General features: G+C 32.3%; 50 protein-coding genes (1 of these 50 only partly in view). 10 read left to right on the forward strand and 40 right to left on the reverse strand.

The window, feature by feature from the left end; all coding sequences use genetic code 11:
- Window positions 1-480 carry the 3' portion of a glycosyltransferase gene (locus ABEY15_RS17505; RefSeq protein ID WP_429891419.1) on the forward strand. The gene continues 891 nt to the left of window position 1, outside the view, so only the last 480 of its 1,371 coding nucleotides appear in the window; its start codon lies beyond the left edge, outside the window; it ends in the stop codon at window positions 478-480.
- Entirely contained in the window at window positions 473-1,327 is an 855-nt protein-coding gene (locus ABEY15_RS17510; protein WP_429891420.1) for a polysaccharide deacetylase family protein, read from the forward strand. The genes ABEY15_RS17505 and ABEY15_RS17510 overlap by 8 nt, the downstream gene beginning before the upstream one ends.
- Window positions 1,328-1,451: 124 nt before the next feature.
- Here the strand turns inward: ABEY15_RS17510 and ABEY15_RS17515 are convergent, their stop codons facing one another.
- The 8 genes from ABEY15_RS17515 to ABEY15_RS17550 form a co-directional block, all read right to left on the reverse strand.
- On the reverse strand, window positions 1,452-2,315 hold the full coding sequence (locus ABEY15_RS17515) for a COG4705 family protein (RefSeq protein ID WP_429891421.1): 864 nt from the start codon (window positions 2,313-2,315) through the stop codon (window positions 1,452-1,454).
- Window positions 2,316-2,557: 242 nt separating this feature from the next.
- Window positions 2,558-3,058, reverse strand: coding sequence for an N-acetyltransferase family protein (locus tag ABEY15_RS17520; protein WP_429891422.1), 501 nt, complete (start codon window positions 3,056-3,058; stop codon window positions 2,558-2,560).
- A 256-nt stretch (window positions 3,059-3,314) separates the two neighbouring features.
- On the reverse strand, window positions 3,315-3,797 hold the full coding sequence (locus ABEY15_RS17525) for a heme-degrading domain-containing protein (protein WP_429891423.1): 483 nt from the start codon (window positions 3,795-3,797) through the stop codon (window positions 3,315-3,317).
- 11 nt (window positions 3,798-3,808) lie between these two features.
- Window positions 3,809-4,849: an oxidoreductase gene (locus ABEY15_RS17530; protein WP_429891424.1), complete on the reverse strand. Its 1,041-nt coding sequence runs from the start codon at window positions 4,847-4,849 to the stop codon at window positions 3,809-3,811.
- On the reverse strand, window positions 4,836-5,624 hold the full coding sequence (locus tag ABEY15_RS17535; protein ID WP_429891425.1) for a DeoR/GlpR family DNA-binding transcription regulator: 789 nt from the start codon (window positions 5,622-5,624) through the stop codon (window positions 4,836-4,838). The genes ABEY15_RS17530 and ABEY15_RS17535 overlap by 14 nt, the downstream gene beginning before the upstream one ends.
- Before the next feature lie 742 nt (window positions 5,625-6,366).
- Window positions 6,367-6,777: a hypothetical protein gene (locus tag ABEY15_RS17540; RefSeq protein WP_429891426.1), complete on the reverse strand. Its 411-nt coding sequence runs from the start codon at window positions 6,775-6,777 to the stop codon at window positions 6,367-6,369.
- 719 nt (window positions 6,778-7,496) lie between these two features.
- Window positions 7,497-8,615: an RtcB family protein gene (locus ABEY15_RS17545; RefSeq protein WP_429891427.1), complete on the reverse strand. Its 1,119-nt coding sequence runs from the start codon at window positions 8,613-8,615 to the stop codon at window positions 7,497-7,499.
- 295 nt (window positions 8,616-8,910) lie between these two features.
- The gene (locus ABEY15_RS17550) at window positions 8,911-9,465 is read right to left on the reverse strand and encodes a histidine phosphatase family protein (RefSeq protein WP_429891428.1); all 555 of its coding nucleotides are present in this window, start codon (window positions 9,463-9,465) and stop codon (window positions 8,911-8,913) included.
- Between the two features lie 280 nt (window positions 9,466-9,745).
- On the opposite strand from ABEY15_RS17550, the gene ABEY15_RS17555 reads away from it, so the two are divergent.
- Window positions 9,746-10,312, forward strand: coding sequence for a hypothetical protein (locus tag ABEY15_RS17555; protein WP_429891429.1), 567 nt, complete (start codon window positions 9,746-9,748; stop codon window positions 10,310-10,312).
- A gap of 123 nt (window positions 10,313-10,435) precedes the next feature.
- Here the strand turns inward: ABEY15_RS17555 and ABEY15_RS17560 are convergent, their stop codons facing one another.
- Complete coding sequence (locus ABEY15_RS17560) at window positions 10,436-11,134, reverse strand: diphthine--ammonia ligase (protein ID WP_429891430.1); 699 nt, start codon at window positions 11,132-11,134, stop codon at window positions 10,436-10,438.
- Window positions 11,135-11,418: 284 nt separating this feature from the next.
- Here ABEY15_RS17560 and ABEY15_RS17565 point away from each other — a divergent pair, with 284 nt between their 5' ends.
- Window positions 11,419-11,655 carry a hypothetical protein gene (locus ABEY15_RS17565; RefSeq protein WP_069032177.1) on the forward strand — a complete coding sequence of 79 codons (237 nt, stop codon included), beginning with the start codon at window positions 11,419-11,421 and terminating at the stop codon, window positions 11,653-11,655.
- Window positions 11,656-11,762: 107 nt separating this feature from the next.
- On the opposite strand, the gene ABEY15_RS17570 is transcribed toward ABEY15_RS17565, so the two are convergent.
- On the reverse strand, window positions 11,763-12,089 hold the full coding sequence (locus ABEY15_RS17570; protein WP_429891431.1) for a hypothetical protein: 327 nt from the start codon (window positions 12,087-12,089) through the stop codon (window positions 11,763-11,765).
- Window positions 12,090-12,243: 154 nt separating this feature from the next.
- Window positions 12,244-12,717: an NUDIX hydrolase gene (locus ABEY15_RS17575; RefSeq protein WP_429891432.1), complete on the reverse strand. Its 474-nt coding sequence runs from the start codon at window positions 12,715-12,717 to the stop codon at window positions 12,244-12,246.
- Window positions 12,718-13,012: 295 nt separating this feature from the next.
- Here ABEY15_RS17575 and ABEY15_RS17580 point away from each other — a divergent pair, with 295 nt between their 5' ends.
- Both ABEY15_RS17580 and ABEY15_RS17585 read left to right on the forward strand, forming a co-directional pair.
- Window positions 13,013-13,483, forward strand: coding sequence for a cytochrome c oxidase subunit II (locus ABEY15_RS17580; protein WP_429891433.1), 471 nt, complete (start codon window positions 13,013-13,015; stop codon window positions 13,481-13,483).
- An 8-nt stretch (window positions 13,484-13,491) separates the two neighbouring features.
- Window positions 13,492-15,147: a b(o/a)3-type cytochrome-c oxidase subunit 1 gene (locus ABEY15_RS17585; protein WP_429891473.1), complete on the forward strand. Its 1,656-nt coding sequence runs from the start codon at window positions 13,492-13,494 to the stop codon at window positions 15,145-15,147.
- A 198-nt stretch (window positions 15,148-15,345) separates the two neighbouring features.
- Here ABEY15_RS17585 and ABEY15_RS17590 read toward each other — a convergent pair whose 3' ends face one another.
- From ABEY15_RS17590 to ABEY15_RS17630, 9 genes are all read right to left on the reverse strand, one after another.
- Window positions 15,346-16,161 carry a formate/nitrite transporter family protein gene (locus ABEY15_RS17590; protein WP_429891434.1) on the reverse strand — a complete coding sequence of 272 codons (816 nt, stop codon included), beginning with the start codon at window positions 16,159-16,161 and terminating at the stop codon, window positions 15,346-15,348.
- 16 nt (window positions 16,162-16,177) lie between these two features.
- Window positions 16,178-16,894: a sirohydrochlorin chelatase gene (locus ABEY15_RS17595; RefSeq protein ID WP_429891435.1), complete on the reverse strand. Its 717-nt coding sequence runs from the start codon at window positions 16,892-16,894 to the stop codon at window positions 16,178-16,180.
- Between the two features lie 4 nt (window positions 16,895-16,898).
- Window positions 16,899-18,323 carry a uroporphyrinogen-III C-methyltransferase gene (cobA, locus tag ABEY15_RS17600; protein ID WP_429891436.1) on the reverse strand — a complete coding sequence of 475 codons (1,425 nt, stop codon included), beginning with the start codon at window positions 18,321-18,323 and terminating at the stop codon, window positions 16,899-16,901.
- 3 nt (window positions 18,324-18,326) lie between these two features.
- Window positions 18,327-18,644, reverse strand: coding sequence for a nitrite reductase small subunit NirD (nirD, locus tag ABEY15_RS17605; RefSeq protein ID WP_429891437.1), 318 nt, complete (start codon window positions 18,642-18,644; stop codon window positions 18,327-18,329).
- Between the two features lie 26 nt (window positions 18,645-18,670).
- The gene (gene nirB / locus ABEY15_RS17610) at window positions 18,671-21,070 is read right to left on the reverse strand and encodes a nitrite reductase large subunit NirB (protein ID WP_429891438.1); all 2,400 of its coding nucleotides are present in this window, start codon (window positions 21,068-21,070) and stop codon (window positions 18,671-18,673) included.
- Window positions 21,071-21,293: 223 nt separating this feature from the next.
- Window positions 21,294-21,683 (reverse strand): iron chaperone, encoded by a 390-nt coding sequence (locus ABEY15_RS17615; RefSeq protein ID WP_429891439.1) that lies wholly within the window; start codon window positions 21,681-21,683, stop codon window positions 21,294-21,296.
- An 18-nt stretch (window positions 21,684-21,701) separates the two neighbouring features.
- Window positions 21,702-22,940, reverse strand: a complete 1,239-nt coding sequence (locus ABEY15_RS17620; protein WP_429891440.1) for an MFS transporter — start codon at window positions 22,938-22,940, stop codon at window positions 21,702-21,704.
- Window positions 22,941-23,666: 726 nt separating this feature from the next.
- The gene (locus ABEY15_RS17625; RefSeq protein WP_429891441.1) at window positions 23,667-25,277 is read right to left on the reverse strand and encodes a flavin-containing monooxygenase; all 1,611 of its coding nucleotides are present in this window, start codon (window positions 25,275-25,277) and stop codon (window positions 23,667-23,669) included.
- Window positions 25,278-25,331: 54 nt separating this feature from the next.
- Window positions 25,332-26,282 (reverse strand): alpha/beta hydrolase, encoded by a 951-nt coding sequence (locus ABEY15_RS17630; RefSeq protein WP_429891442.1) that lies wholly within the window; start codon window positions 26,280-26,282, stop codon window positions 25,332-25,334.
- 142 nt (window positions 26,283-26,424) lie between these two features.
- Here ABEY15_RS17630 and ABEY15_RS17635 point away from each other — a divergent pair, with 142 nt between their 5' ends.
- Window positions 26,425-27,120 carry a response regulator transcription factor gene (locus tag ABEY15_RS17635; RefSeq protein ID WP_429891443.1) on the forward strand — a complete coding sequence of 232 codons (696 nt, stop codon included), beginning with the start codon at window positions 26,425-26,427 and terminating at the stop codon, window positions 27,118-27,120.
- Between the two features lie 59 nt (window positions 27,121-27,179).
- On the opposite strand, the gene ABEY15_RS17640 is transcribed toward ABEY15_RS17635, so the two are convergent.
- On the reverse strand, window positions 27,180-27,857 hold the full coding sequence (locus ABEY15_RS17640) for a response regulator transcription factor (RefSeq protein ID WP_429891444.1): 678 nt from the start codon (window positions 27,855-27,857) through the stop codon (window positions 27,180-27,182).
- Window positions 27,858-28,087: 230 nt separating this feature from the next.
- Between ABEY15_RS17640 and ABEY15_RS17645 the strand changes: the two genes are divergently transcribed.
- Complete coding sequence (locus tag ABEY15_RS17645; protein ID WP_429891445.1) at window positions 28,088-28,984, forward strand: LysR family transcriptional regulator; 897 nt, start codon at window positions 28,088-28,090, stop codon at window positions 28,982-28,984.
- A gap of 58 nt (window positions 28,985-29,042) precedes the next feature.
- Here ABEY15_RS17645 and ABEY15_RS17650 read toward each other — a convergent pair whose 3' ends face one another.
- The 16 genes from ABEY15_RS17650 to ABEY15_RS17725 form a co-directional block, all read right to left on the reverse strand.
- The gene (locus ABEY15_RS17650; RefSeq protein ID WP_429891446.1) at window positions 29,043-29,471 is read right to left on the reverse strand and encodes a protein-tyrosine phosphatase family protein; all 429 of its coding nucleotides are present in this window, start codon (window positions 29,469-29,471) and stop codon (window positions 29,043-29,045) included.
- Between the two features lie 36 nt (window positions 29,472-29,507).
- Entirely contained in the window at window positions 29,508-30,251 is a 744-nt protein-coding gene (locus ABEY15_RS17655; protein ID WP_429891447.1) for an MBL fold metallo-hydrolase, read from the reverse strand.
- 291 nt (window positions 30,252-30,542) lie between these two features.
- On the reverse strand, window positions 30,543-32,093 hold the full coding sequence (locus tag ABEY15_RS17660; RefSeq protein WP_429891474.1) for an acyl-CoA carboxylase subunit beta: 1,551 nt from the start codon (window positions 32,091-32,093) through the stop codon (window positions 30,543-30,545).
- A gap of 4 nt (window positions 32,094-32,097) precedes the next feature.
- On the reverse strand, window positions 32,098-32,538 hold the full coding sequence (mce, locus tag ABEY15_RS17665) for a methylmalonyl-CoA epimerase (RefSeq protein ID WP_429891448.1): 441 nt from the start codon (window positions 32,536-32,538) through the stop codon (window positions 32,098-32,100).
- Window positions 32,538-33,557, reverse strand: a complete 1,020-nt coding sequence (meaB, locus tag ABEY15_RS17670) for a methylmalonyl Co-A mutase-associated GTPase MeaB (RefSeq protein ID WP_429891449.1) — start codon at window positions 33,555-33,557, stop codon at window positions 32,538-32,540. Before meaB ends, mce begins: the two co-directional genes overlap by 1 nt.
- A complete protein-coding gene (gene scpA / locus ABEY15_RS17675) occupies window positions 33,558-35,723 on the reverse strand; it encodes a methylmalonyl-CoA mutase (RefSeq protein WP_429891450.1) in 2,166 nt (721 codons plus the stop codon).
- Window positions 35,720-37,819, reverse strand: a complete 2,100-nt coding sequence (locus ABEY15_RS17680) for a methylmalonyl-CoA mutase family protein (protein WP_429891451.1) — start codon at window positions 37,817-37,819, stop codon at window positions 35,720-35,722. The genes scpA and ABEY15_RS17680 overlap by 4 nt, the downstream gene beginning before the upstream one ends.
- A gap of 302 nt (window positions 37,820-38,121) precedes the next feature.
- Window positions 38,122-39,081, reverse strand: coding sequence for a PDR/VanB family oxidoreductase (locus tag ABEY15_RS17685; RefSeq protein WP_429891452.1), 960 nt, complete (start codon window positions 39,079-39,081; stop codon window positions 38,122-38,124).
- 15 nt (window positions 39,082-39,096) lie between these two features.
- The gene (locus tag ABEY15_RS17690) at window positions 39,097-39,585 is read right to left on the reverse strand and encodes a dimethylamine monooxygenase subunit DmmA family protein (RefSeq protein WP_429891453.1); all 489 of its coding nucleotides are present in this window, start codon (window positions 39,583-39,585) and stop codon (window positions 39,097-39,099) included.
- A gap of 6 nt (window positions 39,586-39,591) precedes the next feature.
- Window positions 39,592-40,542 (reverse strand): heme-dependent oxidative N-demethylase family protein, encoded by a 951-nt coding sequence (locus tag ABEY15_RS17695; protein WP_429891454.1) that lies wholly within the window; start codon window positions 40,540-40,542, stop codon window positions 39,592-39,594.
- Window positions 40,543-41,165: 623 nt separating this feature from the next.
- Window positions 41,166-41,462 (reverse strand): rhodanese-like domain-containing protein, encoded by a 297-nt coding sequence (locus tag ABEY15_RS17700; protein ID WP_429891455.1) that lies wholly within the window; start codon window positions 41,460-41,462, stop codon window positions 41,166-41,168.
- Between the two features lie 16 nt (window positions 41,463-41,478).
- Entirely contained in the window at window positions 41,479-41,838 is a 360-nt protein-coding gene (locus ABEY15_RS17705; RefSeq protein WP_429891456.1) for a rhodanese-like domain-containing protein, read from the reverse strand.
- A gap of 69 nt (window positions 41,839-41,907) precedes the next feature.
- Window positions 41,908-42,168: a metal-sensitive transcriptional regulator gene (locus ABEY15_RS17710; RefSeq protein WP_069032150.1), complete on the reverse strand. Its 261-nt coding sequence runs from the start codon at window positions 42,166-42,168 to the stop codon at window positions 41,908-41,910.
- Window positions 42,169-42,650: 482 nt separating this feature from the next.
- Complete coding sequence (gene lepB / locus ABEY15_RS17715) at window positions 42,651-43,187, reverse strand: signal peptidase I (protein ID WP_429891457.1); 537 nt, start codon at window positions 43,185-43,187, stop codon at window positions 42,651-42,653.
- Window positions 43,188-43,331: 144 nt separating this feature from the next.
- Complete coding sequence (locus ABEY15_RS17720; RefSeq protein ID WP_429891458.1) at window positions 43,332-44,975, reverse strand: AMP-binding protein; 1,644 nt, start codon at window positions 44,973-44,975, stop codon at window positions 43,332-43,334.
- A gap of 213 nt (window positions 44,976-45,188) precedes the next feature.
- Complete coding sequence (locus ABEY15_RS17725) at window positions 45,189-46,445, reverse strand: cation:dicarboxylate symporter family transporter (RefSeq protein WP_069032148.1); 1,257 nt, start codon at window positions 46,443-46,445, stop codon at window positions 45,189-45,191.
- Between the two features lie 640 nt (window positions 46,446-47,085).
- On the opposite strand from ABEY15_RS17725, the gene zwf reads away from it, so the two are divergent.
- Window positions 47,086-48,585 (forward strand): glucose-6-phosphate dehydrogenase, encoded by a 1,500-nt coding sequence (gene zwf / locus ABEY15_RS17730; RefSeq protein ID WP_429891459.1) that lies wholly within the window; start codon window positions 47,086-47,088, stop codon window positions 48,583-48,585.
- 81 nt (window positions 48,586-48,666) lie between these two features.
- Here zwf and gndA read toward each other — a convergent pair whose 3' ends face one another.
- Window positions 48,667-50,073 (reverse strand): NADP-dependent phosphogluconate dehydrogenase, encoded by a 1,407-nt coding sequence (gene gndA, locus ABEY15_RS17735; protein ID WP_429891460.1) that lies wholly within the window; start codon window positions 50,071-50,073, stop codon window positions 48,667-48,669.
- A gap of 247 nt (window positions 50,074-50,320) precedes the next feature.
- On the opposite strand from gndA, the gene ABEY15_RS17740 reads away from it, so the two are divergent.
- On the forward strand, window positions 50,321-51,430 hold the full coding sequence (locus ABEY15_RS17740; protein WP_429891461.1) for an AbrB family transcriptional regulator: 1,110 nt from the start codon (window positions 50,321-50,323) through the stop codon (window positions 51,428-51,430).
- Window positions 51,431-51,463: 33 nt separating this feature from the next.
- On the opposite strand, the gene ABEY15_RS17745 is transcribed toward ABEY15_RS17740, so the two are convergent.
- Both ABEY15_RS17745 and ABEY15_RS17750 read right to left on the reverse strand, forming a co-directional pair.
- Window positions 51,464-52,210 (reverse strand): SDR family NAD(P)-dependent oxidoreductase, encoded by a 747-nt coding sequence (locus ABEY15_RS17745; RefSeq protein WP_429891462.1) that lies wholly within the window; start codon window positions 52,208-52,210, stop codon window positions 51,464-51,466.
- A gap of 110 nt (window positions 52,211-52,320) precedes the next feature.
- Window positions 52,321-52,770, reverse strand: coding sequence for a MarR family winged helix-turn-helix transcriptional regulator (locus ABEY15_RS17750; protein WP_429891463.1), 450 nt, complete (start codon window positions 52,768-52,770; stop codon window positions 52,321-52,323).
- Window positions 52,771-53,132 lie beyond the last annotated feature (362 nt).

Below are 53,132 nucleotides of genomic sequence, written 5' to 3' on the forward strand. Positions count from 1 at the left end.
CAAAGGATTCGTTGGCAAAAGGCATTTATTGATTGTGTTATATATTATTTTCCGATGCTTATAAAGACCTTTTTATTTCGCACTGTTTCTTTCTTTATGTTAATCGATTCTTTTATTTTAGGTACAGTTGCTATTTATTTTACGCTTTTTAATTTTGGCTATATGTTGTTTACAAATATAGGACATGCTCAAAATCTACTATTATTCTATCTGCTTGGAGTTGTATCTTTAAATTTTATTTATAGTCTATTTGCTATGTATTTGGCAAATTATTATGGCGTTAAATTTAAAGGCAAAGAAAAGATCAGATTGACGGTTACAATTATTTTAGACTTATTTGTCTATCGTTTTGTAACATTATTTTTTGTACTATTTGGAACTATTTCCTATTTTATAAACCGTAATGATTGGAACAAAGTTTCACGATCTGGGAGAATTTATGAGTTAGAAAAGGATAAAGGAATGAAGAACGTTGGATAAAAAACTTGTTATCGTATATGCTATTCTAATTTCATCATTTTTGATAGCATATCCGTTTATGAAAAGTAGTGCATCTTATTTGTCAGAGCCAAAACAACAAAATAATTTGTTGCAAACTACTAATTGTAAAAATTTGCAAAGTAAAGTTCAAACACCACAAGAATTTCAAAAAAACCAAAATAAAGCTAACATTATTTTTACAATGGATGATGGATGGAAAACGCAATTTACGAAAGGTTTTAAAATTTTAAAGGATAATAATGTAAAAGGAAGTATTGCTGTCATACCCTCAAAAATAGGTACTGAAGGATATATGTCATTAAGTCAATTAAATACTTTATATCGTTCTGGTTGGGATTTGATGAATCATACAAATACACATCGACATTTAGCAAGTTTAAATAAACAAGAGCAAAAGAGTGAATTAAACGATGCACGTGAATGGCTTGATCAACACTGTTTTACAAGAGCAAGTAACATCGCTGTATATCCATATGGGTCTTTTAATCAAGATACTTTGAAAACCTTAAAGGAAGAACATTATCGAAGTGCTCGTACTATTAAGGATGGAATACAAACAAACAATATCAAAAAATATGAAGTTCGTACGATTAATTTACTTCCTAGTACCGACATTTCATGGGTTAAAGATCAAATTGACTTGGCAATTAAGACGAAACAATCAATTGTATTTACTAACCATCGATTTGAAAAAAAAGCTGATAAAGCTCAAATGAATTTTGATCCAGAAAAGTTTAAAACGATTGTAGGTTATGTCGTAAGTAAAAAAGATGAACTAAACATTTTGACATATTCTGAATGGCTAGATTTAAAAGAGATTAATTAACATTATTGATATTAATTTAAGCTGCCTTGGCAGCTTTTTTTCTTCTAAAATAACAATAAAGAGAGTGCGGAGTTAGTTAACTTACTTACCTCCCACTCTCCTATTATATAAATCTTAATTGAAATTAACTTACTTGAATATCAGATTCATTCATTTCCGATTTGTTTAATTTTGATTTATTTGTTACAAACTGGATGATTATACAGACTATAAGAACACCTAATAAAATTGCAGATGCGATTTGTGTACCATTCTCTAATCCTAATCCGCCTTTTTCTTGAGGTTTAATTAGGAAATCTCCAAATGTTGCCCCGAACGGTCGTGTTAGTACGAACGCTATCCAAAATAAAAATACTCTATTTATATTTGTAAACCAGTATGCTAAAAGAATTAATAATATTAGACCACCAGTAAGCATTGCACCTTGAGCGATAGTTAACCCTAACCCTTGTTCCAGGTAACTTCCTCCACCAGCTAAAGTACCTACCCCTTCAGTTTTATGTGACAGAAAATCACCAGCTGCCGTGCCCAATGTATTAGATACAAGAATAGCAACCCAATATAAAACTTCTACTCTTTTCGTCGCAATATTTTTCACGTTTAACGTTGGCTCTGTAAAATACCAAAAAATAAAAATGATAGCAAGTAAACTTATTAGAATTAGTGAGCCTTTCATATAACCTAACCCTAATGAACGATCCATATAATCTGAAAACGCTGTACCTGCAAGACTAGTAGATAGAATAACTGTCCAATAGACAGTTGATACATATCTCTTTACAAACAATTGAATCGTTAAAAAGACAGCAAATACACCTACGAAAAACAGAAAAGGAGTTAAATAATTATCTTCTGTTCCAGGTACAGTTACTAAATCACTACCCGTTTCTCCAAGTGTTGTTGCAGCAATCTTCATGATCCAAAATAACAGTGTCAATTGTGGTATTTTACTAACTGACGATTTTAAAACTTTTTTTGCATTTGACATTAAAGAATCATTCCCTTTCATATGTATTTTAAATACAATTTATAATCCCATTTAATTATGAAAGGAAAATGAAAATGGTAATTTTTTGAAAAAAATTTCCCTATTTTTTAAATTTTTTCAACTTAACTCTAACTTAAAATTTTTAATAGATTTTTACAGATTTTTAAATAGAAAATAATTCAAAATCCATCCAGCAATTCCACCAACAATTTCCAAAAATTTTAATGCCAATCCATTAGACTTTATAATATTTTAGCCATAAAATATTCATCAAAGCTTTTACCATCTATTATCAAGGAATTTATTTTTGTTCCTTCGATTTCATAACCCATCTTTTTATATAAACCTACTCCTGCTTCATTCTGCTTTACAACAGTTAATTCTAATCTGAATATATTATGATTAATAGCCCATTCCTCTAGTGATTGAAATAATTTTGTCCCAATTCCCTTACCTGTATATTCCTCTAGAATTCCAATGACAATATAGGCTGAATGTTTTTTCCTTTTTGCGGTACTTCCAATTGCAAACGCATAACCGACTAACTTGCCAAAAGTTTCTTCCGCAACAAATATTGTAGAATTTGAGGAGTTTTCAATCACTTCTAACTGTTTAAGTTGTTTTTCAGTTGTTATATTTCTCTCCCCTGCTCCATAAAGCATGAAATCTGCCTGGTTTTCAACTTCTATAATTAGTTTTGCAAAATTTTCTGCATCCTCTAGTTTGATTTCTCTAATGTTCACTGTTTTCCCACCTTATGTATTTTTTTCTTCATAATTAAAATTTGTTAAATGATTCTCGTAATGGCTTTGGTACAAATAGCACTTTAATATTCGAGGTGGTGACATTAAATCCCTTTATTTCAAGGAACTGAAATCTACCATAAAATGATTAAGATTTTTGGTTGCGACTCATGTAAAAAAGGAGCCGGTAATCCGACTCCTTTGAAATATCATAATAATTTTTTTAAAAATAATCTATTATTTATAAATATTAAACTTAAATCGTTTTATTTAGGAATTTATCTAATGCCACCACAATCAGATTATGATCTTCTTCTTGTGCTATGCCAGAAACAGTAATGACGCCAATTACGCCCGATCCTTCAATTTTAATCGGAAATGCCCCACCATGTGCAGCAAACTCATACGGACTGGCCGAGTAAAATTCATTATATGATCTATTTTTCATCTCATTGTAAAGTCTCATATAATAAGAGCTGCAATGATGCCGGAGAACAATATTAGATTTTCGCTTGATCCATAAATCTTGGTCGGGTGATGTATGATCCATTGCAAAATGGAAAACACTTTGACCGTTTTTCAAAATATTTATAGCAACTGGTTTATCCAACTCTTTAGCTGCTTCAATAATTAATAAACCAATTTCTAAAGCATCTTTATTTGAAAAACTATTAAAGATTAGCTGTTCTTCTTGTTTCCTTACCTCTTCAAGTTTTTGATGAATAGTTATCTCTTCCATACAACCTCCAATTATAGATAAATTACCTTCTTTTCTTCACTACTTTTAAGTGCGGCTTCAATGATTTTAATAACAGATAAGCCTTCTTTACCTGTAACGGGTGCATTGATACCATTTATAATACTTTCAGCAATTTTCTTGTAATATGTTGTATATGAACCTGGTATTGTTTCAATCGTTTCTTCCATTTCTTTTTCGCCGTCAACAGTATAGAGCTTTCCATAGAATTGTGGTTCATCTATTCCCCATGTTTTTTCAGTAGGTTTTTTACCTTCTTTTAGTGCAGCTTCTTGTCCATCTATTCCATACTTTATAAAGCTCCCTTTATTTCCATGAACTTGAAAACGCGGTCCGTTACTTGGAATGATGGAACCAGAATGTAAGATTACACGTAGTTTGTCAAATCCTAAGATGATATGGAAATAATCATCTGTTTCTGCATTTTCTCTTTGTGCAAACACATCGGCTGAGATGAATTGAGGCTGTCCAAAAAGGCTTAAAGCTTGATCAATTAAATGTGAACCTAAATCATATAACATGCCAGAACCAGGACCTTGCTTTTCTCTCCAACGATTTCTTACTTCTGGTCTATATCTGTCAAAATGAACTTGATATGTATTGATTTCTCCTAATATACCTTCATGTATTAACTTTTTAACTGTTAAAAAGTCATTATCCCATCTTCTGTTATGATAAACACTAAGTAGTAAATTCTTTTCTTCAGCAATCTTAATTAACTCTTCTGCTTCCCATGGTTCCACGACCATCGGTTTTTCTAAAATAACATGTTTACCAGCTTCTAAACTCTGTTTTGCCATTTCATAATGCATACCACTTGGCGTAGTAATGACAACTAAGTCAATCAATTCATCTCTTAATACCTCATCTAAACTACTTACTACCTCTACATCTCCTAAATCTCTTTGAACAAATTCCTTTTTTGAACTAACAACTTTTGTTAATTCAAATTCTTCAAGAACACTAATAAATGGTGCATGGAACGTAGCTCCTGAAAAACCATATCCAACTAAACCAACTTTAATTTTTTTCATCCGTAATCCTCTCACTTTCCTCTTCTTCTAAACTAATTAAATGAATATTGTATTCGATTATTTTTCTTTTAAATTCTTCATCTGGGTCTTTGTCTGTAATAATGATGTCTATCCCCTTAATATCACTTACCTTGTGCAGAAATACTTTATCAAACTTTGTATGATCTGCTAATAAAACTACTTGGTTTGCACAACTGATCATTTTTTTCTTTAAAAACGCTTCCTCCTCATCAGGTGAAGTTATTCCGTCTGCGCTAATTCCACAAGCACCTAGAAATAGCTGATCAACTTTGTAGTCATTTAGTGTTTCAATTGTCCTAGGGCCAACTAAATTTCTATTTTTTCGATTAAATTTTCCTGGTAGCATAAAGGTTTGAATTTCTTCATACTCACCTAATAAATCAACTATATCAATTGAATTTGTAATCACATTTACTTGTTTATTCGACATAAATTTCGACATGAGTGCACAAGTTGAAGATGTATCCATCAATAAGTCACTAGTTTCACGTATAAGTAATGATGCTCTTTGCGCAATTTTTTCTTTGCCTTCCGTTGCATTTCGTTCTTTATAATCGGTTAAATTTCGATTACTGGTTGGTAGTGTTGCTCCACCCTTTATTCTCATAATTTCCCCGCGTTCTTCAAGTTTGACGAGATCTCTTCTTGCTGTATCCTTTGAAACGCTAAGCATTGTACATATTTCTTCCAAAGTAATCTCATTATTTGAAGCCAAATACTGTATTATCAAAGCTAATCTTTGTTCTTGATACATCGCTTAGAGCCCCTTTTCTATTCCCTTAAGATTGAATTCTAAAGCTATTATATATAATAAATTTAAGTATTTCCACAAAAAACTTAAAAAACTTAATTTAATTACGTTACTTAAGTTCATCTTAAGGATTATATGTAACAAAAAATAAAAAAAGACGGTATTAAACTTTACCGTCTTTCAGAGTGTTGAAATATAAAATGGTCAATAAGGAAAACGGACATTAAATGAACATTTATTAGTGATGAAATTATCATTTTTTTGGATGATCTTTTAATGTTTTTAAATGTTAATATGTTTGAGCAATTATATGATTCCAATAACACTAGAAATGGTTTTTTTCAGATGTAAAAAAATTATGATCTAATTTTTAGAAAAACAAATTCAATTGATTTAGTTTTAGTTTAATTAGTGTTCGATATTAACTGACCTACAATCTGATTAATAAACAACTGTTTGGTTACTCTAAGTAAAGGCTATTTGATTAGGATTTATTGCAGACTTTTTTTGATGAATAAGTTGATTGGAATGGAGGGATGCTCGACTCCTATGGGATAAGCGGGAAGGCTGAGACCCCGCAGGCTTGCCGAGGAGGCTCAGCTCTCGCACCATGGAAAGCGAGCATCCTGTAATGGAAATCAACCTCACTCTACTCCTTTTACGAAAATTTGGTAATTTAATTGACAAGGTTGTTTTTCAACAGCGTGAAAGACGGTATTAAACTATACCGTCTTTAATAATTGTTTTATAAAAATTTAATTTGGTGGAATATATGATTTTTTCCATTCCATTCGATTATAAATTCTTCAATCCCTAAAACTGCAGTTTCTGGTTTTGATACTTGATGATCAATCCATTTCTTAAGTTTAGGTAATACAACATTATGAAATTGAGATTTCGCCTTCTCTGGATAAATAGTTTGAGAGATTGGATAGAAATAAATTCTAATATCCTTGTCTCTATTACAAGTAACAGAAGCTACAACAGTACCGCTGATTTGTGGTGGTCTTGCACAACGATTATCAAATTCAAACTTTCTTGTTAGGCCAAATATAACACTAGCCTCTTCTTTACTAGGAAGATTCAACTTTATTTGTTTTCTATTTGCAGCATATGTTTCAATTTTATTGAGATTTCTAAAAAATACGATCTTCAATTTTGCACCTCCTAATAATTACCACAACAAATATAATTTCTACTTCATTTAATTTATGCCCCTACTAATAATCATATTGACCTACTTTGAAATAATCACAATAAAAAAAATCGACAAAAATGTCGATTATGTTCAAAGCTATTAAACTATTTGAGTTATGATTAAATAAAGTCATAAAAAATTATTTAATATAGTATACTAGTCCTCCAATACAAATAAAAAAAATGCCTATAACTCCTGACCATATGGAGAATTGATCCTTATTTAAGTGCCCTAACTTAAAAAAATCATCTTTCACAACTCTTTGTTGTACCGGAGCTTGAAACGCACCTATGAGTATTCCAGAAATAAGTATAAAAATTGCACCAATAATAAAACAAATTTTCACCAAATATATTCCACTCTCCTTTATGAATTATATTCAAAGGAGGTGTACCAAAACTCTTTATTATTTTTCCACTTATCTAATCGAATCAACTACTAATCTCCAAAGAAAATTTCCAACTAACAACGACAATCCAAGATACAGTACAAAAATGAGAAGTACTACTAAGAACTTTTTAAGCTTATTCAGCATAGTAATCCCCCATTATGTATAAGATTAGGTGTCAAAATAAGTAAATTTATATAATTTTATACTAATAATGGGGAGAAAGAACTTAATTGATTAATATTTTTTTAGATTGGAATAATTAAAATAACCTCTCATAATAGAGAGGTTATTTATCAGCTTTAAGATTGTAAACCGGTTTCATGAAGAAATCGATTTCAATCTGTTCAGTAATATTTTCTAATATTAATTTAGGTTTTTTATATACCATTGGTGATTCATCGACTGTATGTTTGTTGACAGATGTAGTATATACACCTTTCATTGCTTTTTGATAAACATCTAAGTCGACTTTATGGACTGCGTCTGTTCGGCTCATTATTCGGCCAGCCCCGTGTGGTGCTGAATAATTGTAGTCACTTGAACTTTTACCTTTTCCTACAACACATCCATATGCCATATTAAATGGGATGATTATTTCTTCACCCTCACTAGCTGAAATTGCGCCTTTTCTTAGAATATTGTTTTGAAGGTCAATATAATTGTGTACCGATTCAATTTTTTTAATCGATTCAAAATCGAGTTTAAAATATTTTTCAATGATGATTTTAGCAATCGTTTCTCTATTTAACGAGGCGAACTGTTGAGCAATTGATAGATCTCTTAAATATGCATCTTTGTCTTCCTGTTTTGATAAATATTCGAATCCTTTATAACTTTCTCCGAATAATTGTTTCATATTTTCTTTAGCGACATTCATATGATGTTTTGCTATTTCAAATCCAAAATTTCTTGAACCTGTGTGGATTACAAGCCAAAAATGATTATTCTCATCTTTATCAATTTCTATAAAATGGTTTCCAGAACCTAGCGTTGCAATACTGTTCATTACATACATATAGTTCAGATTAAGTCTCTCAATCGCTTCAGCTATCTCAACTGGTTCGATCACTGGCTCGTCATGGATATTTGAACCAATCGGGATATTTTTTCGAATGAACTTATCAAGTTTTTCACTCTTTATTGATTTCATTCGCCCTAGATGATATGCACTAACTCCACATCCAATATCTACACCGACGATTGAAGGAATAATAAAATCATTCAACGTCATCGTAAAACCTACCATGACGCCACCACTAGATATATGGCAGTCTGGCATAACAACAATATTTGAATTTGCAAAGCATTCAGTATCCAAGATTGTTTTTAATCGTGTAATGACATTTGTATCAACATAATCAAGTAGTATTTTTCCATTATTGTGTTTTCCTCTGAATTCTAACATGCTTGATCCTCACTTGTGTTTTTCTAAAACTATTTTTCATAAAGTCCCATCCACTTAACAATGGAACAAACTTAGAAATATTATATCATCTCTCATTCTGCGATTCTTTAATTTTCTGAAAAATAAGGAATCGTCAACTTCTTTCACCCTAATCAAATTAAACTTTTTTAGAAGAATACCAAAAAGAAATTTCGAATTGAAATTCCTTTTTAATATTTAAATTACTATTCTTTTTATCATCATAAAGAGTTTTTCATTTTAGTATCACTTATCGAAGTATGAGAAATATCCTTAATTAATTCCATATTCTTATTACTTCAACTAATGAATCCCCTTCAAAAGTTAGTTTATAAATATCCGGCATAGCAAGTTCATTCCAAAAATTGAAATCATATTTTTGATCAAAGTAATTCATAATTAGTACCATCAAATTTCCATGCGTACCAATAATTATGTTTTTACCAGAATAATTTTTTAATAGTTTGTTTATTGCTTCTATTCCTCTTTTTTGAGCCGTATAATTTGACTCACCACCATTCCACGATTTATTAAAGTCCGTCCAAACTTCTCTTATTATATCTTCAAAATCCAGGACAGGCTCGAGTGATAGAGGTCGCTCTTTAAAATCCTCTTCAATAATAATTTCTAAATTTAATGTTTTGGAAATCTTTTCAACTGTTTGAATTGCACGTTTATATGGACTTGAAACAACGTATTCGATTTTTTCTTTTAGTAGTAGTTCAGTAACAATATTTGCATCAGAAAATCCTCTTTTAGATAATGGTCGGCCCATTTCATCAGGAGTATAAGTTGAATGCGCATGTCTTACTAAGTATAAGTTCGTTTTCATTTGGCACCACTCCCTTTCCAACATTTTTTTACCTACTATAAAGTTCGATATTTATTTAGCATTTCCTTTACTGTAATCAACCATCTATATCACTCCATATACATGGGTATTATTGAATTTTTTAACTTTCCCCTCTTCATTAACTCTACTTCTTCATTTTTTAATTGTTATTTTGACAAAAAATTAACCAACAATTATCATTCCATTTTTTAAAAGTATAGTTTTGAGTAATTCAATTTAAACTAAACAAAAAAGAATACACAAGGTTTGGTGTGAATAGATGAATAGAATATGTATTACTACTTTATTGAGCACATTCATTTTTTTAAGTTCGTCAGGGTTAACGCTAGCAGAAAAGTTGAATGAAGTTTCTGCAACACTTACAGTCCAAGTAGGACCATCAGCTGACTCCTCAGCAGAATCTGGTCAACCGATTAAAGGCGCTAGGATTATTGTAATCAATTCATTAGGTAAAGTTTTAGGTACTGAATTAACAGATTCAAAAGGAGTTGCAAAATTAAATGTAACAGTGAAGAAGGATCCTCGTTTTTCGAAGAAGAAAATGGGAGAGGTTACAATAATAACTGTAGCAAACGGATTTAATGAACAGATCGACTTTAGTGTACCAATAAATGAATTCAATGATCATATGGCTAAAGACTCGGTGTCACTAATGCGCGTGAATCCAAAAAGAAGAAATGAACCACGTTTTACAAATGGTTCTTATCATCGGTTAACCGTTTATGAAATGTTAGATGATTATGCAAAGCAAATCGGGTTAACGAGGCAAAAAATAATGGTGGATGCAGGAGCAGAGCCGCCTTGGGGTCCAAAATTGAAAAAATAATAAGATTAAACAAATTCAAAGTTATTTATAGTTCCTTATTAAAACCCAAAAATAGACTGTTTCAAAATAACAGTCTATTTTAAACTTAGATCCATTCAACATTCTTAATGTTAAAAACATACTTCATGCAAGAACTAAATCTGTATAACAAAATCTAGTTTCTCCAGTATAAACATCAGCAGTTAGCTTCTTTTCACCAATGCCAAACTGAATGGGATTATTAAAAATAGGACCATCAAATACAAATGAATGGTATTCTCCATTCTCACCGCAAGGATCAACCTCTTTTGGAAGTTCGTTGATTAAATGGTAATCTATTTCTTTACCAGAAAATTCTTCTGATAATCTAGTTAAATCAACACATGTAATAATCGTTTTATAGCCTAAGGAAATAAAGCGTTCAATCACATTTGTCGTACCTTCACCCCATAATGGAAAAATTGGATTAATTCCTAATGGTTTAAGCATTTCCTCTCGATACTTTCGTACGTCTTCAAGAAATAAATCTCCAAATGCAATATATTCAATCCCTTGTTCCTTTAGCTGTAAATTAACCTTTGTCATAATTTCTTGATATTTTTGATTTGAACAATTTTCTGGTATCCAAATTTTCTTTAATGGTAGACCGATTGAATTTGCTTGTGCCTCCAATAATTCAACCCTCACGCCATGAATGCTCGTCCGATTAAATCCTTCAGTTACTGATGCGATTAGTACTACTACTTCAAATTCATCAGAATGCAAAAGATCATGCAATGCCAAAGTTGAATCTTTACCACTAAAAGATACTGCTATTTTTTTCTTATTAATTGCGATTACCACCTTTTTTATAAACTTTTCTATTAAATAAAAAACTTTTAAGTCTCCTATTAGACAAAGGTTCCATCATCTTCCATAAAAAATTATAGCATTTTTCACTTTATTTAAATAACATAAGGGCGCGGAAATATGATTAATCTCCAAAAATATATAATAAATTTTTATTAAATAGCTAATAAATAACGAAGAACGATTCACAGAAAAATAAAATTGACATACAACCATAAGGTGTTATAATTTAAATAACACCTTATGGTTGTATAAATTTCTTAAAGGAGGCAACAAGAATGGACAAGCAAGGTCAAGAAATGTTTTTAAATTTTATTTTACAAAGAGTTCAAGAAGGTAAAGAAGATGAAGCAAGGGAAATTCTTTTAGAAAACTTCAGAAAACAAGATGAAGGTACTTTTTCATTAGAAGAAGTTCAACAATTTGTCCCTAAGATGATTACTTTATTAAAGCCTGATAAACTTGAAGAAGTTAAAGCAGTTGTAATGCAATTCGCTGGAAATTTTGGTAAATAATGAGAAAAAACTCTGTCAATCAGAGTTTTTTCCTTTATTTCACTATTTATTTTTTTAAACTTCCCAACAAATAGCTCCCTTAGCCTTTTCACCTTTAATCGGTACTTCTACTTTTCTAAATGTCTTTCAAAAATAAAAAAAGAATATAGTCTATACAATATTGCGATCAGCGCTAAAACTGATAAATAGATCATCGAATTGTCATCAATAAAAAATGTCGCGATAAAAACGGCAAATGCTAGTAATGTTAGAAAGTTCCCAGAGAAGCCATTAATTGGTTGATTGTTTAAAAAAAGTGTTTTGGCACCTTTTAAATCTTTTGTATAACAATCCTCATGATAAGGAACGACCTGAAAAAACATTGTAGCAGTAACGAGATCTCCTCTGATCCTTATTTCCTTTAAACACCGATCGCAATGCACAGTTTTAGCCAAATAAGTCACCCCATACTTTTTAATTCAACTTTAATTATTAATTCTATTTTTTCAAATCGATTCCTAGTAAACTATGAACATTTCTTCAAAATAAAAAATAAGAACCTATTTTATTTCTTCACCCTTCTTGTTTTACTTGCTATTTTCTGTTGGATCATTTAAACCCCAAATTCGGGTAAATTTTTGTTAAAAATTCATTTAATATAACCTTGTGACTTTTAACAATATTGTTTGGTAGTTCATTTGGATAAAAGAACTCAAATTTAATAGATTCCGAATCATTAACACTTAATATCCCTTTATAATCTTCTGTATAATAAGCAACCGTAACTACGAAAAATTCATCTCCGTTTTCAGCTTTAACGAAGTTTTGTGGTCCTGAATAGACATTGATTAAATTCAAATGATCTACAATTAGTCCCGTTTCTTCAAAAACTTCTCTCTTGGCTACATCTTCAGTAGATTCCCCTAACTCCATCAGTCCACCTGGTATTCCCCAATATCCATTTGGAAATTTTCTAAGTTGTAATAATAATCTACCGGATTGATCAATGATGATTGTAACTGAGCCTACAAATATTAAAGGTCTATGTCCAACAATACTCCTTAACTCTTCTATATATCCCATTTTTAGCCTCCTTATTATTACTATATTTTACCAAAAATACTTTCATTTATATTTCTTAAATGCTATTTTCATTTTCCATGAATAGAAATACTTGGAAATAATAAAACTAAGTTTTAGATATTATCTTGAATTTTGAAATTGGAGGGATTAAATTGTCTTCAAAAAAAACAGAGAGAGAACAAGATCATAATTTAAACGGAACTTTTATCAGTGTCTTTATTCTTGGAGTTTTCATTTTAATTTTATGGTTTAGCTTCTATGCTTTTTATTTACATCGCTAGTAAGGAGGATGTTCATGCATCTACATAAATTTGAAAAAATATGGTTATCATTTGGAATGATTTCATTAATTGTTTTCCTAGTAATTATCGGTATTACAGCCTTTCGTTCACATCTTCAGCCAGCAGGCGGGATGAACACGGTAAATCCTCAAACCGTTGAAAAAACAGCACCATTTAACCATCCAGGGGTGTACCAAAAAGATGATGGTACATACGAAGTCGTAATACTAGCAAAAACATTTGCTTATGCACCAAGCAAATTAAAAGTACCAGTTGGTAAGAAGGTGCGCTTTGTTTTGACTAGTACCGATGTGACACACAGTTTTTCAATCGTTAATACAAATGTCAATATGATGGCTGTTCCAGGTCAAATTAATACGAAGGAGTATTCCTTTAAAAAGCCAGGAAATTATTTGATTTTATGTAATGAATATTGTGGAACGGGTCATTCATTTATGCAAACTACTATCGAGGCGGTGAAATAATGAATGAAATGATAGGAAGACCAGATCGTAAACTAGCTTTAACACATATTGTAGTGGCATATCTTGCGTTTTTAATCGGTACATTCACTGGGCTTATGCAAGTATTTGTGCGAAATAATGCACTTGAACTTCCAAAATGGCTTGATTACTATCAAGTTCTAACAGCTCATGGAGTTCTGCTTGCGCTAGTTTTTACTACATATTTTATATTTGGGTTCTTAATTACAGGTATGAGTAAAACATTAGGTGATTTTGGTTCAAAAGTACAGGCATTTACTTGGTTAGGTTTTATTGTGATGACGATTGGAACAATACTTGCAGTTTTAGAAATATTATCAGGGCAAGCCTCTGTATTATATACATTCTATGCCCCATTGCAGGCTAATGCTTGGTTTTATGTTGCTTTAGCACTTTTTGTAGTTGGTACATGGATTAGTGGTTTTGCATTAGTTGGACATTATGTTGCTTGGAAAAAGAATAATAAAGGTAAAATAAGTCCTCTAATCGCTTTTATGACTGTAGCAACAATCGTATTATGGGTTATTGCTAGTCTTGGAGTAGCTGCGACAGTACTTTTCCAATTCATACCATGGTCATTTGGATGGGTGGACACAATCAATGTGGAATTAAGTCGATCGCTTTTTTGGTTTTTCGGTCACCCACTTGTTTATTTTTGGCTACTCCCTGCTTACATAGGCTGGTATGCAATTATGCCAAAAATAGTAGGTGGAGAAGTATTTAGTGACTCTCTCGCACGACTCGCTTTTATCTTATTTCTTTTGTTCTCTATACCAGTCGGTTTTCATCATCAACTTCAAGAACCCGGTATCTCAACCTTTTGGAAATTTTTACAAACTGTATTAACTTTTATGGTAATTATACCATCATTAATGACCGCTTTCTCTATGTTTGCTGTGTTTGAGATTTCCGGACGAAAAAAAGGTGCGAAAGGTTTATTTGGTTGGATTTTCAAATTACCATGGAAGGATGTTCGGTTTACATCACTTTTTATTGCTATGTTATTTTTCGCTCCAGGTGGTGCAGGTGGAATCATCAATGCAAGCTATCAATTAGATGAAATCGTTCATAACACACTTTGGATCGTTGGACATTTCCATATTACGGTTGGTACTCCTGTTGCAATGACATTTTTCGGATTAACCTTTTGGCTAATTCCTTATTTAACAGGAAAAAAACTTACAAAAGCATTCCAAAAATTAGCGTTTATACAGATTTTCACATGGGCTATCGGGATGTTTTTAATGTCTACCACAATGCATATTCTCGGAATTTATGGTGCTCCTAGACGGACTTCATTTACTGATTATATGGGACATCCTGCAGCAGCTAAATGGTTTACTGGGGTTTTTACAAATCATTTAACTGTTGCGGTTGGTGGATCAATTTTGTTTTTATCTGCTTTATTATTAATTTTTATTGTCCTACAAGCGTTATTCACTTTACCAACTGCAAAATCGGAAGAAGAAACAGTTGAATTCCCGGTTGCTGAAAGTAATACCGAAAACACACCTCGTATATTGGAAAATTGGTGGCTGTGGATTGGCGTTTCGATTGTATTAATTGCAATTGCTTATACAATTCCTTTATCACATATGATGCATAATCATCATCCGACTGGATCGGAAGGTTTCAAAACATGGTAGGAGTGAATTAATTTGTTCGTATTTACATTTTCGTTAATTTTAGTATGCGTTATCAGTATCGTTATTCTTGTAGATATAACGACTAAAGAAGAATAATAAAAGAAAATATCCCCCCTGAATATAATATAAAAAGAAACAACCTATTCCGATTTTGATCTAAGGTTGTTTCTTTTTGGTTTTTATTTTTTTAAAAGTAAATTATGCTGCTTTTTTATTTCCATTATATTTATCGTTTGAATATTTTTTATTTTTTGCATCCGAACAAGAAACCCAGTAAGCTGCTCCAACAAATAAACTACCGCCAATAATATTTCCTATGGTAACCGGAACTAGATTCGAAACCATTCCGGCTAGTGTTACTGTTTCTGGGTGTTTAATAAGTAATGAGATTGATAATAATGTCATGTTTGCAATACTATGCTCAAATCCTGATGTAATAAATGCAAATAGACACCAAAATATCATGATTAATTTTCCTGTTTCCGATTTCAATTTAAATGAACACCACAACGCTAAACAAACAAGTATATTACAAAGAATTCCACGAACTAGTAATTCCATAAATGGTGCATTCATTTTTGCTGCGGCTGCATTATTAATAAAATCTGCCACACCACCATTAGCTAGCCCTGAGTATGCAAATAATAACGCTACTAATACAGAGCCAAATAAATTTCCTAAATAACTATAGCCCCATACTTTCGTAGTATCAACCCAATTAACCTTCTTTTCTAACATACCTATAGACATAATCATATTATTACCAGTAAATAAATCCGCTCCTGCCATAATGACTAAACTTAAGGCAATTCCAAATGAAACACCCATAATAATTTTCGTACCAGCAAAACCAGTTGGTGCGAGTAATCCACCGATTGTAAAGATTAAAATGATACCAAGTCCTACAAAAAATCCTGCCATCATTGTAGGGACCATATATCTTGATTTACTTGATTTAATTTGGTTTGTCTTCGATCTAGCTGCATTCCCAATGGAATTAATAACTTCTTTCATATTGATCACCCTATATTTAGATTTTAACCTTTTCCTGCATCCGTTCTATAAGTGCTTGACTCATCAATTCATCGAACTGTAAATTCTCACATAGATAAAATTTTTCATTTTCATTGGAAATTCGTCTCTTAATTTTTTCAAGAAGTAGTCCTGTAAATAATAAATATGGCATAACAAAAATATTTTGAAATTCTTTACTCATATTTTTAATGGTATCTTCTAATCTTGGATTACCCGCAGTTAAAAAAGCTGTTCGAACAGGAACGTTAATTCGCCCCTCAACAGCATTTCCAATTTGTTTAAGCATTTTGATCGGCTCGGGGTCGCTACTTCCACGACCTACTAGTATAATTGCAGAGTTACTAATTCCACATGCTGTTTGTACACGCTTCTGAACAAGCTGAATCATTTTTTCATGAACACCAAATGGCTCAGTTATCGTAATATTTACATGTGGAAATCGTTTTAAAATAATATTTAATTCGTCTGGAATATCGCGTTTATAATGTCCCGCTGCAAATAATAATACTGGTACAACTAATATATTTCGCGCACCTTCTACGATAATTTTGTCCAAAGTTTGTTGAATAGTTGGAACTACTAGTTCCAAAAACGCATATTCTTGTTTTTGAATAGGAATCTCTTTCATTACAGATTGAATAAATTGAATAAATTGTTGATTACCTTCTTGCCTACGACTTCCGTGTCCAATGTATACAACAGCATCAAACATTTTTTCACTTCCAATCACCTAGCATTAATTCCTTTTGTAATTTCTCATCAATTTTAGTAAAACCACATTTTATTGCATATTCCCTAACTGATTCACCAACATATGCAAATGGTAAACTCATTAAATGACTTTCCTTAGTATTCTTTAATTCTTTTATAAACCAATCAACAGATGAACAATTTGGAAATATAATTGAATCCCACATTGTTTCTTCTAGCATTCTTTGATTGATCACATCAAATCGAGAATCTGCAATAGTTTCATGTGTAGCCAGAAATTTTGACTTTGTTGGTAATTGTGTATTTTTGTCTACCGACCCTATAAAAATTGTAGCGTTCACATCACGACTAACTTTTTCACCTATAATCCCATATTTTTCAAGTTCTTTCCTTGTTTTCGGCGATAAATACTCAATTCTATTTGGAAGTCTACGAACATCGAATTTCGATTTATACATTTTAGTAACAAATAATTGCACACTTTCTGGTGAACAAAAAACGATTCTTTCTTGACTTAGTGCATCTACTACCTGATCATGCTCAATAGGAAGTTGAATTGATTTAAGTGTAGGAAAAGCGTAAACCTCAGCACCGTTTTCTGATAAATATGTTTCTAATCCATTCTTTTCAACTGATGCTGTTCCTTTAGCCAATAAAATTTTTCTACCAAAATATTTTTTCTTTTCAAACCAAGAAATCTTTGAGCGTAGTTTGACAACATCTCCAATAATTGTCATTGCGGGATTTGTAATTTCTTCCTTCTCAATAACTGATACAATTGTTTCGATCGTTCCCTCAACGACTTTTTGTTTTCCAATTGTTCCCCACTGAATAACGGCCACTGGTGTATCCTTGGATTTACCATTCTTTATTAGGTGAGTACATATTTTAGGTAGATTACCTACCCCCATATAATAAGCAAGCGTATCCCCTAACTGATCAGAACAATTAGATTCAATAAATTCTTCATTTTCTATACATTTATGTCCTGTTCTTAAGGTAAAACTTGTACTATATTCTCTATGTGTAACTGGGATTCCAGCATATGCTGCAGCAGCAATGCTAGATGTAATCCCCGGAATAATTTCGAACGGTATATCATGCTTTGATGCTTCCTCTGCTTCCTCACCTACTCGACCGAAAACGGATGGGTCTCCTCCCTTTAATCTAACAACATATTTTCCGTCTTGGGCGAAAGTTACTAAAGTTTGATTAATCATTTCTTGACGCATTGTATGTCTGTCAGGAAGTTTCCCACAATAAATAAATTCACACTTTTCATTCGCTTCACGAAGTAACCTTGGATTAGCAAGTCGATCATATAAAATGACTTCAGCTTTTCGAATACATTTCAATCCTTTTTCTGTAATTAAGCCTAAATCACCTGGTCCTGCACCAACAAATGAAATAAATCCAGATTTTTTTGTCATACGTTACACCGTAATATAAACATAACCGTCAATTACTTCGGTTTTATATGTTTTTACAATGCCATCATCTGGTTTTTGAACTTCACCAGTAATTAATGAAATCTTCCAGTCACGCAGAGGACAAAAAACATATTCACCTGAAACAATCCCTTCAGCAAGTGGACCATTTGTTCCCGGACACTTACTTTCAATTGCACGAACATCATCATTTGATAAACGGAATAATGCGATTGATTCCCCTTTAATTACTACTTCCTTTCCAATTTGTTTAGGTAAAGAGGCTAGATCAATTATCTTAATTTCCTCCGATGTTTTGGTCATTTTGATTGCTCCTCTCAATTTTGAAATTACTTTCTAATAACTTCATATAGTTCTATTTGATTGTTAAGTGCTTGGCCCCATGCTTCTTCATATGTTGATTTTGCTTGATCAAATTTCTCTACTAAAGCATTTTCTTGTTCTTTGTTTAACAATACTTCTTTAATTAGTTCCACTCCAGTTCGCTCTACCCATGGAGCAGTTCGTTCCCCGTAAATACCCGTTTCGCGATAGTATTGAACATAAGCTTTTGCCATGTGAACTACTTCTTCTTCTGTTGTTACAGTCGTTAATAAATCGCATTCTCGAACTTCTGTTCCACCATTACCACCAATATATAGCTGGAAACCATTTTCCACACAAATTACTCCAAAGTCTTTAGTTAGCACTTCTGCGCAATTTCGAGGACATCCTGTAACACCCATTTTCATCTTGTGTGGAGTGTCCACCATTTCGATTGCTTTTTCTAATTGGATTCCTAAACCTAGTGAATCTTGTGTTCCAAATCGACAAAATCGATTTCCGACGCACGACTTAACATTTCTAAGCGATTTTGAATAAGCATAACCTGAACGCATCCCTAATTCTTGCCATACTTTTGGTACGTCTTCTTTTTTAACACCATATAAACCAACACGACTCGCACCGGTAACTTTTACTAAAGGTACATTGAATTTATTTGCTACTTCACCAAGTTTAATTAATTCATCACCAGTCGTAACTCCCCCATACATACGAGGTACGATTGAGAATGAACCATCCTTTTGAATATTTCCTTCCATTCGTTCATTAACGAAGCGTGATGACTTATCATCCTGATAATCATTTGGATGCATCATTCTTAAATAATAATTTAGAGCAGGACGGCATTTTGAGCAACCTTCTTCATTTTCAAATCCTAACACAATTCGAACCTCTCTAGGAGTTTGTAATCCTTTTTCTTCGATTTTATTCATAACTTCATCACGAGATAATGTTGTACATCCACACATACCAGGCTTTGTAGCATTGGGATCAAATGTATCACCTAATGTAGCTGCTAAAATACTTTCAACCATTCCTTTACATTTTCCACATGATGCACCAGCCTTTGTGCAACTTTTCACATCTTCAAACGTAGTAAGCTCTTGTTCTAAAATTGATTGAACAATTGTGCCTTTCGTGATGCCATTACATCCACAAACTGTATCATTTGCACTCATAGTAAGAATAAAATCTTCACCAGTGTCCTCTCCTGATTTATGGAGAATAGATGCACTTGTAAATTCTTTTATATTTGTCTCATTTTTCAACATATTGAATAATCGATTTCCATCCGATGCGTCACCATATAAAACTACTCCAACAACTTTTTCATCTTTCACAATTACTTTTTTGTAGAGTCCAGCAAATTGGTCATTTACAATGATTGCTTGCATATCTTCTCCTTCATGGATTAATCCACCAGAGAATAAATCACAACCAGACACTTTTAACTGAGTTGATAAAATGCTTCCTTTATATCCATTTGTTGTATTTCCCGTCATGTGATCTGCAAGTACAATCCCTTGTTCGTACAGTGGTGCTACTAAACCATAAGTAGTTCCGTTATGTTCGGCACATTCACCCACAGCATAAATTGATGGTTCTGATGTTTGCATAAAATCGTTTACAACGATTGCACGGTTTGCATCGATTCCTGCTTCTTTTGCTATTGATATATTAGGTCTTATTCCTACTGCCATTACGACTAAATCACAATCTAATGAAGTCCCATCTGAAAAACTTATTCCTTCTACACGATTCGTTCCATTTATTGAAATCGTTTGTTTCTCCATTAAGAAATTCATGCCCTGTACTTCTAGATCTTTTTTTAACATTTTCGCAGAAGTTGCATCTAATTGTTGTTCCATTAATGTCGGTAGTAAGTGAACAACATGAACTTCCATTCCTCGATCAATTAATCCTCTTGCTGCCTCTAACCCTAATAGACCTCCCCCAATTACTACAGCTTTTTTATATTTTTTTGCATAATCTATCATTAATTCAGTATCTTGAATTGTTCGGAAACCGATTACTCCTTGTAGATCATTTCCTGGTATAGGTAGGATAAAAGCACTAGATCCAGTAGCTAATATAAGCTCATCATATGAAATCTTTTTTCCTTTTTCTGTTTCAACTATTTTTTCTGTAGGGGATATTTTTGTAACTTTTTCGTTTGTTAGTAATGTAATTTGATTCTCTACATACCAATTCAAATCATTAATATTGATTTCATCAAAGGTTGCTTTTCCTTGTAATACATTTGATAACATGATCCTGTTATAGTTTGGATAAGGTTCATCTCCAATTATTGTGATCTCAAATAAATCTTTATTTCTTTTTAGAATTTCTTCAATACAACGAACTCCTGCCATTCCATTACCGATCATTAATAATCTTCTTTTCATCTCTTCTGTCCCCCAAATACAACTTGTGAATTTTTTCACATATTTTACTAAAAAAAATCAACTACATCATTCATTACTTGTTTTTCCCTTCTAAATACAAGTTTAGTATAACGGATATAGAAAGTTATTACTGGAAAATATTTGACAAAAATATGAACAAAATAATTAGACCTTTTTACTAAAAAACCTCCACAGCTAAAAATTAGCCTCAGAGGTTATGAACTCATTTTTTCTTTTTTTCTTTTTCTTCAGCTTTTTTAATATCTTCAAGTTCTCTATACTTTACAATCTTTTTTATCAAATCAAATGGAAGTGGATCGTTTATTGGGAATTGTACAGATCCTTTTGCGCCTTTATAAACTGATAATTCTTCTTTAAATGCTGCAATTCCACTTGCGCCAGGATAGAATCCAATATGATTTTTAAATGCAGCAAAATGTACTAAATTTTTATTTAGCGCAAATGTAGGCATTTGATAACTAATTCTCTCTACCGCATTTGGTACAACTTCTTTTACAATCTTTCTTAAAGCTTGTAATTTTTCCTGAACATCAGGCTGAAATTGTGAAATATATTCATCAATCGTTTCAAATGTTTTTTTAGTATTTTCCATAAATCCTCCTTTAACAAATTATCCTGCTTTTTCTGTTTTATCTCCAGAAAGTGAATTAATTCTTCTAAGTGAAGGGAATAAATACATCCAAAGTCCAGCAACTAATATCGTTCCAAGTCCACCTACAAATGCAGCTGGTACGGCACCAATTAATCCAGCCATTGTTCCAGATTCAAATTCCCCAAGCTGATTCGAAGTTCCAATAAATAGCGAATTTACAGCATTTACTCTGCCTCTCATATCATCCGGTGTCTGTAGCTGAACAAGCGAAGAACGTATTACTACGCTGACCACATCTGAAGCTCCGATTATAAATAATGCAATTAATGAGATGACTAAGTTTGTTGAAATTGCAAATAGCATTGTTGCCAATCCAAAAATACCTAATGCTGCAAACAATATAGGACCAAAAGATCTTTTAAGTGGGAAATAAGCTAAAATTAGAGACATTATTAATGCCCCAACAGCCGGTGCAGTACGCATCAGACCTAAGCCCCAAGCTTCTGTATGTAAAATATCTTGCGCATAAATTGGTAAAAGTGCTGTAGCTCCTCCAAGTAAAACGGCAAACAAATCAAGTGATATAGTTCCTAAAATGATTGGGTGTTTATAGACAAATTCTAACCCCATAAGCATTGTACGTAAAGTTACTGGCTCTGCTTTACGGATAAATTCACTATCTAATTTAATAAAAAATGTTAAGATTGATGAAAGTAATAAAGCAATTGCTGACGTTGCATATACGTATGCTGGTCCTACTGAAAATAATACACCACCAAGAGATGGCCCAAGTATTTGTGCTGTTTGACCTGCAGATGTACTCCAAGAAATTGCTTGCTGTAATATAGATTTTGGCACAACTTGAGGTAATAATGCCGAAGAAGCGGGTCCTTCAAATGATCGGCATGCACCGAGTATAAAAGCAGCAATTAAAATTTCCTCTCTACTAAGCCAATTAGCAAAATTACCATATAAAAGAAGACCTGCTATTAAAGCTTCTACCATTTGGCATATGAAAACAATTTTCCTACGATCTACTCTGTCAGCAACTTGACCAACTACTAAAGTAAGTAAGACCATTGGAATAAATTGTGCTAAACCTACTAGACCTAGACTAAACGCGTCATGTGTCAAATCATACATTTGCCATCCAATTGCTACCGATAGCATTTGAAATGAAGTTGAAGTAAACATTCGTGAGACCCAAAAATTCGTAAATGAGGTCCCTTTAAAGATCGATTTTTTTGATGCAGACAAATTCAAACTCTCCCCTTTTTAACTCTAACTAGCAAATTGAATATTTATACTATTTATGAAATTTAAATACATATCATTATACTATTTTTACTCTGAATTTGTGGATTAATTCAACCTACATTAAATGATTTTTAATAATTGGAGAGCACTATTATATTCACCTCATGAGAAATCATAGTTCATCTTTTTGCTATCTTACTTCCTCATGAACACCTTATGAGGAAGCATATTTCATCTTTTTCCTTTCTTTCTTCCTCATGAACGCCTCATGAGGAAGCATATTTCATCCTTTTGCTATCTTATTCCTCATGAACATCTCATGAGGAAGCATATTTCGTCTTTTTGCTATCTTACTTCCTCATGAACGCCTCATGAGGAAGCATATTTCATCTTTTTCCTTTCTTACTTCCTCATGAACGCCTCATGAGGAAGCATATTTCATCTTTTCCCTTTCTTACTTCCTCATGAACACCTCATGAGGAAGCATATTTCATCTTTTCCCTTTCTTACTTCCTCATGAACACCTCATCAGGAAGCATGTTTCATCTATTCCCTTTCTTACTTCCTCATGAACACCTCATGAGGAAGCATATTTCATCTTTTTCCTTTTTCCACTTTACTCATAAGCCACACACTTGAAGCATTCATGAGATACTAAATTTTAATTCAACACGTTGAAAAACACTTCTCCATATAAAGAAGTGTTTTTTCGAGTTATAATCTAGTTTAATGAACTGCGGTTGAAGTTAAAACAAATCCTTCATATCCATTTGTAGCTATTTCATCGCATTTTTTGCGATATGCCCCTACACCTCCAAGGTAAATTTGAAATCCTCGTGGTTTTCCTTTAATATTTGCCCCGGTGTACCATGAATCTGTTTTTGTAAATAGTGTTGCCTCTGCAACTTCCCTACAATTTCTGCTCCATTCATTCTCAGCATCAACATTAGCTTCAATCACATCGACTTCATTAGTACGTAAGAACTGGATACAATCTGCAATCCATTCTACGTGTTGCTCGATTGAAACTGGCATGTTGCTTAGTACTGAAGGACTTTCAGGCCCAGTAATCATAAACATATTAGGGAAGCCAGCATTAGCAATTCCAAGATATGTTCTCGTTTGTGCTCCTCCGTCCCATTTTTCCTTCAAACTAATTCCATCTTTTCCTTTAATATCAATCTTTAGTAATGGCCCAGTCATACCATCATACCCAGTAGCAAATACAATCATATCTAATTCAAATTCATTGTTTTTAGTTTTCAACCCTTTAGGTGTAATTGATTCAATTGAATCATTCTTGACATCAACTAAAGATACGTTTTCACGGTTATATGTTTCGTAGTAATTTGTATCAATTATTGGACGTTTTGTACCATAGTAATAGTATGGCATTAATTTTTTTGCAACCTCTGAATCATGTACAATTTCACTAATTTTTGATCGTATAAATTCTGCAACTGTTTCATTTGCTTTTTCATCAATTGTAAGATCAGTGAAAGCTCCAAAAAGTCCGAGCCCACCATTTTTCCAACTATCTTCATATATTTTGTTTCTTTCTATTGGATTGACATCTAAAGCAGATTGTGTAGGTGGAATAACCGGTTGGCCTCCAGTCGATTCTCTCATTTGTTTTTTAATTTCTTTAAAGTTTGCTTTCGTTTTTCGTATATATTCCGGGTCATAAGGATGGTTTCTTGCGGGTGCACTATATTGAGGTGTACGCTGGAATACAGTCAGATGACCTGCCTGTTGTGCAATAACTGGAATAGCTTGTACACCGCTTGAACCAGTACCAATAATTCCAACACGTTTCCCTTTAAAATCAACTTCCTTATTTCTTGGCCAGTGACCAGTATGGTACCATTCCCCTTTAAATGTTTCGATGCCTTTGAAGTTAGGTAAATTTGCCGCTGATAAACAACCCACTCCAGTAATAAAATATTTAGCCGTTACATTCGTATGATCATCTAAATGTATCTTCCATCTATTATTTTTCTCATCATAATGAGCTGATTGAACCCTTGTATTAAATTGAATATCTGATCGCAAATCAAATTTATCTGCCACAAAATTTAAATAGCTTAAAATTTCAGGTTGCTCAGGATACCTAGACGTCCAAGTCCATTCATTATATAACTCTTCTGAAAAGGTATAATTATAGTAAACACTTTCTGAATCACATCTTGCGCCTGGATAACGATTCCAAAACCACGTTCCTCCTACACCTTCACCTGCTTCATATACGCAAACCGAGAGTCCATCCTCTCGTAAACGGTGAAGCATATATAGCCCCGAAAAACCAGCACCAATTACAACTGCATCAAAGTGTTTCATTTCATATCCTCCCTCTATAAATAGATTTATTTTTATTTATTTAAAGACTAGAACTTACCTTTTATTTAACACTGTTTGATCCACTTTATTTAAAAACTCATCAATTCGATTGATTGATTCTTCAATTCGCTCAGGAAAAACTGCCATATTTGTAAAGTATCCATGTACTAGCCCTTGTTCACAATGCATCTCTACATTTACTCCCGCATCTTTTAAACGCTTACCATATTCATTTCCCTCATCTCGAAGTACATCATTTTCCGCAGTAATAATTAGAGCAGGAGGTAAGTTAGTTAAATCTTCAGCAACAAGTGGTGAAACATATTTATTTGTAGCATCCTCTTTGGAACTTATATAATGATTTCCAAACCAAATCATTAAATCTCGATCAAGTCCATAGCCTTCTTGGAAATCTAAATAAGATTTTGAATTATATGTTAATGCGGTAACTGGATAAACTAGAACTTGTGCTTCAATTTTTGGTCCGTTTTGATCTTTAGCAGCTTGTGAAACTACCGCAGCAAGATTTCCTCCTGCACTATCACCACCAACTACTATGTTGGAAGCGTTTCCATTAAATTCTTCAGCATGTTGACTTATCCAATATAATGCAGCATACGAATCTTCAAATGGAATTGGAAACTTGTATTCTGGAGCAAGTCGATAATCTACAGAAACAACGATTCTTTTCGTACGGTTAGCAAGCATCCTACAACTCGCATCTGATGTTTCTAAGTCACCTATCACCCAGCCACCACCATGGTAATATACAAATACTGGTAAAGGACCTTCACCTTCAGGAGTGTAAATTCTGATTTTAATTGATTCATCTTGTCCGACTTGAATTTGTTTATCTTCCACTTTTGCTAATGGAGCAAGTTCTACTTCAACCAGTGGTGCATTTGCAAACATCTCTCTTACAGCCTCCGGTTCCATTTTGTGAATCGCTGGCATTTGATTAAAAATCTCCACATATGCTTTTGCTTTTGGATCTAAATTAGCCAATTTACATCTTCCTTTCAGATTGATTTTTATTTACTTTCGAGATCTTATATCTCAAAAAGCCTATCTAAAGAATATAATTTTTAGTATAATTAGAATATTCCTAATTTTGAATATATAATATCCCTAAAAAGGAGATGATAAAGTGGTTTCTGACTATACCATTCAAGAACATATTCGAAAACTTGAAGTTAGTACAAGTCATGAAGAACATATGTACAATATTCTTGCTATCTATATGAATCTTTTTCCCGTTCGAAATGCTTATTTATTTCGATATTCTCCTTTTGGATTTTTAGGTGAAGGCATTATTTTGATTACGAATGATGGATTATCACATATACGAGAGATCAGAGATGATATTCGTTCGCTCCCAATCATCTTTTCAGCAATTTGTGAACGCAAAGCAAAATTTTGTTCAGGCATTGAATACTTAAAACAAACGAGTAGTAAATACATCTTTCCTTCTAGTGTAAACTCTATGATTGCTGTACCAATCTGTTTCGGTTCAGTAGTGGTTGGTTATATTTGTTCAACGGAATTTAAAGATAACCTTAAATTGGACGATAAACTACTCTCTTCATTTACATACTATGGTAAATTAATTGGTAAATTTTTAGAAAATACAACTGGAGCGTATGATTCAATCATTTTAAGCAAAAGAGAATTAGAGGTAATGAAACGAATTGCTTGGGGCGAAAGCACAAAAGAAATGGCAGATTCCATGAATATTAGTGAACTTACAGTAAAACAATATGTAAAATCCGCAATAAAAAAACTCGGTGCAAACAATCGCTCTCATGCGGTTGGTGAATTAATTCGAAAAGGAATTATTTCTTAATTATTGAAAGTTCATAAAAAAACACTAATCCTTTTATGTAAAAGATTAGTGTAATTTTTTTAATCAAGCGAAATCCAATTATTTTTGATTGCAAAAATCACAGCATTTAATCTGTCAGTTACCTGTAATTTTTGGATTATATTTGAAACATGATTTTTAACAGTTTTACTCGAAATAAATAATTCAGATCCTATTTGAATATTAGAATATCCTTGAGCTAAAAGTTGTAAAATTTCAATTTCTCTTTTCGTTAAAAGATTATTCATAGCTTCATAATCTAGTTCTTTCTTTTTATTTCCATTCTCAAGCAGTCGCGTATTTTCTTGGATGATTAAATTTGTTAATCGAGAATCTAAGAAGAACTGACCATTTTGAACTTGTCTTACAATATGAAGTAAATATTGTTCGTCAATGTCAGTTAAGCAAATCCCATTTACCCCAATTTTCATCAAACTCTCAATTTCATTATAATCTATATTATTTTTAATGATTACTATATTAATGTTCTTATCAATTAAATTTAAAAGCTGAGATTTTGCTTCCATCTCTTCATTTTTCACATGACAAATAAAAAATGATTCATTTAAATTGCTTGAATTTATTTCATGGAAATCTATTTTTCTAGCATCTAGATTATGATGTACTAAAATTGTACATATTCCAGATACGAAAAGAGTATTTTCTACAAAAATAAATGTTTTATTTTCGTGGTGATTAAACTCATTGTTAGTAAACATTTTTATTCCCAACTTTCAACAGTAACTAGATTCAATCACTGATATTTCATTGCCTAATCCTAATTAATCCTATAAAATTATATGGAATTAAGTAGTATTTTACATCGTTTACGGAAGAAATTATATTTCATATATGTTAAGCTATTGTTAAGTAATACTTAACAATGTAATGCACTTAAATATATTAAACTATTGATATGATATGTTAGTTTTTATATTAGGAGGTTAATATGAACTTTGAACAACTAGAATATGTTGTAAGTATCGCAAATGAGAAGTCGATTTCAAGGGCAGCGAAAAAATTGCATATTTCTCCTTCTGGCGTTAGTCAAGCCATTAGTCAACTTGAAAGAGAATTAGAAATAAATATATTTAATCGTTCTAGAGGCGGAATTACCTTAACATTTGAGGGAGAGTTAGTATTATCTAGATCAATTGAAATTTTAAATAATTTAAAAGAATTGAAAGAACAGCTTTCGGATTTTAAGGAAACTAGAGTAAAACATATGAAAATTGCATGTGCACCTACTTTTACTTATACAATTCATGAAGTGTTAAAAAAATACTCTGAAAATAACAATGGCGCTACGATTGAATTAATTGAGCAAGGTACACCTCAGATCCTTAACACTTTAGCAAAAGAAGACTATGACTTAGCGTTAGTAGTATCTTCAAAAGCCGAATTAGAAAAGGAAAATAATATTAATTTCGAATTCTTAAGTAAAGGAAATGTGTGCATTATAGTAGGCAAAAATTCTCCTTTATATGAATTAGATTATGTTACTGCTGAAGATTTACTTTATCAAAAAGTTGTAATGTATACCTTTTCTAATAAAAATTTTCTACAATTAGCTAAAAAATTTAAAAATGAGATCGTTCTTAAATCAAATCGCACTATGACACTTATTGAAATTATTAAGGAAGGACGCGTATTTACTTTTGTGCATAATACAACTTTAAAATATTTTCCTGAAGTATTAAGCGGCGAATTAAAAATAATCCCAATTAAAGAAACAGATTATATTTATCAAGACTTTTGGATAATATCTCCAATTACGAAAGAAAATACAAGTGACAAAAATGAATTCGTAAAGTGTGTAAAAGATCATTTAAATGGTACTTCTTAATAAAAAACGCTAAATGATACAAAACGAATTTGTATAATTAGCGTTTTTTTATTTTTATTTAAGCATTAGGAAATATCTTTTTTAACGATTCCTTCATATCAGAATTCGATTTAATTGTTGGACGTATTGATCTAGCCATTTCTTCAGCTTCTTCAATTGTTTCTGCTTTATTTAGTGCAATTAATGCTCCCATTGCCACTGTACCTGCGCGTGTATTACCGCCACCACAATGGAAATACACTTTTTGATCATTTTGATAAGCTTCTACTACATGATCAATCGCTCTTTTAAGCGTTTCTGCTTGTTCTTCTTTATCATCCACAATCGGACTATGTACACGGTTAATTTGAGGGTCAACCTCATATTTTTTTACTCTTAGATCAAAAACAATATCTGCATTTTCGTTTTCCATCATGTCTTTAACGTCATCTGCCCCACCGAAAAAGACACGATCTTTTATTAATTCCTGATACTTCTTGTTGCTCATTCTGTTGCCTCCAAAAAAGATTTTTTAATATTTTTATCAAATGATTTCAGTTAATCTTTCTTTTAAATTCCCGTCAAAAAATCCACCATGATAACAGATTACTTTTTCAATATCTAATGACAATAATGCCTCAATTGATTTTAACGATTGTTCAATATCAAATGTGAATTGAGGATTTGATGGGTTTAATTGACCATTTTCAATCATTAGTGCATCTCCGGCAACTAATGTTTTCGACTCTTTATGATAAAAGCTTACATGTCCTGGTGTATGCCCAGCAGTGTCAATTACAGTAATACCACCACAAATTGCCAAATCTTTTCCTGGTATAACAATATGGTTAACATTACCTTTTGGCGGGTTTTCTAATCTGTTTTTAAATGCTTTTCGAAATTCATCTGTCGTATCCGCTGGTAAGGACGCTACAGCTTTTGCAATTTTTTCGGGTGTAATTTTAATAAGTAACTTTTCACCTTGAATATACGGTTTTTCTATTTCACTCGCATAAACTTCAATTTCGTTAGTTGACTCTTCTACAATCACAGAAAGGCTTCCAATATGATCAATATCTTGATGAGTAATCAGAATTTTATTCAGTTTTTCAAAAGGTACTCCAACAGATTCAAAGCAATTTTGAAATTCGTTTAATTGTCCTGGATATCCTGTATCAATTAATACCACATCTTCTTCATCCCAAATTAGTGTTGGATGAATTGTATTTGTCATACCATTTGAATTCATCGTAATGCTTAACATTTGGATCTTACTTTTACCAAGCATAAAATCACTCCCGAACTATATTGTATAATCATTTCCAAGTACTATCGTACCGATTATAGCTCATCTAGTCAACACTAAAAAATCCAATTATACAACAAATATTTTTAATTGTCAATAGATTGTTTGATTTATTAAAATGTAATTTTTAACATTTTCTCAAAAAAAAACTAGATATACTAATCTTAAAGTATATCTAGTCATTCTGTTGTATTAAGGTCTTATTACCTCGATCAAAATATTCAGAGTATAGGCAGTTTAGTGATTTTGATTTCCATTACAATCCCCTAATTTTTAAAGTGGGATATTTCCATGTTTCTTTTTAGGTCGTGTTTCACTTTTTGTACTTAACATTTCTAAGGATTGTTTTAAGACTTTACGTGTTTCTCTTGGATCAATAACATCATCGACCATGCCGTGAGAAGCTGCAACATATGGGTTTGCAAACATTTCTCTGTATTCTGAAATTTTTTCAGCTCGAGTTGCAATTGGATCGATACTTTGATTAATTTCTTTTGCAAAGATAATATTTGCTGCTCCTTCTGGTCCCATTACGGCGATTTCTGCATTTGGCCAAGCGTATACTACATCTGCACCAATTGCTTTAGAATTCATTGCTACGTATGCCCCGCCATATGCTTTTCTTAAGATTACTGTAATTTTTGGAACTGTAGCTTCTGAATATGCATATAAGATTTTAGCTCCGTGACGAATAATTCCACCATGCTCCTGGTTTACACCTGGGAAGAATCCTGTTACATCTTCAAATGTAATTAAAGGAATATTAAATGAATCACAGAAACGGATAAATCTTGATAGTTTATCAGAAGAATTAATGTCTAGACCACCTGCCATTACTTTTGGCTGATTTGCTATGATTCCAACACTATGTCCATCAATTCGACCAAATCCAATAACAATGTTCTTCGCAAAGTTTGGTTGTACTTCCATGAAGTCTCCATTATCAAGAATTTGCTCAATTACTTTTCTTACATCGTAAACTTTCGTAGATTCGATCGGAACTAAGTCAATTAGATCTTCTCTCCAATCATCTTTTTCAAAGAATGGAACTCCTTCTGCTTTTTCATTATTATTTTGTGGTAAAAAGCTGATTAATCTGCGTACCTGTTCTAATATTTCTGGTTCTGATTCTTCGGTGAAATGTGCTACTCCGCTAATCGAAGAATGAACTTTTGCCCCACCAAGATTTTCCGTTGTAATTTTTTCTCCAGTAATTGTTTCAATTACTTTTGGACCTGTAATAAACATTTGGCTTGTCTTTTCAACCATAAAAACAAAATCAGTAATTGCTGGTGAATAGACTGCTCCACCTGCACATGGACCCATAATGACTGATATTTGCGGAATAACGCCAGAATAGATCGAATTTCGATAAAATACATGACCGTAACCGTCTAAAGAAACTACTCCTTCTTGTATTCTAGCACCACCAGAATCGTTTAATCCTATAATCGGAGCACCTACTTTTGCAGCTAAGTCCATAGCTTTTGCTATTTTTATAGCATGCATTTCACCCAATGCTCCACCAAATACTGTAAAATCTTGTGCAAAAACATATATTAAACGTCCATGGACTTTACCGTAACCTGTGACAACACCTTCACCTGGACTATCCATTTTATCCATTCCAAAATTCGTAGCGCGGTGTTTAATAAAAGGATTTAATTCGACAAAAGTATCTTCATCTAATAAAAGATTAATACGTTCTCTAGCAGTTAATTTCCCTCTATTATGCTGTGAATCTATTCGATCGTCTCCACCGCCTAGTTCAATGACTCTCTTTCGATCCATTAATTCATTTATTTTCTCATACGCTGTTGTCATAACTTTATTCAACTTCCTTTCCGGTAACACTAGATGATGGTTGGCATAGCTCAAACAATACTTTGTTCGTTGAATTTGGATGAAGGAAAGCAACTATGCTATCGTGCGCACCCTTTTTTGGAACTTCATTTATTAGTTTAATTCCGTGTTCTTTCATAATTTCAAGTTGTTTCTCACAGTTTTCTGTTTCTAATGCGATATGGTGAATTCCTTCACCCTTTTTCTCAATAAACTTAGCAATTGGGCTTTCTGGACTAGTTGCTTCTAAAAGCTCAATTTTCACTTCACCGATTTCGATAAAGGCTACTCGTACTTTTTCACTTTCAACTGTTTCAATTCCTTTAAGTTTTAAGCCTATTACATTCGTATACAATTGAATAGAAGTCTCTAAATCTCTTACTGCAATTCCAATATGATTAATTTTTTTAGGACTAGTCTCATGCATTACAATGTCTCCTTCCTATTGCCTTCAAAAATGGATAATAAATAGTTTGCAGCTGAAGTTGCTGTTACTTCTCCATTTACTATTGAGCTTTCAATCGTTTTTAAATTTTGTTTTACACTTTCATGATTCATAAAACTTAGTTTCAACTGTTCAAAAACCATGTTGTACATCCAATCAATCATTTGTTTTTGACGGCGCAAAGAAAAATAGCCAGACTCAGTTGTTAGATCTTTGAAAGCATTAATTTCATTCCAAATTTCTTCAATACCTTCACCATGTAACGCTGAAGCTGTGTATGCTTTACTAGACCACCCAGGAGTTGAAGGCTGTAATAAGTGAAGTATTCGGTTAAATTCAGCCTTAGCCGCTTTGGCCTTTAATTTGTTTTGTCCATCGGCTTTATTGATGACAATAGAATCTGCAAGTTCCATGATGCCTTTTTTAATTCCTTGTAGCTCATCTCCTGCTCCAGTTAGCATGACTAAAAGAAAAAAATCTACCATTGAACGAACCTGTACTTCACTTTGTCCAACACCGACAGTTTCGATTAAAATCACATCATAGCCTGCTGCTTCGCATACAAGCATTGATTCTCGTGTTTTACGTGCAATCCCACCAAGAGAACCACCTGATGCAGAAGGTCTAATAAATGCATTAGGATTCTTTGAAAGTGAATCCATTCTTGTTTTGTCTCCTAAAATACTACCTTTTGTAATTGTGCTACTTGGATCGATTGTTAAAACGGCTACTTTATGACCTTGTTCACACAAATATGTTCCAAAGCTTTCTATTAAACTACTTTTACCGGCACCTGGAACCCCAGTTATTCCAATCCGGATCGAACGACCTGAATGAGGAAGTAAACTTGTCAACACATTTTGTGCAGAATTCATATGTGCTGACGAATTACTTTCTATAAGGGTAATTGTTTGGGCTAAAATAGTTCGATTGCCTTCAAGTACTCCATTTACATAGTCGTCTTCTGAAAGCTTTTTCTTTCTTTTGTTTTCGTAATCCATTTAAATTGAATCCTCAAGTCGGCAATTAATTTCTTCAATAACCTTTTGTGCCGCAACTGGGATAACAGTACCTGGTCCGAAGATTGCCGCTGCTCCGTTTTTCAATAAAAACTCATAATCCCCTGCTGGTATTACCCCTCCAGCAACAAGAACAATGTCTGGACGACCTAGTTTTTTTAACTCTTCCATCAATTGTGGAAGTAGTGTTTTATGACCACCTGCTAAAGAGCTCATCCCGATAACATGAACGTCATTTTCAATTGCTTGAAGTGCCGTTTCCGCTGGTGTTTGGAATAAAGGACCGATATCTACATCAAAGCCTAAATCAGCAAATGCTGTTGCAATTACTTTCGCTCCACGATCATGTCCGTCTTGTCCCAGTTTAGCAATCATAATACGAGGACGACGACCTTCTTTCTCTTCAAAATCATCAGCCATTTTACGTACAATCTCTATTTCATCTTTTTCACCGTATTCCGCACTGTAAACACCCATAATTGAACGAATAACAGCTTTATGTCTACCTACTACTTTTTCATAAGCATCCGAAATTTCACCTAATGTTGCACGAGCTCTAGCAGCTTCAATTGCAAGCGCTAACAAATTACCTTCTCCAGACTCCGCAGCCTCAGTAATTGCACTTAATGCTGCCTGAACTTTTGCTTCATCTCTAGATGCACGAAGCTCTTGTAATCGCAAAATTTGCGCTTCACGAACTGCAGTATTGTCGACTTCTAAAACTTCTAATGGATCTTCTTTTTCAAGACGGTATTTATTAACGCCAATAATTGTTTCTTTACCTGAATCGATGTGAGCTTGACGTCTTGCAGCGGCTTCTTCGATTCTCATCTTTGGTAAACCAGTTTCAATTGCTTTTGCCATACCACCTAATGATTCAACTTCTTGAATATGTGCCCAAGCTTTTTGAACTAATTCATTCGTTAACGATTCAACGTAATATGAGCCTCCCCAAGGGTCGACTACATTACAAATTCCAGTTTCTTCTTGTAAATAAAGCTGCGTATTACGAGCAATACGAGCAGAGAAATCAGTTGGTAATGCAATTGCTTCATCTAAAGCATTCGTATGAAGTGATTGAGTATGTCCTAACACAGCAGCCATCGCTTCAATACATGTACGAGTCACATTATTAAATGGATCTTGTTCAGTTAAACTCCAACCAGATGTTTGTGAATGCGTTCTTAGCGCCATAGATTTTTCTTTCTTTGGATCAAATGATTTGATCAATTTAGCCCAAAGTAAACGAGCTGCTCTCATTTTTGCAATTTCCATGAAATAGTTCATCCCAATTCCCCAGAAAAACGATAAACGAGGAGCAAACGAATCAATATCGATACCCGCTTTTAAACCTGTTCGAACATATTCCAATCCATTTGCCAAAGTATAGCCTAATTCGATATCTGCTGTTGCCCCTGCTTCTTGCATATGGTAACCAGATATACTGATGCTGTTGAATTTTGGCATATGTTGTGAAGTATAAGAAAAAATATCAGCGATAATACGCATTGATGCTTCTGGTGGGTAAATATAAGTATTTCTCACCATATATTCTTTCAAAATATCGTTTTGAATCGTTCCTGTAAGCAGTGATTGATGTACCCCTTGTTCTTCAGCAGCAACAATATAAAATGCTAAAACGGGAAGTACTGCACCATTCATTGTCATTGAAACTGACATTTTATCTAAAGGAATACCATCAAATAAAATTTTCATATCAAGGATTGAATCAATTGCAACCCCTGCTTTTCCAACATCCCCTTCAACACGAGGATGATCTGAATCATATCCACGGTGAGTAGCTAAATCAAACGCAATCGATAAACCTTTTTGACCTGCAGCTAAATTTCTTCGATAAAATGCATTACTTTCTTCTGCAGTTGAAAAGCCGGCATATTGACGTATTGTCCAAGGCTTGTTTATATACATTGCAGGGTAAGGTCCACGTAAAAACGGAGCAATTCCAGAAACGTAACCTAAATGTTCCATCTCATTAAGATCAGTCGAATCATATAATGGTTTTACATCTATTTGTTCTAAAGTTTTCCAATCATCAAGATTAACTTGCATCTGTTTAGGAGGTGCTATATTAGGTGCTGAAAATGTTGTATTAAATGGCATCTTTGTAAAGTCTGTTAGTTTGTTCATTTCGTAATCCCTCCACCCTTTTGAAGATTTTGCAAATTCTCGAAATTATTTACATTCATATGAATGAAATCATCAATTCCAACTTCTTTATATAAATTCATATCATCAATTGATGGCTTTCCTGCTAAAAGTACTTTTGCATTCGGATTAATTGTTTTAATCTGATTTGTTATAGAAGGTACAACTTCTGAATATTGATCATCAGTTGAACAAATGACAACAATTGTCGATTCTGATTTATTAAATGCATCAATTATTTCCTCAATTGATGTAAAGCCTTTATTTTGAAGCACCTTAAATCCTCCAACTTCAAAGAAATCCGTAACAAAGTCCGTTCGAGGTTTATATGCTGCAACTTGTCCAAAATTTGCTACAAATACAGTAGGAAATTCACCTGTACTATTTTTAAAGCTTTGAGAATTTTGGCGTAATGATTCATAAGGTTGTGCACCACGATGTATGTTTAATTGATTCACTCTAGGAAGTTCTGAGTCTACTAAATTCATTGCATTTAAAATATTCGATATTGTTGCTCCATTATTTGCTACATCAATAATATCTTCAATTGAATAACCACTTTGTAATACGAAATGTTCGGAACTGCCCTCGAAGTTTTCTTTAATCCCCTCAACTTCTATACGATCCGGATCTTTTTTGTCTACCCCGCTTTCATTCAGATTCGGATAAATATTAGTCCCAATAAATTTATCTTTTCTATTTTTTATGTTGGTCGATTTTTCTTCCGCAATCTGTCTAACTAATGCTTGAGGGAAGCCTTCTTGTATTGCTTTAACCATTCCACCTTTTTCTTCAATCTTTTGGAAAAGTTCCCATGCTTTTTCAGCCAAGGAGTAAGTAAGTGATTCAATATACCAAGAACCTCCAGCTGGATCAGCGACTTTTGATAAATTTGATTCTTTTTCAAGAATTAAATGTGTATTTCTCGCAATACGTCTAGAAAACTCATCAGATGATTTAATCGATTCATCGAATGGCGAAACATGAAGTGAGTCAGATCCTCCAATTACGCCTGCAAAAGCTTCAACAGTTCCTCTAAGGATATTTACATAAGGATCATAAATCGTTTTCGTCCATGCAGATGTACGAGAATGAATATTCATTTTTTGTGAAGCCTCATTACCACCTAATTCTTTCAACATTCTTGCCCAAATCATTCTACCTGCTCTTAATTTTGCGATTTCCATAAAGAAGTTCGAACCGACAGAAAACGAGAAAAGTATTTTCGTCGCTGCATCATCAAGTGGAATTTGTTGGTTATCCATTTCGCGTAGATACTCTAAACCAGTTGAAATAGCAAATGCTAATTCTTGCACTGCATTCCCTCCAGCATCGTGATAAGGATGTGACTGCACTAATATATTTCTTAAATTTGCTGTATGTCTAACCGACCATTTTGTGATCTCAGCCATCATTTTGTAAGCATTTTCAAGAGAATACGGAAGTGTCCCTTCTTTCACTAAATTACTGATCGGATCCATTCCAATAAATCCATTTAATTTATTAAAATCGTAATTTTGTTGTTGCAAATATGCGATAAATGAACCAAAAAATGCTTGCCCACCGTTCACTGTTTCAATATATAATGGAACTTCCTCTAAATTTATATTTTGAAAGGCTATTCTAAAATCATTAATAGATGTTAAGATTAACCCTTTATTTGAATTATTATTTTCACTATTTGTTTCGAAAGATTCATTAAGTTGAATCTTTAACATCGTTTGCCCTTTGTCTAAATCATGTTTTGCAACACGGTTGAACTCTACTGGCGTTGAACAATCTATTTCTTGACTAATTTCCCATGGTTTTTCTAGATAGCCTTGTTCACTAGTTCCTCTAACAAAAGGAAATTCTCCTGGTTGTGCGTTTAAATAAGGATAGTTAGCGATATCTTCTTCCCCATACATCGGTTTCAAAATTATTTCTTCATACGTTTTTGTTATTAGCCTTTCCTCAATAGTGGCTCCTTTTAAGGATTTTTCAACAACATCTCTCCACTCTTGTACAGTAGGCTTTGGAAATTCAGCAAATAAATTCTCTTCCAAGTTATGGTTCGAAGTTTTCGTATTTTCTGACATGTATAAAGCCACTCCTTTCTTTAACTCTTAATTTAATAAGATGTAAAAATAAATTAGATCATCGATTTTATTTATGTAATAAAGTCGATTTTTCTTCTCATTAAGAATATAAATGCAAAGAATAATTAAAATTTCGACAAATGCTTTCAAAAATCCTCTAAAATTATGAAAATTACGTATTTTTTAAATCATCTTATTTATAAATATATTCCGATATTAGTTTTTTCTAAAAAAAGCATAAAAATAAAACAGCTAGTCTACCAAATTAATGGGTAGTCTAGCTGTTTTACTAAAATTGAACTCTATATTTCAAGGATTATTTGATTTGATTTTGCCCTAGAGACACAGGGCAAAATCATTTTATTACTTTTTCTTTGATCCTCATCCAATAAGAAGTCGTGATGCTCAATTTGACCATCAATTACATTTACTTCGCATGTCCCACATCTACCAACTTTACAGGAATAGGGTACTTTTAATCCCTCATCGAGTAAAACATCTAATAAAGTTTTATCAACGGGAACTTGTTTTGTAGTACCATTCGCCAGTCTTACCTCAAAAGGTCTAGAGTTAGCTAATAATTGGGGTGTAAAAACCTCAATATGGACACTTGATTTCGGATAGCCAAATGCATAAGCTGATTCATTAAATTGAGAAATAAACCGATTAGGACCACAAAAATATACATGAGTTCCGATTGAATGATCTAAAAGCGTTTCAACTTTTATTCGACTAGAATTAATCTCTTTCGTAAAGTAAAAAGTAGTCTCTTCTTTATAATATTCATTTAAAAAGTCATAAAATGCACTACTTGATTTTGTTGCCGAAGTATAGTGAAGTTCAAAAGATTTATTTTTACTTTTTAATTCCTTCATCATCGATAAAAATGGCGTTATGCCAATACCCGCTGCATAAAACACATGATGTTTCGCTCTTGAACTTAATGGAAAATGATTTTTTGGATAGCTAATCCGTAATCGATCACCTACTTTAATTCGTTCATGCCAATATTTTGAACCGCCCTTTGATTCCGAACTTAAATGAATGGCAATTTTATAAGTGTTATCAATAAGTGAATGATGAACTAAAGAATAAGGTCTGCAAATAATCTCATTTTCTGCAGCTACATATGTATTAATATGAGAACCTCCACTAAAAGTTGGAAGATTAAATTCATCAATTGGAATAAAACTAAACTCTTTAACCTGTTGTGTTATTTGCTTTATTTCATTAACACGAACTAGTATCGTATTCTCAATCAATACATTCACTCCCATCTACAATTTAGCGATATTTCCTAAATATGCGTCATAATGGACCGAATAATGGTCAGAAACTGAAAGTAATAAATGACAGTTTTGACACTGAACTTCTTTACCAATTTCTAAATTTTTTAATTCAGTTAAACTATGACAACGACAACAAAAAACCTTAGAGTTCAATTCACCATAACCAACATATTGTACTTCATCTTCAAAAAATCCAACATCTTCTATAATCGGCCGTAAATTTTTAAGCTCTTCTTTACTTAGTGCTATATATAAATAGCTACCCATTTTCTGACTTTGCAACCAAGTTTTAAGATTATTTTGCAATTGTTCCGGACTTGAATCAAATCCGATGAAAACAAAATCAAAAGAGTAATTTTTCTCAAGTAACTTTTCTAAAATTGGCTGGATTAACGACCTCCCTCTATGATTTGAACAGATTAAGTATTTTCTTTTTCCATCTATAAAACAAGCTTCTTCAACTATTAAATTATTCATCGCATTCTACCCAACTTCATCAAGTTTATTTTTTAAATATGTTATTACTTCTTTTTTATATGAAGAGATTCCTTTATAATCTAAAATGAAATCCGGTAATTCACATAGAATTTTATAAAATTGCTCTAACCATTCCTTATTTAAGCTTAATTGCTCTAGTGGTAATAAGTGAGTATGAATCGTAAAAAGGAGCCCATTACTAGCAGACAACCTAAATAACTTTTGAACTTCAACACGTAAGTGAACAAAATTCCCGACATTATCAGCTGTAACTTTTTTTCTATCTTTACCCCATTCATTGAATGTTTCTAATGAAGTATCTAATCTTTTTCCTGCCATTAGTGACCAATTTTTACGAGTCCAAGGAGTTCCTTGTTCAATATTCTTTAAGAAACGAAGAATTCGATCATCCAATGATTTTTCATTAAACATAGGGATTGGCTGATGAATCTCTTTAAATCTCATCCCTAGTTTAAAAGTAAGTGACCAATTAGAAGGAAAACAGAGATGTCCAGCATCTAAAAATAAATCGCCATCTCGTTGACTCATATAAATTAAATCCTCTTGTACATGTCTACCTATGAAATTCAGAGGCTTTCCTAAAACCGAAGTTCGATCCCAAAACCTAAATTTTTCCTCCTCCATCAGAAGCTTATTATAAATAGTCCAATATTCATGCCCCTTATGAATTTCGAAATAGTTTGGATAATACCTTGTTAAATGATCTAAAACTAATTCTACAATTTCCCATTGTCCTTCAAAACTAGTAGGAAGTGCCTGATAACAATGGCTAGGTGAATTGAGTAACAAGCTTCTTTTTAATTTTATTTCATTCTCATATTTATTAGTAATCTCGATGCTCACAGGTGGATCTAATAGAATAGAATTATTAGAGTAACGATAAATCTCCTCTTTAAACGGATACGGAAAGCTTTCTAATTCATTAACTTGATTCATCTGAACACCCTTTTTAGTAGATTAAAAGTAAATCGTTCAAATAAGATAAACTAGACAAAGGTAAACTTTCTATTAATTACTGTTTTTTGTTACATTAGATTTTAATTAATTATAAGAATATTCTGTTTTTTATGTCAATAGCTAGTCTGTTTTATTATGCATTTTAATAGAAAGTTAGTGAAAGAATCTGTTATGAGGTATTTTATCTCTGCTTTTTGTCTTTTTACTTACTCATGAACTCTTTATGAGTTACTATCTCTCTGCTTTTTGCATTTTTGCTTAATCATGAACCCTTTATGAGGTACTATATCTCTATTTCTTCCCTTTTTGCTTACTCATGTACCCTTTATGAGGTACTATCTCTCTCCTTTTTGCATTTTTACTTACTCATGAACCCTTTATGAGGTACTATATCTCTGTTTCTGGCTAATTTACTTACTCATAAACACCTTATGAGTTACTATATCTCTGCTTTTTCCCTTTTTACTTCCCCATGAACCCTTAAGGGTAGGTATTTTATCTTTTACTGTTTTCTCCTACTAATAAATCTGATTATGTTGTGATCTTTCAATACAAATAAAAAAATTGCTTATATTCATTTATAAGCAATTTGTTCAAATCGTTTATTCAATTTCTCCTGTCCAAGCAAGCATACCGCCAGTCATATTCACTACATTAAATCCATGGCTTTCTAAAAACTGTACTGCTCGACTACTTCTGCCACCAGCATGACATACAACGATGTATTCATTATTTTTGTCTAAATCTGCCATGCGAAATTCGATTAAACCAAGTGGAATATGCGTCGCACCTGGGATCATTCCGTTTGCTACTTCATCCGCCTCACGAACATCAATAATATTAAGTGAATTTCCATTCTTTAATAAATCTACAAGTTTTTCTGCTGTAATTTCTCTCATTCATTATTCTCCTTTATTAAGACCAGGTACTCATTCCGCCTTTTACATTTGTAATATTGGTATAACCCATTTTTTTAAGAACTTTACATGCTTTTTTACTTCTCATTCCACTCTGACAAATAATAATTGTTTCTTGATCTTTTGAAAGATGAGTTAAATTTTGTTTTAACAAATGCAATGGAATATTTTTGAATTCTTTTATATGTCTTCCTTTATATTCTGCAGGTGTTCTAACATCAATGAATTGTTTTTCCTTACTCTTCAATTCATTTTTTAATTCATTTGTTGAAATTTGCTTTACCCCTTTAATTGGAAGAAAAGTTTGCACTAGAAAATAAGCAATTAATACGATGATTAGAATATTTAACATTTCCATTAAAGTCCTACTTTCAAGAAATTGATGTTCAGAAATATATTGGCTTGTTATAAGTTTTTCGAATGTTTTTTATCTACTTTTTACTAATAAGTTAACTGCTTCTTTTACAAGTTCTTCTGCATTTTCTCCATTTTCATCAGCTAATCTTACACATTCAATTAGATTCGTACTTACGATGACTCCAATTGTACGATCCATTGCCGCTCTTACTGCTGATAATTGAGTGATAACATCTTTACATCCTTTATCCTCATCCATCATTTTTAAAATGCCTCTAAGCTGCCCTTCAATTCGTTTTACTCTATTTTTTATTTGATCATCATAAGACATAGAAATCTTTCCTTTCTTAGTAAAATTTTTACATTAGTTAAATTGAACTATATACCCAGATAGGTATGAAGTCAATTAAATTGTCGTCTATTTTAGATTACTAGAAAAAGAAGATAGTCAATTTCTTTTTAAACAGCATAAAAGCCTGTTATCTAACGATTCCAGGCTTTACTTCATTACATATTTATTACTAAAAAAGGTATCGTGATGATCGCTACGATCATTAATAACCAATTATTCTTCTTAATATGAGTAATTTCTTCCTCCAATAACAGCTCTTCACTTTTTTTCATTATATATTCCTACTTTCAGTTTTGATTAATTTATTCTTATATTTAAGATTTATTTCCTTAAATAAAGCTTAAAATACCTGTAAGTATCAATTTTGTTACTTTTTTATTTTATATAATGAAAATGAAATTTTAATGAAAAAACTTTTTCTAATTACTATAATCTCTATTTAATCCATTCTACTTTTTCTTTTAGTGTATTATTCTTACTCGATCAAAAGGGAAAAAAACTCCTTCAACTTTGCCGACTATTTCGGACTGCTTAATATAACCTAAACCATTTCTGCTATCTTTACTATTTAATCGATTATCACCCATTACTAAATATGATTGATTAGGTACTCTAACTTGATTAAATTGAAGATATTCTTTATAGACATTTTTTAAATGATCATTTAAATAGTTTTCAGTTATATGTTTTCCATTAATATATAGGAGCCCATTCGTTAAATTAACGTTGTCCCTTGGCAAACCAATGATTCTTTTGACATAATACTTAGGGTCATTTTGTTTTTTTATAATGACAACTTCGCCTCTATTTATTGATGAAATATGAAATGAGGCTTTGTTAACAAACAAATAATCATGATTATGTAGGGTCGGTTGCATCGAAGCACCTTGAACAATAAAGGGTGAAAAAATAAAAATCTTAACAATTAATGCGATTGTAAAAGAATAGACTATGATTTTAAAAGTTTGCCGTGAAGATTCCTTTTTTCGTATTTTCAAATTTGTATCCCCTTTAAATTTTTTGTCTCCACATTTTACCATAATACGATTAATTATTTGAATATTCCTTACAAATATTTAATGAAAAAATAGCAAAGCTTTCTGTTTCACTTTGCTATTTCTTCAATGATTAAATCAGATTAATTAAACTTGTTTTGAGGCAGTTTCTACTGCTTGCTCTCTAAGTCGGAATTTCTGTATTTTTCCTGAGGCAGTCATAGGATACTCTTTTACAAATTCTATATATCGAGGAATTTTATGTTTTGAGATTTTTCCTTTACAGTACATTCGAATATCCTCTGGTGTAATTTTTATTCCTTCTTTAAGAATAATGTAAGCCATTACTTCTTCCCCATACACATGATCAGGTACTCCAACAACTTGAACATCTAACACATCTGTGTGAGTATATAAAAATTCTTCAATTTCACGAGGGTAAATATTTTCCCCACCACGGATAATCATGTCTTTGAGCCTACCTGTAACTTTGCAATAGCCATTCTCATCCATGATTGCTAAATCTCCCGTATGTAACCATCCATCTTCATCAATTGCAGTATGAGTAGCTTCTTCATTTTTGTAGTAGCCTTTCATTACATGATAGCCTCTAGTACAAAGTTCACCTTGTACTCCACGTGGTACTTCATTAGAAGTGCCTGGTTCTACTATTTTCACTTCAACATTTGGTAATGCCTTACCAACCGTTTCAACTCGTACCTCAATTGGATCATTCGTTCTAGTTTGAGTGATAACTGGAGAAGACTCCGTTTGGCCATATGCAATTGTAATCTCTGTTATTCCCATTTTTTCGATTACTGCTTTCATAACTTCAATTGGACAGTTTGAACCTGCCATAATTCCAGTTCGTAATGTTGATAAATCATATTTAGAAAAATCAGGTTCATTTAATTCCGCGATAAACATTGTAGGAACACCATGTAATCCAGTACATTTTTCATCTTGTACTGTTTGAAGTACTCTTTTTGGACTAAAGTCCTGTACAGGTACCATCGTTGCTCCGACAGTAACACAAGCCATGGTGCCTAAAACACATCCAAAGCAATGGAAAAATGGAACGGGTATGCATAAACGATCTGCTTTTGTTAATTCCATACAATTCGCAATATTAAACCCATTATTGACGATATTTGAGTGTGTAAGCATTACACCTTTTGGGAAACCAGTCGTTCCAGATGTATATTGCATGTTTATAACATCATACGGACTCATAGTTGCAATTCTCTTATCCAACTCTATGTCTGATGTATTCTTAGCCATGGAAATAAGCTCATTCCATGAGAATGTTCCAGGGTATTTTTTCTCACCAAGAACAATTACATTTCGTAAAAATGGCAGTCGACTGCTATGAAGTTCTCCAGGAACAGCATCCTTTAATTCTGGTATAATTTCATAAAGCATTTCAATATATGAAGAATCTTTATACTGATCCATTAAAATAATAGTTGTTGAATCAGATTGCTTTAACAAATATTCTAACTCAGCTGTACGATAATTTGTGTTTACTGTAACAAGAACTCCACCCATTTTGCCAGTTGCAAATTGTGAAGTAAGCCATTCAGGTGTATTTGAAGACCAAATTGCAATATGATCACCTTTTTGAATTCTAAGACTCATCAAACCTTTTGCTACTTCTCTACAGTGGTTTTCAAATTGTTCATAATTCATCCTTAAACCTCTATCCGCATAGACAACAGCCTCATGAGTAGGATGTAATTTCGCTTTTTCTTCTAATAGTTTCCCTATCGTAATATCTAGTAAATTTGTCATCTTATCCTCCTTAATTGGTTCCCTTCCAAAAGGACGCGTTATTAGAACTTAAATTAAACACAATTAAGAATATTCTATGTTTTTAGACTTTTCCCTTTAAAAAAACTTCTGTAAAAGTAGAAAAGCCACAAGGAATTTCTTTTTCCTTGTGGCTGCTGTTTTTAGTTAATTCATTTGAGAGTTAAAATTAAAAAATCTTTCCTATATTATACGTTACATAGCAACGTTATTATCATTCTTCACCACTTCTGGTTTAAATGCGCGTTCCCATTTAGCAATTACAACTGCAGCTAAAGAGTTACCTACTACGTTTACTGCTGTTCTAGCCATATCTAGAATACGGTCAATACCAGCAATAAATGCTAAACCTTCAACTGGAATTCCTGCTGTACCTAATGTTGCTAATAATACAACAAACGATACACCTGGTACACCTGCGATCCCTTTTGAAGTGACCATTAGAACTAACATTAGTGAAATTTGATCAGTGATTGATAAATGAATACCATACATTTGAGCGATGAAAATTGCTGCTAATGCTTGATATAAAGTTGATCCATCAAGATTGAATGAATAACCAGTCGGAATAACGAATGATGAAATTGATCTTGGTACTCCGAATTTTTCTACTTTTTCCATAATTCTAGGTAAAACTGTTTCAGAACTCGCAGTAGAATATGCTAAGATCAGTTCATCTTTAATTAATTTAATGAACTTAAATATATTAACGCCTACCATTTTAGCTACTAAGCCTAATACTACAACGATAAAGAATGCCATCGTTATATATACAGTTATGACTAATTTTCCTAATGGAATTAAAGATTCTAATCCAAACTTTGAAACTGTAACACCGATTAATGCAAAAACACCAAATGGAGCAAATTTCATAATTTGATTTGTAATGTAAAACATTGTATCAGCTGTACCTTGGAAAAATGCTAATACTGGCTTTCCTCTTTCTCCTACCGCTGTGATACCAAGACCAAACAGCACTGAGAAAAAGATAATTGCTAACATATTTCCTTCAACAAAAGCTGAAAAAATATTTGGCGGTACGATATTTACAAATGTATCTGCAAACCCATGACTTTTTACTTCTTTTGCTGTTTCAACATAAGTATTTATATCAGTTTTGTGAAGTATACTCATATCTACACCAGCGCCAGGTTTAACGATATTCGCTACTAGTAATCCGATTAAAATTGCTACTGTTGTAATAATCTCAAAGTACAGAATCGTTTTTCCGCCTAAACGGCCAAGTTTTTTTGTGTCACCAACACTAGCAACACCTACAATGATACTTGAAACAACGATTGGTATTACAATCATTTTAATCAGACGTAAAAAGATGTCTCCAATTGGTTGTAAATAGTCAGCAACCTTTGGATTTCCATAAAAAATTGCACCTACAATGATCCCGATAACAAGACCAATTAATATTTGCCAAGCTAAGCCAATTTTTTTCATAATAAAAGTCCCCCCTGTAGTAGAATTTTGCCAAGTTTTTTAATTTACAAAAAATAACAAAACCATTTAAATTTTTTTAAATGGTTTAAGCACTACTTGGCTTATTAAGATATCGATGGAACTCTCATAAATTACCCATCATTTCCATAATTTACTTTTTGATTATATTCAGAATTTACAATCAAAAAAGGTTATAAAAAACAGTATAACAGAAATCATTACGATTTCAATTTTACTTTATTTTCCAAATGTCTATTAAGGTACATTACAATTCTACTAAAAAACTGAGATTTTGACAAATTCCTCTCACTTTTTTTTAATTATTTTTTAATTTTCAACCATATAATTACATATTTCTATTTAAATTAAGAAAAAACTTGCATTTTCCAAATCATTTAAAACCCCTTTGTTTACATGGAATAAGAAGAAAAAAGTTAAATATTATCAAGACTCTTATTTACGAATCTATTCGTTTTGTTTATGATATAAGATGAATAATTTGGAAATTTAATTTATTTTTTAATAATTAATGAAAATGCTTTCATTTTTTTTGAAAGTGATTTTACATATTTTGTATAATCAACCTTGATTATTACTAAAATAAGTTAGTAATTTATGTTTAAGAAGTGAGGTAAATTAATTGAAAACTAAAGTAAACCCAAAAGCAGTTATTGTCATTTTTGGAGCAACAGGAGACCTAGCAAAAAGAAAGCTTTTTATTTCAATATATAGATTATTTTTAAGTCAAAAAATTGATGAAGGTTTTGCGGTTGTCGGTGTAGGTAGAAGACCTTGGTCAAATGATGAGTTTCGTGAAACTGTAAAAAAATCAGTTCAATCTATTGCTTCATCTGAGACTGAGATTGAAAGCTTTTTATCTCATTTTTATTACCATCAATTTGAAGTATTAGAACCGTCTTCATATATAGAATTAGGAAATTTATTAACAAACTTAGATAATCATTATTTAATTCCTGGTAACCGTGTTTTCTTCCTTGCAATGGCACCTGAATTTTTCGGAACAATTGCCAAACAGTTAAAACAAAATGGATTAGCTGATACAGAAGGTTGGAGTCGAATTGTAATTGAAAAACCATTTGGACATGATTTACCGAGTGCAATTGAATTAAATGATGAAATTCGTGAAGCATTTTCAGAAAATCAAATCTACCGTATCGATCATTACTTAGGTAAAGAAATGGTTCAAAATATTGAAGTAATCCGTTTTGCAAATGCCATGTTTGAACCACTATGGAATAATCGATTTATTTCAAATATCCAAATTACTTCTAGTGAAATTCTTGGTGTAGAAGACCGCGGAAAATACTATGAGAATTCGGGAGCTTTAAAAGATATGGTTCAGAATCATATGCTTCAAGTGGCCGCACTACTTGCTATGGAGCCACCGATCAAATTAACAACTGAAGAAATTCGTAGTGAAAAAGTTAAAGTATTTAAAGCTCTTCGTAAAATTGATGAAAACGAAGTAAAAGATTATTTTATTCGCGGACAATATGATGCTGGTGTAATAAATGGCGAAGAAGTTCCAGCGTATAGAAATGAGAACAATGTAGCACCTGAGTCTCAAACTGAAACATTTGTAGCGGGCAAACTTTTTATCGATAATTTTAGATGGGCTGGTGTACCATTCTATATTCGAACTGGAAAAAGAATGGCGACAAAATCTACTAAGATTATTGTTCAGTTCTCAGATATACCGATGAATCTTTATTACAATACAAAAGAGACAATGTCTCCAAATTTATTAATTATACATATTCAACCAGATGAAGGAATTACATTGCAATTAAATGCAAAAAGATCTGGCTCAGATGAAGGCTACACTAAGCCAATTCAATTAACATTTAATAATAATTGCGTTGATTGTATTAATACACCAGAAGCATACGAGCGATTAATTTATGATTGTATGTTAGGTGATGGTACAAACTTTACACATTGGGATGAAGTAAAATATTCTTGGAGCTTTGTTGATGTTATCTCAAAAGCTTGGGGCAATAATTTAGCACCACTTTCAAATTATAGATCTGGTTCAATGGGTCCAAATGAAGCTGATACTTTATTGACAGTTGATGGTCATAAATGGTGGCCTGTTACTGATCGATTAAATGAAAATTAAAAACGATTTATTTAAATAAAAAGTTACCCCCTCATCATATCGAGGGGGTAACTTTTTTATGATCCGAAAACAAATTTAAAATTATGTCCACTGAGTATGGAACTTACCTTCTTTATCGATTCGTTCATAAGTATGTGCACCAAAATAATCTCTTTGTGCTTGAATTAAATTTGCAGGAAGTGTTTCAGTACGATAGCTATCAAAATAAGCTAATGCAGCAGAGAAACATGGAATTGGTACACCAGCTTCTATTGCTACTACGCTAATTTTACGTAAAGCACCTTGATAGCTTTCAACGATTTCTTTGAAATATGGATCAAGTAATAGGTTAGAAAGATTAGCATCTAGATCGTAAGCTTCTTTAATTTTTTGTAAGAAAGCCGCTCGAATAATACATCCACCTCTGAAAATCATTGCAATATCACCATATTGTAAATCCCAGTTATATTCATCAGATGCAGCTCTTAATTGAGCAAATCCTTGAGCATATGAACAAATTTTACTCATATAAAGTGCTTTACGCACATCTTCAATCAGTTGCTCTTTATCACCATTATATGTACTAGTTGATGGACCAGATAATAATTTACTTGCTTTTACTCTTTCATCCTTCATTGCAGAAATAAAACGTGCAAATACAGACTCAGTAATAATAGAAGTAGGTACGCCTAAATCTAGCGTGCTTTGACTAGTCCATTTTCCAGTACCTTTTTGTCCTGCTTTATCTAAAATAACATCTACAAGTGGTTTACCTGTTTCTTCGTCTGTTTTAGTAAAGATATCAGCTGTAATTTCAATTAAATAGCTATCAAGCTCACCCTTATTCCAATCACTAAATACATGGTGTAATTCGTCTGCAGTTAAGCCAAGTACATTTTTTAATAAAAAGTAAGCTTCTGAGATTAATTGCATATCACCATATTCAATTCCATTATGAACCATTTTTACGTAATGACCAGCACCATCTGGGCCAATATATGTTGTACAAGGCTCATTATTTACTTTTGCAGCAATCGCTTCAAAAATTGGTTTTACTAATTCAAATGCTTCTTTTTGTCCACCAGGCATAATTGAAGGTCCTTTTAAAGCTCCCTCTTCCCCACCTGAAACACCTGTTCCAATAAAATGAATTCCGCTATCAGATAGCATTTTGTTTCGTCTTTGAGTGTCTTTATAGTATGTATTTCCACCATCAATTAAAATATCACCCTGATCAAGATGAGGTAATAACATTTCAATTGTTGAATCAGTTGGGCCACCTGCTTTTACCATTATTAATATTTTTCTAGGTGTTTCAAGAGAATTTACAAATTCTTCAATTGAAAATGTTCCAACTACATTTTTACCTTCTGCTTCTTTTAAAAATTCTTCTGTTTTTTCAACTGATCGGTTATATACAGAAATTGAGAAACCTCTACTTTCAATATTTAAAGCTAGGTTTTTTCCCATTACTGCTAAACCAATTACGCCTATTTGTTGTTTAGCCAATTCAATTAGTCCTTTCTAATTAAAATTTGCAAGGGTTTTCAAATTAAAAATTGTAAAATATTTACTATCTTTAATATATCCTCTGATTAGTTTCACTATCCTGTTAAATATTCTAACGGCTAACCGAGCAAAATCCTTGCATACCATAAACTTAAGGTCAATAATGATATTAACATAACAAGCGCGATGAATAAATGTAAACATGATCTATACATTAAAATTTTATAATTTGAAAAGAAGTGAAACGATGGTAATTAATTACAACGATAATAAGTGGACTCAGCTTTTATTTACCTTAATTATTGCAATTATTGGTGGATTCTTATTTCAATTGATTAAACTACCAATACCATGGCTACTTGGACCAATGTTTTTTGTACTTATACTTTCAAAAATTAAAGGGATAAAATTGTATTGGCCTAGTAAAATTCGAGATACAGCCATGATCATAATCGGCTACACAATTGGACTATCATTTACATCTTCTACGTTTATTCAAATCGGACATCAATTATCTTCTATGATATTGATGACCTTTCTACTCATCCTTTTTACAATTATCATTTCGATCGTAATTTCTAAAGTATTTAAAATACATTATCCAACAGTTTTATTAGGTAGTATTCCTGGTGGACTAAGCCAAATGATTGCTCTTGCAGAAGAGATTAAAGATATTGACTTTACAATTGTCACTTTCTTACAAATTTCCAGGCTTATGATGATTATTTTTATGGTTCCATTATTAATTTTCAGTCCATTTTTTAATGTACATAAAAGTTCGATCTCAGAAGCCATTCACCACTCTTCAGCTAGCTGGCATGGCTTATTTCCTAACATCATTATTTTTGCTATTTTCTGTACACTACTTGGAATTTTAGGGAAGAAAATAAATTTTCCAACAGCCTTTCTATTAGGTCCAATGATCGCTACCATTATCCTTAATTTATCTGGATTTCATGGACCTGCCTTACCATCTGTTATTTTAGACTGTTCCCAGTTAATGATGGGAAGTTATATTGGCTTATTATTGAAACCAGAAAATTTAAATAACAAATTAAAAATAGTTTTAGTTTCAGTTTTAAGTGGAGTAGTTTTATTAACTTTTTCACTTTTATCAAGTATATTTTTAACACATATTCACACCATTGATCATATCAGTGCCTTACTAAGTTTAGCCCCTGGTGGAATGGATCAAATGGCATTAATTGCAAAAGAAGTAGACGCAGATATAACTGTCATTATGTGTTATCAACTATTTAGAACACTATTCATATTTATTGTTGTACCATATTTATTAAGATATATTTTTAGGGCAAGGATACAAGAAAGCAAAGTAAAGCCAATAAGTAACGAATAAGAAAAGCAAGAAAATTTAACTTTCCTTGCTTTTTTACTCTTCATAGATCATCTTTCTAGTCATGCCACCATCAATTATGATATTTTGACCATTGATAAAGTTATTTTCTGGATCAGCTAAATAAATACAAGCCTTAGCGATATCTTCAGGCTTACCTACTCGATTTGACCAATGTTGAAGATGATCAGTTTCTTTTAATTCTTCATTCTGATCAACTTGAATCCATCCAGGGCTAATGGAGTTTACTGTTATACCATTTGGCTGAAGCGATGCTGCTAATGAATGGGTAATGGATACAATTCCACCCTTTGATGCTGCATAAGCTTCTGAATTTGGCTCCGACATGATTGCTCTAGTTGATGCCATATTTATTATTCTTCCACCACTATTCATCACTTTAGCAGCTTCTCTTGATGAAATAAAAACACTTCTCAAATTAGTATTTATAACTAGATCCCATTCATCTGTTGTTAAACTTAAAAATGGCTTAAAAGCTGAAATTCCTGCATTATTAATTAAAATATCAAGTCTACCAATTTTATTAATGACATTGCGAATAAGATTTATGATGTCTTCCTCTTTACTAACATCAGTCTTAAAGAATATTGCTCTCCCACCTTTTTCTTCAATTTTCTGTACAACTCTATTACCTTTTTGTTCATTAACATCAGCTATAAAAACAATTGCACCTAATTTTCCAAATGCAAGTGCAATACCCTCCCCAATTCCATTCGCACCACCTGTAATAATAATTGATTTCCCTTTAAACTTATCTTCCATATTTTCATACCTCTTCTTACAATTAGTCTATTATTTATTATTTCCATCCTTAACAAAAAAAGCCGTCAATTGACAGCTTTTAATACTTATTTAGTTCGAATTAAGTTATCTCAACCTTGAGGTTGATTATTGCTTAATCCAACCTTTTTTAATAAATAGATTAACATATCTTTTTCCACTGAATTTAATTGAGAAAATAAGTTATGAATCATTTCACTATGAGCTGGAAAGATGCAACTAATTACGCTTCTCCCCTCTTTTGTCAAAGCTGCATAAATAACTCGTCGATCTTTTGGACAATGAATGCGTTTAATATATCGTCTTGCCTCTAATTTATCTAATACATACGTCATATTTCCGCTTGAGATTAATATCCTTTTTCCAATTTGTTGAATTGGCTGATCTCCTTTATGATAAAGCAATTCTAAGACTGCAAACTCAGTCAAATTCAAACCAAAACATTTAATATTATTAATAGAAGCATCAGTCAAAAATCGATTTGCTTTACAAATTTCAGAATATAACTGGAGCGAATTAGTTGAAATTTCATTTTGATTCAATTCATATCAACCCCTTTCAACTATCTTGAATTAAAGATAATTTTAAAGTATTTTTAAGAAGTAGTCAATGTTCGAATATGTGTTTTATTATAATGATGAAGCTACTATTAGCAATATCAGTTTACATAACATTATTATTGTTTAATTTCATTTTCATATGAACCTTTTATGGGTAAGATATTTTCATATTCTAGCTGTTTTACTTCCTCATGCACAACTTATGAGGAACTATATTTCACATTTTTGCTGTTTTACTTCCTCATGAACACCTCATGAGGAACTATATTTCACATTTCTGCTGTTTTACTTACTCATGACCACCTCATGAGGAACTACTTTTCACGTTTTTGCTGTTTTACTTC

Source organism: Gottfriedia acidiceleris (assembly GCF_050457485.1).
GTDB lineage: Bacteria > Bacillota > Bacilli > Bacillales > Bacillaceae_G > Gottfriedia > Gottfriedia acidiceleris_D.

Coding starts and splice junctions, on each gene's coding strand:
- ABEY15_RS17515 (WP_429891421.1), bottom strand. CDS start 2,315: ATGTCAAATGCAAAAAAAGTTTTAAAATCGTCAGTTAGTAAAATACCA.
- ABEY15_RS17525 (WP_429891423.1), bottom strand. CDS start 3,797: ATGGAAGAGATAACTATTCATCAAAAACTTGAAGAGGTAAGGAAACAA.
- ABEY15_RS17530 (WP_429891424.1), bottom strand. CDS start 4,849: ATGAAAAAAATTAAAGTTGGTTTAGTTGGATATGGTTTTTCAGGAGCT.
- ABEY15_RS17535 (WP_429891425.1), bottom strand. CDS start 5,624: ATGTATCAAGAACAAAGATTAGCTTTGATAATACAGTATTTGGCTTCA.
- ABEY15_RS17545 (WP_429891427.1), bottom strand. CDS start 8,615: ATGTTAGAATTCAGAGGAAAACACAATAATGGAAAAATACTACTTGAT.
- ABEY15_RS17550 (WP_429891428.1), bottom strand. CDS start 9,465: ATGAAAACGAACTTATACTTAGTAAGACATGCGCATTCAACTTATACT.
- ABEY15_RS17555 (WP_429891429.1), top strand. CDS start 9,746: ATGAATAGAATATGTATTACTACTTTATTGAGCACATTCATTTTTTTA.
- ABEY15_RS17565 (WP_069032177.1), top strand. CDS start 11,419: ATGGACAAGCAAGGTCAAGAAATGTTTTTAAATTTTATTTTACAAAGA.
- ABEY15_RS17575 (WP_429891432.1), bottom strand. CDS start 12,717: ATGGGATATATAGAAGAGTTAAGGAGTATTGTTGGACATAGACCTTTA.
- ABEY15_RS17580 (WP_429891433.1), top strand. CDS start 13,013: ATGCATCTACATAAATTTGAAAAAATATGGTTATCATTTGGAATGATT.
- ABEY15_RS17585 (WP_429891473.1), top strand. CDS start 13,492: ATGATAGGAAGACCAGATCGTAAACTAGCTTTAACACATATTGTAGTG.
- ABEY15_RS17590 (WP_429891434.1), bottom strand. CDS start 16,161: ATGAAAGAAGTTATTAATTCCATTGGGAATGCAGCTAGATCGAAGACA.
- ABEY15_RS17595 (WP_429891435.1), bottom strand. CDS start 16,894: ATGTTTGATGCTGTTGTATACATTGGACACGGAAGTCGTAGGCAAGAA.
- cobA (WP_429891436.1), bottom strand. CDS start 18,323: ATGACAAAAAAATCTGGATTTATTTCATTTGTTGGTGCAGGACCAGGT.
- nirD (WP_429891437.1), bottom strand. CDS start 18,644: ATGACCAAAACATCGGAGGAAATTAAGATAATTGATCTAGCCTCTTTA.
- nirB (WP_429891438.1), bottom strand. CDS start 21,070: ATGAAAAGAAGATTATTAATGATCGGTAATGGAATGGCAGGAGTTCGT.
- ABEY15_RS17615 (WP_429891439.1), bottom strand. CDS start 21,683: ATGGAAAATACTAAAAAAACATTTGAAACGATTGATGAATATATTTCA.
- ABEY15_RS17625 (WP_429891441.1), bottom strand. CDS start 25,277: ATGAAACACTTTGATGCAGTTGTAATTGGTGCTGGTTTTTCGGGGCTA.
- ABEY15_RS17640 (WP_429891444.1), bottom strand. CDS start 27,857: ATGTTTACTAACAATGAGTTTAATCACCACGAAAATAAAACATTTATT.
- ABEY15_RS17645 (WP_429891445.1), top strand. CDS start 28,088: ATGAACTTTGAACAACTAGAATATGTTGTAAGTATCGCAAATGAGAAG.
- ABEY15_RS17650 (WP_429891446.1), bottom strand. CDS start 29,471: ATGAGCAACAAGAAGTATCAGGAATTAATAAAAGATCGTGTCTTTTTC.
- ABEY15_RS17655 (WP_429891447.1), bottom strand. CDS start 30,251: ATGCTTGGTAAAAGTAAGATCCAAATGTTAAGCATTACGATGAATTCA.
- ABEY15_RS17660 (WP_429891474.1), bottom strand. CDS start 32,093: ATGACAACAGCGTATGAGAAAATAAATGAATTAATGGATCGAAAGAGA.
- mce (WP_429891448.1), bottom strand. CDS start 32,538: ATGCATGAGACTAGTCCTAAAAAAATTAATCATATTGGAATTGCAGTA.
- meaB (WP_429891449.1), bottom strand. CDS start 33,557: ATGGATTACGAAAACAAAAGAAAGAAAAAGCTTTCAGAAGACGACTAT.
- scpA (WP_429891450.1), bottom strand. CDS start 35,723: ATGAACAAACTAACAGACTTTACAAAGATGCCATTTAATACAACATTT.
- ABEY15_RS17680 (WP_429891451.1), bottom strand. CDS start 37,819: ATGTCAGAAAATACGAAAACTTCGAACCATAACTTGGAAGAGAATTTA.
- ABEY15_RS17690 (WP_429891453.1), bottom strand. CDS start 39,585: ATGAATAATTTAATAGTTGAAGAAGCTTGTTTTATAGATGGAAAAAGA.
- ABEY15_RS17695 (WP_429891454.1), bottom strand. CDS start 40,542: ATGAATCAAGTTAATGAATTAGAAAGCTTTCCGTATCCGTTTAAAGAG.
- ABEY15_RS17700 (WP_429891455.1), bottom strand. CDS start 41,462: ATGAGAGAAATTACAGCAGAAAAACTTGTAGATTTATTAAAGAATGGA.
- ABEY15_RS17705 (WP_429891456.1), bottom strand. CDS start 41,838: ATGGAAATGTTAAATATTCTAATCATCGTATTAATTGCTTATTTTCTA.
- ABEY15_RS17710 (WP_069032150.1), bottom strand. CDS start 42,168: ATGTCTTATGATGATCAAATAAAAAATAGAGTAAAACGAATTGAAGGG.
- ABEY15_RS17720 (WP_429891458.1), bottom strand. CDS start 44,975: ATGACAAATTTACTAGATATTACGATAGGGAAACTATTAGAAGAAAAA.
- ABEY15_RS17725 (WP_069032148.1), bottom strand. CDS start 46,445: ATGAAAAAAATTGGCTTAGCTTGGCAAATATTAATTGGTCTTGTTATC.
- ABEY15_RS17740 (WP_429891461.1), top strand. CDS start 50,321: ATGGTAATTAATTACAACGATAATAAGTGGACTCAGCTTTTATTTACC.
- ABEY15_RS17745 (WP_429891462.1), bottom strand. CDS start 52,210: ATGGAAGATAAGTTTAAAGGGAAATCAATTATTATTACAGGTGGTGCG.